Genomic DNA, 57671 nt, shown 5'->3' with positions numbered 1-57671 from the left:
GCCAAACAATTGATTTTTCACCGTTAAGCACAGAGGCTGTCACTTCTTCCCCTCTGTTTGCAGGTAAACAATGCATAAATTTAACTGCAGAATTGTGCGTTTTAGCCAACATCTCTGCGTTAACCTGGTACTTAGGATAAAATATTTTCATATACTCTGTTTGATCAAGTTCTTGATCATATAGGCCATACCAAACATCCGTGTAAATAAAATCAGCATTTTCTAAGACTTTTTCATCATCAGATAGAGTAATTGTGCCACCGTTTTGCTGAGCTATTTTTTCTGCTTTGCGCAATAATTTTGGAGATAATTGCTTTTCTTTAGGACCGTATTGCACAAATTGCATTCCCATTTGAGCGCATAAAAATAATGCAGAAACAGTAATTTGCGTTGCATCCCCTACAAAGACCAGCTTAATATCAGATAATTTTTTACCTTGCGGTAAAAATTCTTTAATTGTAATCAAATCACCTAAAGCCTGAGTAGGATGGTCATCATCGCTCATGAAGTTAACTACAGGTGCATGCGAATTTTGGGCAATTTCCACAATATCTTCTTGACTAGCCGTTCGCACTCCAATGATATCAACTAAGTCACCTAAAGCATGACTAGTATCAGCCAGACCCTCATGACCATTTTCTCCTAGTTGTATCTGCCCTGGAGCTAAATACAAAGCATATCCTCCTAATTCAGTCATTGCTGTTTCAGCAGAGCAGCGCGTTCTAGTAGATACTTGATCAAAGATCATACCTAAGCTTTTGCCTTTTAAAAGCTGAGGGTAATAGCCATGGTTGATAGTCTCCTTAATTTTTAGACCTAAATCAGCCAGGTATTGCATTTCGTCTCTTGAAAAGCCACAAGTATCAATAAAGTCTTTTTTAACCAAAAAATCCTCCTTTTTGTATTCTTTACTTTTCTTATCGCCTACCATAATACAGAAACTAAGTTTATTTGAAAAACAATTACATTCAAATATAGAAAGTCTTAACTATTTTAGCCATTAAACTTCTACTATAAATAAAAAAAGCCACTGAAAAATATTTCAATGACTTACATTATTATTTTAATATGTATTACCGGCTGTTAATTCTCCGCGCTGTGCAAATTCAACGTAGAGTTTATTACCAGATGCAGACAAACCTTCAATTTCGCGTCTTACGTGAAGGTGGTGTGTGCTCTTATAAGTTCCGTCTTCACCAACCTTGAAGATATAGTCATTAAATCCAATATAAAATTGGTTATGACTTTGATCGTAGGTAAACCCTTGAACTGGAGAACCATTACTTACAAAGTTACCTTTAGTAGCTCCTACCTCAACGGGAGTCCAGGAATCACCGTTGCGTGTTACTTTCCAGTATTCATAAAAGCCGTTTCCACCATTATGGAATAAACAGTACATTGTGTTGTCACCAGCAAAGGTGGCATTATGAATGTATCTAGGACTACCATAGTTAGAAATTCTAAAGGTCCAGATTTGATTGATCTTCATGTCTGACTTACGTATTTGTAAAATTTCTTCAGAAGCACTTGAATTGCTAGAGGTGTTGTTATTAGCAATTACATAAATGTAATTAGCTGATGAGCCGATAGCCTGACCATGACCTAACTTGATATAAGGACTAACTTTAATATGTGAAGCATATTTCTTGAAGGTTGACCATCTCAATGTTTGTAAATTTTGTGCCTTAAATTTATTAATATGCTTTAAATTATAAGAAACTAAATGACCCTTTTGTGCACTACTTGAATTAAATAGAGCAACAGTAAAGTTTGAACCATTCACGGTAATGCCCTCAGGAATTACACCTACTTGTCCCATCTTATCACCAGATTGATTGTAACCAAGACTGACAAAACGAGGTTGGAACAGCTTGGTTTTTAAAGTTAAACCGTTAGCCTTAAATGTATTAGATCTAGTTTCGGAAGTATAATGATGCGCTGCGTTCCAGTTTCTTGAAGAAGACTTGGAACTACCTTTCCAAGTTGAGACTTCCTTTGGTCCATTCATAGGCTTTTTATCAGCTCTTGCTATACCCTCATTCTTTTCTGAACGAACAGTAACATTGACTGTTGCCTTAGCCTTGCCATAACTATAGTCAACCGTGGTCTTACCAGGAGTGCCCGAACTAATTTTTGACTTAGAAACTGTTACCTTGCTTGTATCTACAGCAGTACCTGCACTATTAGTCACATAATTAATGGCATCTTTAGTATTAAACGAATATTGATTGTTTTGCACTAAACTTACGTTCTGCGCAACAGAAATCTTGTTTCTGGCAAAAAAGTTCTGGTTAACCCAGCCGACCGTACGCCCGTCAACAATTATCTTCCAAAACTTGCCTTTCTTAGTGGCAATTGACTGTTTAGATTGAATCTGTGCGTTCTTAAAATATTTAGTCGACGTAAACTTGCCAGATGGTCCCATTTTTGAAGCATAATGATAAACTGCATAATTACCATTACCGGCTATTTTAGTAACAGCTTTGTGGTAAGTTTTTGCAGAAATATAAGAATTATTACTCCCAACAAATAAGCCAAGTGCAGCTATTGTCCCAGCAACCAGCAGCTTACTTTTAAATTTTCTTTTCATTAAACTTACAACCCCTTCTTCTACTATATAATAATAGTTTTACACTTTTTTAATTCATATATCAATAATTATTTTTGTTATTAATTTCAAGTGACTTATTATTAGATTTTTAAAAACATTTAAGTTAAAATAAAAAATTGTTATTTTTATATAAGGGAGAAGTTTCATGGGTGAAACACCAAACAATTCTAAAAAGATGATGTGGACAACGCTGGCCACTATGGCTTTCTCTATTGTGTGGAGCTTTGGCAACGTTGTTAACGGATTCATATACTTTGATGGTACCAAAGTAATTTTCAGCTGGATTATTATTTTCCTGCTTTTCTTTATTCCTTACGCCTTGATGGTCGGTGAACTTGGATCAGTTTTTAAAGATTCAGAGGGTGGCGTTGCTTCCTGGATTAACGCCACTATCGGACCTAAATGGGCCTACTATGCTGGTTGGACATTCTGGGCAGTACATGTGGTTTATATTTCCAGTAAAGGTACAACGGGCTTAAGAGGCATGGCTTGGGGCATTTTTGGTAATACTAAATGGTATGATAGTTTGCCAACAGCTTGGACGCAATTAGCCACGCTAGCAGTATTTTTGTTCTTTTGCTGGGTAGCCAGCCGGGGGATTCCAGTAATTAAAACTTTATCAACAATTGCTGGAACTTCAATGTTTATCATGTCAATTCTTTTTATTATCATGATGTTTGCGGCACCGATGATTAATCCGCATGCTAGTTTTAACAGCATAAACTGGAATTGGCAAAACTTTATGCCAGATTTTAATACGAAGTACTTTACTTCACTTTCAATTTTGGTATTTGCTATAGGTGGAGCTGAAAAGATTTCGCCATATGTTAACAAGTTGAAAAAGCCTGCAAAAAATTTCCCGAAAGCTATGCTAGGATTAGCGGGAATGGTTATGATTTCTGCCATCTTAGGTACCATTGCTTTAGCATTAATGTTTGATCCTAAAGTAGTTAATGGTAATTTGAATGAATACATTTCAAATGGTCCGTACATTGCTTTTCAAAAATTAGGTGAATATTATGGCGTTGGCGGATTATTCCTCTATATTTATGCCTGGTGCAACGTCATTGGACAATTTTCCGCACTGGTTATTAGTATTGATGCTCCTTTGAGAATGCTTTTAGGAGGCAAAGAAGCAAAAGACTTTATCCCGAAAAAGTTATTAAAAGTCAATAAACATGGAGCTTATATTAACGGTATCTGGATGATTGTCATTCTTTCTGGCGGTATCATTGCATTGCAAGCCGTTATGCCTGATGCACAAACTGTGATGGCACAATTAGTTAAACTAAATTCGATAGTGATGCCAATGCGTTATTTATGGGTTTTCATTGCCTACTTAGCTTTGCGTAAACAACATGAAAAATTCCATAACGGTACTGATAACTATCAAATGACTAAGCATCAGTGGTTAGCCTATACTGCCGGAATTTGGGGATTAGCCGTTACAGTTGCTTGTTGTTTAATGGGAATGTATTCAAATGATCCATTCACACTTTGTTTAAATATTGCCACTCCAGTGGTATTATTCCTACTTGGTTTAATTATGCCAACAATCAGACGAAAACAAGAAGAAAAAATAAGCTAAATAATACTTAACCGCCTAGCAATAGGCGGTTTTTTTACATAAAAAATGCTACACTATAATTAATTGAGGAGATGAGAATCATGCCTAATTTTTCTGATGAAGCAGGAAGTCTGTTACGTAGCCATCACTTAAAAGTAACTAAACCGCGTTTAAAAATACTTGAATATTTAATGGTACATCATAATCATCCCACCGCTTCCACAATTTTTACAGCAATTAGTGGAGATGAGCCAGCTTATCGTGCAACTGTTTATAACAATCTCAACAAATTAGTAGACGCGGGGATCGTAACTGAAATAAAAAATGGTGATGATTCTCTGCACTATGACTATTTTGTAAAACCACACTTTCATATTATCTGTAAAAAGTGCGGTAAAATTGCCGATGTTTATTATCCTGACTTTGGGAGAATTGAAGAACAGATGAGAACTGAGGCAGACAAGCAAACGGGTTTTGTCACTTCATCAAGCCACGTTGAAATCTATGGCCTTTGTCCTGACTGCCAAAACAAAGAAAAAAAGAGCTGAAAGATGCAAAATCTTAAAATTCAGACAGCAATCAAATTCTAATTATAGACTAACTTTCAATATTTGATTTAGGTTAGTCTTTTTATGTTACTTTTTTAATAAATATCTCAATCACAATATGGCAAAATTCCTAAAATAGATAACTTTCAGGTTTTTTACGACATTTCCTAAACCAAAAAAATAAGAGCTTTTCAGCTCTCATTTAAAAATATTTATTCTATTTAATATTCATGCTTACCAATAATTCAGCTCTTTGTGCAAGGTTTACATACAATTTATTATCACTAACTGATAAACCTTCAATTTCACGACCGGTGTCAAAAGAATAAGTATTTTTTAATTTGCCATCGCGGCCAATCTTAAAGATTAAGTCATTGAATGCCAAGTAAAAGTTTTTATTCTTGGTGTCATAGGTAAAACCTTGAACAGGTGAATTATTGTTTACAAAGTTGCCATCAGTTTTACCGACTAATTTTGGATACCAATTATCTCCAGTACGAGTGAATTCCCAATATTCATAGCAATTATTGGCAGTATCATGGTAAACAGTGTACATATCCTTATCTGATACAATTACACCATTTTGGAAATAGCGATTACTCTTGCCATCATCAATCCAAGTTTTAATTGTCCAAATCTTGTTAATTTGTAAATCACTCTTACGAATTTGAAGTAATTCTTCAGAGTCGTTAGTGTCATTTAATGTATTGTCATTATTTAACACATAAATATATTTATCACTTGCGCCCAATGCCTGACCATGGCCAATTGGAATATAGGGACTTACCTTGATGTTTTTAACATAATTGTTAAACTTCTTTTGCGACATATCAAGTAAATGTTGCGCATCAAACGGGTCAGTTAAAGTATTCAGATCATAACCAACAATATGACCAGATACCAAATTTGTGTGACTTAAAAGACTGGTATATGCCCAGCCATTAGAAACGGTAACACCTTCTGGAATGTGACCAACACGGTTAATATTATCGTCTGATGGATCAGCTACACTTAATAAGACTGGTTGATATAACCGTGTCTTTAAGGTCAAATCACCACTAGTCAAAGTATGTTTATTGGTTTCAGGCGTGTATTCTGTAGGGCTAATATAATTTAATGATGAACCGTAATGAGTTTTCCAAGCCTGATAATCATTTGTACCAGGTTGCGCTGGGAAGGAGGCAACGGTATTCGCATCGACCACCCCTTCTTTTTTACTCTTTCTAACAGTTATTTTAACTGTAGCAGTTGCATCTCCATAAGTATATTTAACTTTATATGTCTTAGGAGTCCCGCAATTAATGCTATCTTTTGATACAGTTACTTGACTGTTGTCAATTACTGTACCCATGCTGTTAGTTATATAAGAAATAGCATCTCTGGTAGGGAAGTTGTAGAACTCATTGCGCACTAGAGATATAGTCTTAGGAACCGCAATTTGGTTTCTGGCAAAGTAACGTTCATTAACATACCCTACTTGTCTGCCATTAACATAAATGCGCCAATAACGATACTTTTTAGTTTCAATCAACTGATCTGATTGAATATGACTATAACGAAAGTTAATGCCGTCAGCTACTTTGGTGCTAACTTTTCCGTTATTTACTTCTTTCCAGACCTTATAATTTTTGTTGCCCGCAACTTTGGTCATCATAGAAAAACCAGTAACAATTTGCTTAGGCTTAGGTTTTTTAGTATTGGTGTCGTCTGTCCCAGTTTGATCAGATTTACCTGTTTGATCATTAGTGGCATTATTATCATTATTTACATCAGTTGAGTTGCTTGATGACTTGTTGCTGTCATCTTGAACTGGCGGTTGAGCGCTATTCGAATCTGCCGCAACTGATGTAGTTGACAAGCCGGTACAAACTAGTAATCCGACAACCAATGTCAGTAAATATGGTAATTTTTTCTTATAAAGCTTCAAAATATATCCTCCAATATTTAGTTTACCTTTAAATTATATAATAAAACTCTCACTAAAAAGAATACAAAATTAATACACTTTCATTGACAGCAAGTAATGTAAGTGATTTAATTAGCACTGTACTTGATAGAGTGCTAATTATATTTAGGAGGTAGAAAGATGCTTGTACCTACAGTTATTGAACAAACTGCACGTGGCGAACGCGCATATGATATATATTCACGTTTATTGAAAGACAGAATCATCATGCTTAGCGGCGAAATTAACGATGATATGGCCAATTCAATTATTGCACAATTACTATTTCTTGATGCTCAAGACAACACCAAGGATATTTCACTTTACATTAATTCACCGGGTGGTGTGATTACTTCTGGTTTGGCAATCATGGATACCATGAACTTTATTAAATCAGATGTTTCAACTATTGCCATCGGCATGGCAGCTTCCATGGCTTCCATTTTACTGACTAGCGGAGCAAAAGGTAAACGTTTTGCATTACCTAACTCAACTGTTTTGATTCATCAACCTTTAGGTGGTGCACAGGGTCAGCAAACCGATATTCAAATTGCAGCCAATGAAATTTTAAAGAGCCGTGAAAAAATTAACCGGATCTTACATGAAACTACTGGTCAGCCTTTAGAAAAGATTCAAAAGGACACTGAACGGGACAATTACATGACCGCACAGCAAGCTAAAGACTATGGTTTAATCGATGAAATTATGGTTAATCAAAAGAAATAGTAACAATAAACTGCAATAAAAAAGAAACCCATCATTGATGAGTTTCTTTTTTATTGCTCTAAACTTGCAGCAATATCGTGAATTTTTTTAAAACGATGATTGACGCCAGATTTTGAAATCGGACCATCCGGCACCTGTTGCGCTATTTCTTTTAAAGACAATTCAGGCTCTTCAAGTCGCAATCGTGCTAATCCCTGCAATTTTTCAGGAATGTTTTCTAGCCCAATTTTACGTTCAATCAACTCAATATCTTCAACCTGCTTGGCTGCTGCATTAGCCGTCTTTTTTAAATTAGCTGTATCACAATTGACCAACCTGTTAACAGAATTACGCATATCCCGCATAATGCGCAAATCTTCAAAAGACAACATTGCATTTAATGCTCCGACAATATGTAAAAAGTCACCAATTTTTTCGGCTTCTTTTAAATAAACAATATAGCCACGCCTTCTTGGTGTACTTTTAGCATTCAGATTAAAGCGGTCATTCATAATATGAAGCAAATCGTCATTATGGTCTTTATAAATAGAATAAATTTCCAAATGATACCGACTCGTATTAGGATTATTCACACTGCCACTGGCTAAAAAAGCACCACGCAAATATGACATCGACCCTTCCCGTGAATTAATTATTCTTTTAGGAATGCTAGTAATTAAATTCAAGCTTGGGGTCAAAATTTCCAAATTATTCAGTATTTCTTTCACGTGATTTTGTAATCTCACCAAATACTGATTATTTTTTTTAAGCTTCATTTTGCGAGAGACTATCAGTTGTGGTTCAACCTTATATGCAGTTTTTATCAATGAAAAAATACGTCTAGCTATGGCAGGATTTTCAGTAGTGATATCAAGACTAATTTTATGCTCATGAAAATTCAAAACGCCATTCATACGCAGGAAAGCAGCCAATTCAGCTTTGGCATGTTCGCGGTGAATGGGCAGCGAAGTCAACTCTTTTTTTACGTTACTAGCATAGCTGGCCATTATTTGTTATTCCTTCCTGCGAGCCATTGCGGCAAATGCCAGGTTGATGATCTCTTTTGCTACCTTCTTACCGTCATGAAAAACCAATCCGCTACGCTGGTCAATAAAATCATCGGTAATCACCCGACAGCCCTGCTCGCGCAGTCCGTTAAAGTCTCTTTTCACCGGCTCAATATACGCATCGTAATCACTAGGATTAAACTTAGACATGTCAATTTTGGCACCATTAACTAAAGCAGTATTAATATAATGACCACCAAGATGTGCGTTAATTACTTTAACGTGATCACAGTCTGAAAAATGATCGGTTTCACCAAGCTGCGTCATAATATTGCAAATATATATTACTTCTGCACTAGTTTTCCTAACAGCTTCGCCTAAATTAGGTATCATCAGGTTAGGTAAGATTGAAGTAAACAAGCTTCCGGGTCCTAACACTACTGCATCAGCATTTTTAATAGCATTTAGCACTTTAGACACGGCTTTTGGTTCAGAATTTGAGTTTGTATTGGTAACCCAAACTCGTTTTATCCTCTTATCCTTATCAGTGATTTCCTTTTCTCCTGCTTGAATGGTCCCATCAACAAACTCAGCATTAAGTGTTAAGGGCTCGTTAGAGGCAGGATACACGTGTCCGTCTACGTGCATCATTTTAGACAAAGACTGGACAGCATCAAAAATATTGCCATGCATCTCATTCAAAGCAGCAATGATTAAGTTTCCGATAGCATGCCCTGAAAAAAATGAATCGGAGGAATCAAACCGATATTGAAAAATATCTTTTTCTTCCTGTGAAATTCCACTTAAAGAAACCAGCACATTGCGAATATCACCTGGTGGAACGACATTGATAAAGTTGCGAATTGATCCTGAAGAACCACCATCATCTGATACCGTCACAATGGCGGTTATTTCAGCTTCCTGTTCTTTAAGTGCATTCAAAACAACTGGCAACCCAGTTCCACCACCAATGACCACAATCTGTGGTCTTCTACTTCTAGTTACACGAATCACTTTTTCAGCATATGTCATGAAAATCACCTTTTTCTAGTGTAACGACTAATTTCGCGGTGCGTAATATCAACTGTATAGTCTTCAGCCAAGTCCTGTGCCAATTGCTGTGCAATTGCAACGCTGCGATGCTGACCACCCGTACACCCAATTGCAATAGTTAATTTGCTTTTGCCTTCATTAATGTACCCCGGCAAAGCAACTTTTAATAAGTCTAAAAATTTTTGATAAAAAGTCTGGGTTTGTTTTTTATCCATTACATAATTAAAAACCCGTTTATCGAGTCCCGTAAATGGCCTTAATTCAGGTATATAAAATGGGTTAGGCAAAAACCTGACATCCATCACAATATCTGCATCAATTGGCATACCGTATTTGAAGCCGAAAGATAATACTTCAATGGAAAATGGCTGTTTATGCTGTTTACTAAATCTATTAATCAGCTCCTGCTTTAGTTCCTTAGGTGACAAATTAGAGGTATCTATAATGTCATTAGCTCGATTCTTTATACCTGTTAAAATTCGTCTTTCTTCTAAAATACCGTCAAGCAAGCGGCCATTGCTTGCCAATGGTGGCACACGCCTTGTCTCTTTGTAACGGGCTACTAAAGTGTTATCGGAAGCATCCAGAAATACAATTCTAGTTTGAGCGTTGCCATTATCTTCAAGCGAATTGATCTCATTATCTAAGTCTTTATAAAACCGTCTAACTCGTAAATCAATTACCACTGCTACTTTAGTAAAATCATCCGACCTGACAATTAATTCCCAAAAACTAGGTAAAAGCGATGGAGGCAAATTATCAACTATAAAATAGCCCATATCTTCCAAAGCATGAGAAGCCACGGTTTTGCCCGCACCACTCATTCCTGTAATAATCAGTAGTTGCTTTTTGTGCTCAGCCATTTTCAAACTACCCCCCCTATTAATAAAATTATACCATACCAGGTTTTTCCTAACTTTTTTGAGTAAAAAAAAAGTTCTAATGAACTTTTTATTTATTAGCGATTAACAAAAGCTGCAATAATTTGATTAATTCCAAAAATCAATAACCAGAATGACACTAACCAAATTAGTGTTAAGGCAGATAATGCCGGATTAAACATCAGGCTGATTGCTATCAATAATCCTAGTATATTTAATATTAGGTTTAGCCAAAAGAAGAAATTAGAAATTCTTCTCATCTGCCATGAAAAAACTATACCGGTAATCGAATCAAATAAGAACCAAAAAGCAAAAAGGTAGGCAATTGTTAATCCAGCAGCGTCGTATGAGTAAAGAAACAAAATTCCAACGATAATGTCCAGTACCCCTGAAACAATTGACCACCAGCTAGAAGGGATAAAATACCGAAAACGGCTGTAAAATACCAGCCAAACAAATCCCTGGACAATAGAGACAATAGCGAACAGCAAGACAAATGCGTGTAGTGCTTTACCAGGGTGCCGCAATAGAAATAACCCGGCAATTACCATTAAAATACCAGAAATAAATGCGGCCCAATTAAAACCACGATTTTGTCCGTAACTAGAAAAATTATCCATTTTTATTCCTCCTTGCGCTATATTTTACACTTTCTCACAAACAATTAATACTATTTAATTACTTTTTGCGCTAGCCTTTTTTGTTAGTGACGTGTCACGCATAAGAACTGGCTTTAAATACTGACCGGTATAACTTTCCTTAACTTGTGCTACCTGCTCTGGTGTGCCAGTGGCAACTATTTGGCCACCACCTTCTCCTCCTTCAGGACCCAGATCAATTAACCAATCAGCATTTTTAATCACATCCAAATTGTGTTCGATTATCAAAACTGTATTGCCTTGATCAACGAGTCTTTGCAATACTTCCAGTAAACGCTTGATATCATCTGTATGCAAACCAGTTGTTGGCTCATCTAAAATGTAAAAGTTCTTACCTGTTGATAACTTCTGCAACTCCGCAGCAAGCTTCATCCTTTGCGCTTCACCACCAGATAAGGTAGTAGCAGACTGACCTAGTTTGACATAACCTAAACCGACATCCACAATTGTTTGTAATTTGCGCGCAATTTTAGGAATATTTTTAAAGAACAAGCAAGCCTCACTAATTGTCATATCTAAAACCTGTGCAATATTTTTCTTGCGATAGGTTACTTCGAGAGTTTCAGAATTATAACGACTGCCATGACAAACTTCGCACGGAACATAGACGTCCGGTAAAAAGTTCATTTCTATTTTAATAATGCCATCGCCATGGCAGGCTTCACAACGGCCGCCTTTAACATTAAAGGAAAAGCGCGCCTTAGTGTAACCACGGAGTTTGGCTTCATTTGTTTGGGCAAATAAAGCTCTAATATCATCAAAAACACTGGTATAAGTAGCGGGATTACTTCGAGGAGTACGGCCGATCGGACTTTGATCAATATCAATGATCTTTTCAATGTTTTGGTAGCCACTGATAGTTTTATATTTGCCAGGTTTAGTTTGATTTCGATTCAATTTTTGTGCTAAAGCACGTTTTAATATCATATTTACCAAGGTTGATTTACCTGAACCTGAAACCCCAGTAACCACAATTAATTTACCTAAAGGAAATTCAACCTTTAAATTTTTGAGATTATTTTCAGCTGCACCGGTAATTGTAATTTTTTTACCATTACCTTTACGCCTTTTTAACGGAACAGGTACAAACTTTTTACCTGCCATATATTGTCCAGTTAGAGATTTTTCATTCTGTTCAACTTCTTCAGGCGTACCGGCAGCCATGACTTCACCGCCATAAGTCCCAGCACCCGGACCCATATCGATCAGGTAATCGGCTTGTCTCATAGTCTCGTCATCATGTTCAACTACAATTAAGGAATTACCTAAATCACGCATGCGCTTTAAAGCAGCTATCAGCCGGTCATTATCACGCTGATGTAAACCAATTGACGGCTCATCCAAAACATACATGACCCCAGAAAGATTAGAACCAATTTGGGTCGCAAGTCGGATTCTCTGAGCTTCCCCACCAGATAAAGTATTAGCAGAACGTGACAAGGTCAAATAATCTAGGCCCACACTATTTAAGAAAGTGAGCCTGTCACGCACCTCCTTTAGTATTGGCTTAGCAATGACAGATTCCTGCTCATCAAGTTTGATATTATTGAAAAATTTAAGGGCATGACTGATTGCCAAATCCGATGCCTCAGCGATATCCTTGCCATTAACTTTAACCGCTAATGCTTTACGATTTAATCTTTTACCATGACAAGTTGAGCAAGTAAGTTCTGTCATATATTTACCCATCACATCACGCATGAATTTGGACATCGGATGATAATAACGTCTTTCAACATTCTCCATAGCGCCTTCAAAAGGCGCTGTCGTATCATTAACTCCGAAATCACCGGTAACATGAAACTTAATTTTTTTAGTTGAGCCGTGTAAAATTGTCTCTTTTTGCTTCTTAGTCAACTTAGAAAATGGTTTATCAAGCGGAATTTTCAAAGCCGTACAGGCCTGTTCAAGCATTTCCCCGTAGTACTTGGAATTTTTCCAAGGTGCAACTGCTCCTTCGGCTAAAGTTTTGCTTTGATCCGGAACAACCAAGTCCTCATCAACTGATAACTTAACGCCTAAGCCGTCACAATCAGGACAAGCACCAAACGGTGCATTAAAAGAGAAAAGCCGTGGTTCCATTTCTCCTACAGTAAAACCGCATTTAGGACAAGCATAGTATTCTGAAAAGTTGATCGTTTCTGCGCCGATAACATCAACATTCATATAGCCGTCCGATAAGCGCAGAGCTGCCTCCACGGAATCAAAAAGGCGTGACCGAATACCTTCTTTAACAATCAAACGGTCAACCACGATATCAATTGAATGGCGCTTATTTTTTTCTAAATCAAATTTTTCACCAATTTCATGCATATCGCCATCAACAATAACACGCACATAGCCTGCTCTTTGTACCCGTTTAAAGACTTCTTTATGTGCACCTCTTTTAGCTCTAATTACTGGTGCCAAAATTTGAATACGGCTACGTTCAGGCAAAGCCAAAATGCGGTTAACCATTTGCTCAACCGACTGTCTTTCAATTAAAGTACCATCGTTAGGACAAACTGGGTGTCCAACTCGAGCCCACAAAAGTCTGAGATAATCATTTATTTCAGTAACTGTGCCCACAGTTGATCTGGGATTATGCGATGTCGTTTTTTGATCAATTGAGATTGCTGGATTTAAGCCATCGATTGAATCAACATCTGGCTTATCCATTTGTCCTAAAAATTGGCGCGCATAGCTTGACAGTGATTGGACATATCTTCTACGCCCTTCGGCATACAAAGTATCAAAAGCCAAAGAACTTTTGCCAGAACCCGACAGGCCGGTAATAACAACTAATTTATCCTTAGGTATTGACAGGTTAATGTCTTTTAAATTGTGTTCACGCGCACCCCGAATAACAATTTTATCATTTACCATTTAATGCTTTCCCTTTTTTCTTAATTGGACTTCTAGTTGAACTTTCCAGTTCCATGATAGCATCCCGCAAGGTTGCAGCGCCTTCGAAATCAAGCTTCTTAGCAGCTTCCTGCATTTGCTTGCGCAAGTCTTTAATCATGGTTCTCTTTTGTTTAACGGTTAATTCGTCAAAATTCAAATCAGCAAAACTATCAGTTTGCGTATCTTCATCAGCCACTTTTGTGGCAGAAATAACATCCCTGATCGGTTTAACAATAGTTTTTGGTTTCATACCATGTTCTTCATTAAACTTAATCTGTAATTTACGTCTTCTCTGCGTTGCATCAATAGCTTCCCGCATTGAGTCTGTGATTGTATCGGCATACATAATTACAGCCCCATCTGCGTTTCTGGAAGCACGCCCCATTGTTTGCACTAGCGGCCGGTATGCACGTAGAAAGCCTTCCTTATCAGCATCAAGAATTGCGACCAGTGAAACTTCCGGTACATCAATACCCTCACGCAATAAGTTAATACCAATTAAAACGTCATACTTGCCAGTACGCAAGTCACGCAATATTTGCATCCGTTCCAGTGTCTTCACGTCAGAGTGTAAATATTGCACTTTAATCCCGAGATCTTTCAAATAATCTGTTAAGTCCTCAGCCATTTTTTTCGTTAATGTAGTAACGAAAACACGTTCATTCTTCTCAATGCGCTTGTTAATTTCAGCAACTAGATCATCAATTTGACCCTCAACCGGTTTAACCTCAATTTTAGGATCAAGCAAACCAGTTGGTCTGATGATTTGTTCGACCTTATGATTTGTCCGTTCGAGCTCATAATCTCCCGGCGTGGCCGAAACATATAATATTTGGTTAACGTGTTTTTCAAATTCTGCCAGTTTCAAGGGTCTGTTGTCAAGCGCTGAAGGTAAGCGAAAGCCATAATCAATCAAAGTCTTTTTACGATTACGGTCACCGTTATACATTGCCCTAATTTCCGGCATAGTGGCGTGAGACTCATCAATTAGAATGAGAAAATCATCGGGGAAGAAGTCAAGTAAAGTATATGGTGGTTCTCCTTCTTTTCTTCCTTCCATATGGCGAGAATAGTTTTCAATACCATTGGTATAGCCAACTTCACCCATCATTTCCATATCAAAAGTGGTCCGTTGCTTAATACGTTCAGCTTCCAGCAACTTTCCCTCGCCTTCAAACTTTTTCACTTGAATTTTCATTTCTTGTGAAATGGCCTTAAGAGCCCGTCTCATTTGCTCTTCATTGGTCATGAAGTGCGTTGCTGGGAAAAGTGAAATACTCTCTCTTTCACCAATAACTTCACCAGTTAAGGCATCAACTTCTACAATTCTGTCAATTTCATCACCGAAAAATTCAATCCGATAAGCGTGGTTAGAGTTGCCTGCAGGAAAAACTTCTACAACATCTCCACGAACGCGAAAACGACCACGTTGAAAGTCAATATCATTGCGGTCATATTGAATATTGACTAGATCACGCAGTAAAGTGTTTCTGTTGTATTCTTCACCCTCATGAACCGTAATCACACTCGCAGCATATTCTTTCGGGTCACCTAAGCCGTAAATGCATGAAACTGACGCTACGACAATAACATCGTTACGTTCCATTAAGTCGCTGGTAGCTTGGTGACGCAACTGGTCAATTTCATCATTAATTGCTGAGTCCTTTTCAATATATGTGTCTGATTGCGGCACATATGCTTCAGGTTGGTAATAATCATAGTATGACACAAAATAGTCAACGGCATTATGTGGGAAAAACTCTTTAAATTCTCCGTATAGCTGTCCCACCAAAGTCTTATTATGCGAAATGACTAAAGTGGGTTTATTTAACTTAGCAATAATATTGGCCATAGTGAAAGTTTTACCAGTACCGGTAGCACCTTCCAAAATCTGTTCTTTATACCCTTTTTTAAAGCCAGCAGCCAATTTATCAATGGCTTGTTGCTGATCGCCTGCTGGATTAAATTTAGAAACGAGTTCAAATTTACGTTCTTCTTGTCGTTTAATCATCGAAAGACTCCTCGTAGAAAAAGTTGGACAAAATTGCCCAACTCTTATTTGACTTATTATATTTTACTCTCTCGAACGTATTTTCGCATCCTTTTTGTCTTATTTTAACAGTTTTGCCAAAGCATTTTGATAACTTTCAGCCGCCGCGTGAGCAGTTGCAATATCGGGCTTATTAACTCCGACGTAGGCTTTAATTACTGGTTCTGTACCAGATGGTCTTAAGGCCAGCCAAGTTTCATCTGCTAAATAATATTTTAATACATTGGATTTAGGTAGCCCTGCTAATGGTTGAACACCATTCTCGGTAATTTCTTGCTGCTTTAAAAAGTCTTGGATTTTGTTAACCTTAACCCCATTTATTTCTTCCAAATGTTCTGAGCGCAACTTTGCCATCAAAAGCGCCATTTTCTTTTGGCCACCGATGCCTGGCATTTCAACAGCTTTGGTTATTTCGTATGAAGTGCCATATTTTTGCCAAATTTCATTGAGTCCATCTAGTACAGTCATGTTGCGCGAAGCATAATAAGAAGCTACTTCAGCAAACATTAGTGCACCCTGCATAGCGTCTTTATCCCGCGCAAAAGGCTTAAAAAGATAGCCGTAGCTTTCTTCAAAGCCCATCAAGAATTTGCCATCATGCATCTTACTCATGCGATCGATTTCTTCGCCAATAAACTTGAAACCGGTCAAAACATACTTGGTTTTAATACCAAAATCTTGGGCAATTTTAAACGGCATGCTACTGGAAACTACCGAGGTAATTAATTCATAATCGCTGGCTAATTGACCATTATTTTTTAAATTAACAAGCAAATAATAAATCATCAGCGTGGCAATTTGGTTACCAGTTAGTACCTGAAAATCACCGTTTTTAGTACGCACGCATGCACCCATTCGATCAGCATCAGGATCCGTGGCAATGATTAAGTCTGCCTGTTTTTCATTTGCTAATTTTATTCCCGGATCAAAAACATCACGGTATTCCGGATTTGGTTTTTTAGTTGTTGGAAATTCCGGATCAATGATTGCCTGGCTGGGAACCGGAATTACATTAGTAAAACCTCCTTGCCTGAATGCGCGATCATAAATCATTTTACCTGTACCATGCAATGGGGTATAAATAATGGTTAATTTGTCGGCATTTTGCCGGATAAGGTCGGGGTTAACATTTACCGTTTTTAATGCTGCTAAATAAGCTTCATCGATGTCTTCACCAATCAGCTGTAAAGTTTTTCGTGCACGGAGTTGCACTACTGGCGCTGCTTGAACGTTAAAAATATCTGTTACTCTTTGAGAATACTCAAAAACCCGCTCTGCATCTTCAGGACCCATTTGGGCGCCATCGGCACCATAAACCTTGTAACCATTATATTGTTTGGCATTATGAGAAGCAGTAATATTAATTCCGGCTGCAGCGTGTAAGTACCTAACAGCAAATGATAATTCAGGTGTTGGTCTTAAATCATCAAACAGATAAACATGGATATTATGGCTTCCTAAAATTCTCGCCGCATGTTCCGCAAATTCACGAGAGTGATAACGTGAATCAAAGGAAATTACTACCCCATTATTTTGAGCTTGCTCACCCTTTTCATCTATCAACCGAGCTAAGCCCTCTGTTACACGGCCAACAGTGTACAAATTGATGCGATTAGTTCCCGGCTCCAGTCTGCCCCTCATGCCGGCTGTACCGAAATTAATATCTTGCCCAAACGCATCTTCAACCCAATTTGGATTTTGACCAAGTTCAGACAGTTGATCTTTTAAATAATCGGGCAAATTTTGTGTCTGTTGCCATTTTTGAAATGTTTCTCTTGCTTTCATTTCAGTAATGTTCCTCTTTTTCTAGCATTTAATTCGTTTTCATAAATTATATTCTAGCATTTATCACTATTGCTATCTGTAAAAATAAAAAAAGAATTCATTTAAGCTGAATTCTTTTTGTAATCCTTATATTTTCCGATCATTTAAATCTTGCAAATAATTGTATGCCTGTTGGCCAGCAATACTGCCGTCACCAACTGCATTAGCAATTTGGCGTAAGTCTTTTGCCCTTACATCACCCAGGGCAAAAATACCATCAACCTTAGTTCTCATATGCTCATCCGTTGGAATCCAACCATTCTCATCAGTTACGCCCAAATCTTTAAAAGGTGCAGTTTGAGGAATAACGCCAACGTAGATAAAAACACCGCGAGTCTTTAAGTGTTTTTCTTCACCGGTCTCTTTATCTTTATAGGTTACGCCAGTCACCTTATTGCCGTCACCATCAATAGATTGAGTTAAGCCATTCCAAATAAAATGCATTTTTGAGTTAGCAAAAGCACGTTTTTGCAGAGTTGGTTGAGCGCGTAGTTGATCGCGCCGGTGAATAACCGTAACCGACTTAGCACTTTGAGCCAAGTAAATTCCTTCTTCAATAGCTGAATCGCCGCCACCGATAACCGCAATATCTTCATCTTTAAAAAAGGCAGCATCACAAACAGCGCAATAAGAAACACCCTTACCGGAATATTCATCTTCACCAGGAACACCTAAATGACGATGATCCGCTCCGGTAGCAATAATTAAGGCAGGTGCACTGTACTCGCCAGTATCTGTTTTAACTATTTTTAGGTCACCAGCGGTGGTTACTGTTTGAACATCACCATATTCAAATTTGGCACCAAACTTCATAACAGAATTGTACATTTTTTCGCCCAACTCTGGTCCTTTAATTTCACTAAAGCCGGGATAGTTATCAATTGCATCGGTGTTATTCATTTGCCCACCATACAAACCACGATCAAGCATTAACACTGAAAGGTTTGCACGAGAAGCATAAAGAGCAGCAGTTAAGCCACCAGGTCCTGCTCCGATAATGATTACGTCATATTTTTCCGTCATAGTTTTACCCCCAGTACTTTCTTATTTTTCGTAAGTAAATATTACAACGATTTGCATGTTAAAGTCTAATCTCCTGTTTAGGACTTCTACCCATCATCTGGGTAATTTCATCATCTACATTAGAATTTTGGTATAAAACGCGGTAGATAGCTTCACTAATTGGCATATCAATATGCTTTTCTGCGCATAATTCGTGCACAGCCTTTACTGTTGTGGCACCTTCAACAACCTGACCCATATTTTGCAAGACATAGTCAAGACTCTTGCCCTCACCTAATTGCTTACCACAGCGCCAATTACGAGAATTGACTGATGTACAAGTAACAATTAAATCACCTATTCCTGCAAGACCACTAAAAGTCATTGGGTCGGCACCAAAATAATTAACTCCTAGGCGTGTAATCTCTGCTAAACCTCGGGTCATTAAAGCCGCCTTAGCATCGTCACCATAGTGCTTACCAACTAAAATCCCAGCCGCGATTGCAATAACATTTTTAACCGCACCAGCTACTTCGACACCAATCAAGTCGCTATTGGTATATAAACGGAAATAGTCATTTGAAAATAACCGCTGCACTTTTTGTGCATTTTCCATGCTACTTGAAGCACATGAAATGGCAGTCAAATCTTTTTGAGCAACACTTTCAGCATGGCTCGGTCCTGAAATAGCTACAATTTTATCCTCATCATCCGGATAGATTTCTTCAGTTAAAATATCCGATATCAGTTTTTTGGAACCCGGTTCAATACCTTTCGTAGCAGTGACTATAAGCGGCTTTGAATTAGTTTGTCTTAAAATTTTACTTACATTCTGAGCAACACTGCGAATAGCTTGAGTAGGTAAAACAAATAATACAATTTCGGCTTCCGTTAAAGCTTCATTTAAGTCACCTGTCGCAACAGCCGTTTTATTTACCTGCCAGTTTTTCATGTAGTGCTCATTGGTATGATTCTGGTTAATTTCGTCATTAACTTTTTCGTTATTACCATACAGAACGATATTATATCCTTTATCAGCAAGCATTGATCCTAAAACCGTACCCCATGAACCTGCTCCTAAAACTGCAATTTTTGTCATTTTTTACTCTCTTTCACTAAAATAATTATTAATCTCGACTATAAGGGTATTTCAAGCCACTGCCGTCTAAATACCATTTGGGTTTAACAATTCGCCTGCGATAAATAAATAATACTATAACCACTATCAGCAATATTACACTAAGCATTTGCGAAACCCGAATCGATCCCCAAAGGTAAAGACTATCTGTCCGCATGCCTTCTACGAAAAAACGTACGACAGAATACCATGCCAAATAGAGCATAAATATTTCGCCTTGTTTAAACAGATGCTTTCTGTGTCTTAATAACAATATTATCAGTAAACCAATCAAATTAAAAAAAGATTCATATAGAAAAGTTGGCTGATAGTATACTCCACCGATTTTCATCTGATTAATAATAAAATCAGGTAAGTGTAAGCTTTGTAAAAACGCCAAGGTTGTGGGCCCACCATGAGCTTCTTGATTAATAAAATTACCCCAGCGGCCTAATATTTGAGCAGCCATTACTCCTGGCGTAATGATGTCCAGCATCAGAAATGGTGGCAACATTCTCTTATAACAAAATACCAGTAAAACTGCCAATCCGGCCAGTAAGCCGCCATAGATAGCTATGCCACCATTCCAAATAGCAATTATCTCGTCAAGATGCTGAGAATAATAATTCCATTCAAAAATAACATAGTAAATGCGTGCACCCACATATCCAAGAGGAACAGCCCATAACAGCAAATCCATGAAGTCATCACTTTCAATTTGACGTTTACGTCCTTCAAAGATTGCCATTGAGACAGCTAAAATAATTGCGACAGCCATAATAATGCCATACCACTTGACACTTAGGTTTCCTAATTTAAATGCTACAGGATTGATGGTCAATATCATTTATTCTTATCCTTTGCTGTGTCTGCTTGAGAGTTTTTCTTAATTAATTTCGTTAAATTACTGTCAAAAGTTTTGGTAGCATTATAGCCGCTTCTCTTGGCACGGAAATTCATAGTTGCAATTTCAATAATATCTTCCATGTTACGACCGACTTTAACAGGAATAGTGATTTGGGGAACTTCAACATTACAAATATCTCGTTTGCTTTCCTCAAAACCTAAACGATCATAATTAGCTTTCTTATCCCAATTGACAAGTTTGATAACCAGCTGGATGCTTTCACGGTTTTTAACAGCTCCAACACCGAACAGATCCATAACATCAATGATACCAATACCACGAATTTCCATTAGGTGTTTTAATATTTCCGGAGCTTCACCCATCACGGTTTCCACATCTTTTTGATAAACATCAACTCGATCATCAGCTATTAAACGGTGACCACGATGAATTAAGCCTAAAGCAGTTTCAGATTTCCCAACACCTGAATCACCAGTCAGTAACACGCCCATACCTTTAACTTCAACTAAGACGCCGTGAATCGTATCACGGACAGCTAGTCGCTCTCTTAAATATTCCGTCAAAATACTGGAAACATAGGTAGTTGACTCTGGTGAAGAAAGAATAGGAATCTCCGCCTCATCAGCAGCTTGAGCTAGTTCCGGTGGTATTCGCAGAGAACGCGATACAAAAAAGCAGGGCGTATCAGGAGTACAAAGTTTTTTAAAAACCTGTACTAAACTATCGTGGTCTAGTCTAGCGGCATAAGAAATTTCTGTACGCCCAAGTAACTGAATACGCTGGCGGGGGTAAAAGTCAAAGTAGCCTGTTAACTCCAGTCCTGGTCTATAAATATCAGATACAACAATCTCCTTATTATTGATATATTGTTTTCCCTGCACAACATGAACAATTTTATTATCACGAATTAAATTTCTTAATTTAACAGCGTTTGTCATTTCAAAATGCCCCTTTATTATTTGTCGACATCTTTGGTTTTAGCATCGCGTACTTTTTTCCGTTTTGGTTTAGTTTGATTATTTTCATTCCAATTGTCCCAGCTATAAGAACCAGAATTAAGATCAGAGTGTCCAGCATTATTATCATCATTTTTGGTAAAATGATTGATTAACCAGATAATACCAATAATTACTAAGGCTGCCGGTAATATCATGAAAAAGATGTGAAATATGGCAAAAATAATACTTAAAATAACAACTGCCAATAATACTAAACCAACAATTCCCCAAAAACTCATCTAATCACCTACTCTGGATTTTCCTGGCTCAAAAGCCATTGTAAATATGCATAAACAAACGGTTGCAGCTTGCCATCCATTACACCACTTGTATCGGAAGTTTCATAGCCTGTGCGCAGATCCTTAACCAAATTATAAGGATGAAAAACATAAGATCTAATTTGTGAGCCCCAACCAATTTCTTTTTGATCACCTTTAAGCTCCTGCTTATGTTTACGTTTCTTTTCTTCCTCTAAGTGAAATAATTTTGCTCGCAGTTCATTCATTGCGGTTTCCCGATTCTGCAACTGTGAACGCTGCGCCTGAGACGTAGTTACGATTCCTGTCGGTAAATGAGTGATTCTGACAGCGCTTGATGTTTTATTAATATGCTGACCGCCTGCACCACTCGACCGGTAAACGTCAACACGGAGATCTTTAGGATCGATATCCACCTTTATACTCTCATCAATTTCCGGAATAACTTCAACCGAAGCAAAAGATGTATGTCTCCTCTTGGCCGAATCGAAGGGAGAAATTCTCACCAAACGGTGAACACCATTTTCCGATTTCATCAGGCCGTAGGCATTTTTACCAGTAATCTTGGCACTAACGCTTTTAAGACCAGCTTCTTCTCCAGGTTCATAATTACTAATTTCAAATTTAAAGCCGCGAATATCGGCATATCTCTGGTACATCCGCAAGAGCATTTGGCCCCAGTCCATCGCCTCAGTGCCACCTGCTCCCGGATGAATTTCAATCAACGCATTGTGATCATCATATTTGCCAGATAAGAGTAAATCTAGCTCATAATCATGAAACTCAGTTTGCAATTTTTGCAGATCGGTTTCAACTTCTTTTTGTAAATCTTGATCTGCTTCTTCACGCAGTAATTCTAGTGCTGTTATTTCATTTTGATAATCCTTTTCCAACTTGACAAAAGAATCACGTTTTTCTTTCAACACATTTGTCTCACTAATCAAACCTTGTGCTTTTTCCTGATCATCCCAAAAAGTCGGATCTTGCATCTTATTTTCATTAACAATGATACTTTCGTCTATTGAATCTAAGTCAAAGAGACCCCCTAAAGTGGTCTAACCGCTTTTTCAAACTATCCAATTCATTTTGAATGTCACTTATTTCCATATTTTACAATAGCTCCTTTATTTTTAATAAAATTTCAGTAAAAAAGAGAAAGCAGCTGCTTTCTCCTCCCATCTTAACTATTAACGACTAAGATTTTGTCTAATTTCAGCTTTCATAAATAAACGAGTCACGTCAAATTCAATATTTGATACCATTTCTTCAAACATGTTGTAGCCAGAATCCTGGTATTCTACCAGCGGATTAAGTTGACCGTAGCCACGTAAACTGATTGATTGCCGTAATTGGTCCATAGCATCTATATGATCAGTCCAGCGATCGTCAACTACCCGCAAGATAACTACTTTTTCAAATTCAAGCATTTCTGAAGGATCAGCCAAAATCGCTTCTTTTTCTTCATAGTTGGCTTCAACGATATCATACAGCTTTTGCTTTAAGTCAGGAACCGTAATTGTCTTGAAGTCAATTGCATCAGTTTCTTCTTCGTTCGTCAAACTTGAAGAAATGAAGTCACGCAGTGAATCAAGCCGCCATTTACTACGATCACCCTGTGTAAACATATCAACTTGACTATTAATAGTACGGCGAATCATTGGGATTAAAACATCCTTAAGTGACTTTTCTTCACCAATAACCTGCATCCGTTCACCATAAATAATCTCACGTTGTATACGCATAACATCATCATACTGCAATGTTTGCTTACGGGTATCATAGTTATTACCTTCAACACGTTTTTGAGCAGACTCAACTTGTCTAGTGATCAAGCGACTCTCAATTACCTTGTCATCATCATTGTCAGACAAACGGTCAAGGAAGTCTTTGACTCTATCGCCACCAAAGCGTTTCATCAAATCATCTTCAAGTGAGAGATAGAAACGAGTAACACCAGGGTCACCTTGACGACCTGAACGTCCACGGAGTTGGTTATCAATTCTACGAGACTCATGACGTTCAGTACCTATAACAGAAAGGCCACCTAGTTCTTTCACACCTGGCCCTAATTTAATGTCGGTACCACGGCCAGCCATGTTGGTCGCAATAGTGACCGCACCGCGTTGACCGGCGTTCATGATAATCTGAGCTTCCTTAGCATGGTTTTTAGCATTCAAAACGGCGTGAGGAATTCCTTCTTTGTCAAGTAACTTACTCAGTCTTTCAGAACTTTCAACCGCAACGGTACCAACTAATACCGGTTGACCCTTTGAGTGCCGTTCTTTAATTTCATTAACTACTGCCGTAAACTTGGATGACAAAGTAGGATAAAGAATATCCGGATTATCTATCCTGATCAAAGGACGGTTAGTCGGGATAGTAATTACCTGCATGTTGTAAATTTCACGGAATTCTTCTTCTTCAGTTTTAGCAGTACCTGTCATACCGGCAAGTTTTTTATACATTCTAAAGAAGTTCTGGTAAGTAATTGTCGCCTGCGTCTTGGATTCTTCTTGAATCTTAACGCCTTCTTTAGCTTCAATAGCCTGGTGCAGGCCATCAGAATAGCGCCGTCCCTGCATAACACGACCAGTGAAAGAATCAACGATCAGGACTTCACCGTTTTGCACAACATAATCGATGTCTTTAAGCATAATGTAATTTGCTCTTAAAGCCTGATCAAGGTGATGCACTAATTTCTGATTTTCAACGTCATACAAGTTTTTAAGGCCAAAATGATCACAAGCTTTTTGAATACCAGTTCTAGTTAAAGAAATAGTCTTAGTTGGCCAGTCAATTTTGTAATCACCATAGTCCTTATCATCATCCGCATCATCATCACTTTTGTCTTCTTTAAGAGTTTTAACAAAGCGATCAGCACGAATATAGTCACCATTAGCTTGTTCTGCCTCGCCAGAAATAATTAATGGAGTTCTGGCCTCATCAATTAAAATTGAGTCAACCTCATCGATAATAGCATAGTTAAGTTCACGTTGAACCATTTGCTCCTTGTAAACGACCATATTATCACGTAGATAATCAAAGCCTAGTTCTGAGTTAGTGGAATAAGTAACATCACAATTATATGCTTCACGCTTTTCATCAGGAGACATAGCATTCAAATTAAGACCAACGGTTAAGCCTAACCATTTGTACAACTGGCCCATTTCTTCGGCATCACGACTGGACAGGTATTCGTTAACGGTAACAACGTGAACGCCTTTTCCTGTTAGTGCATTCAGATAAACAGGCATAGTCGCAGTTAAGGTCTTACCTTCACCAGTCATCATTTCGGCAATGTTACCGTAGTGCAGCGCAATACCACCTAATACTTGAACATGAAATGGGTATAGGCCTAAAACTCTTTTAGCTCCTTCACGAGAAACTGCAAAAGCTTCCGGCAAGAGCGAATCTAAGCTTTCACCATTTTTCAATCTATCACGAAATTCAGGTGTTTTTGCCTGTAATTCTTCGTCTGAAAGCCGACTGTATTCGTCTGCATGACTTTCAACTTTATCTGCAATTTTTTCAAATTTTTTCAGTTCTCTTTTATCGTTATTGTATAGTTTCTTTAAAATGTTTACCATTTAATCGATCCTTATATGTAGTTAAAGTATAAAAACACATTATAATTTTACCATGATTAGCGCTAAATGAAAAATAAACAAAACAAAGACCTCACACTAAATGTGGGGCCCTTACTTAATAATATTATTACTATTTGGTCTCAATCAAACCATAACGGCCGTCATTTCTGCGATAGACAACACTTGTACCGCTGGTTTCACCATCTTGAAAAACAAAGAAATCATGCTCTAGCATATTCATTTGCAAGATTGCTTCTTCAGGACTCATTGGTTTCAACCCAATTTGTTTATTACGAACAATTGTAAATTCATTACTTTCTTTGTCTTTCGAATCTTCCTCCGCACTTTCAACGAAGAAATCATTAATTCCTTTTTCACGGCTCTTACGATTTACACGTGTCTTATATTTTCTGATTTGTCTTTCCAATTTTTCAGAAACAAAATCAATACTGCGATACATATCGTCAGTTGTTTCTTCAGCTCTCAATACTAAGTATGGTAGTGGTATAGTTACCTCGACTTTAGCCTTGTGATCACGATACACCTTTAAATTAACATGAGCAATCATATCTTGATTTAAATCGAAATATTTTTCTAATTTTTTAAGGCGCTTTTCTACGTAACTTCTTAAAGCATCCGTTACCTCGATATTTTCACCACGAACATTATACTTTAACATATGAGATTCTCCTTTCAACTGCTAGAGGCAGTCTTATGCTATCTATATTATAGCAAAATTATAACAAAACATGAAAGCGCTGAACAATTTTGTTTTATCTACATAAGGTAAAACTACTGATTTTCGCATTAGGGAAAATTTTTGCCAGCGCATCTCGAGCATGATAAAGCGTTCTGCCAGTAGTGTATATGTCATCCAGCAAGATAACTGTGCATTTTTGAAAATTAATCGTAAAGTTTTCCTTAACAAAAAAGCTTTGCTCACTAGTTAATCTTTCAGCACGATTTTTCTCTCCTTGGGCTCCTAGTCCTGCTTTCTTACCCAGCATGTTTGTTAAAGGTACAAGACTACCGTACAGTGCAGTGATTGTATCGAATTGTCTTTTAGCGATGTGCTCAGGAGAAGTTGGAACTGGAACATAAACATCAGCTTTATATTCAGATAGTTCTTTAACACACAATTCTTGCAGTGCAGCGTATAAAATGTAGTCACCATAGCGCTTATAGTTAACCATTAAATCATGAAATGCTCTGTTATATAAATACACAGAGTGATTAATTAACAACTTTTCGCCGTATATTTTTTGCCAATTCACACAGTCTGAACAAATCTGATTTTGCTTCGAACTGCCTGAGCATATTGGGCAATGCTTATCAGGTACATGAATGAACTTTTTTAAACAGTGATCACAAATACTTTTTCGATCCTTTTGGTGCAAGGAAAATAAATTTAAAAATGACATTTTTGAAATAAAATATTGTCCACATAATAGGCATTTTTTCATTTATTCATCTCACGAATTTGTTTCATAGCATTACGCAGACTTGAAGTATATTTTTGGTAGCAAAATAATATTAAACCTGTTGGATCAGTCCTAGAGCGACCAACTCTACCCGCAATTTGGACCAAACTAGAAGTATTATAAATTTTATCATCTGCTTGAACTACAATCACCCAAACATGATTAAAAGTTACACCACGTTCCAAAATAGTAGTGGTAACAAGCAATTGTATTTGTCCACGCCTGAAATTATCAACTTTTGCAATTCTCTGTACATCATTAGCATGTACACCCTCTATTGTTATTTGCTTAAATTCAGGCTCATTTCTAAGTGCGCTAACATATGGCTTAATCAAATCAATTCTGGGCAAAAATAAAAGTAGTGGATGCTTAGCCTTAATTACTTTGCTAATTTCTTGCACAAGTTTTGGATTAATTCGTTTACCTTCTAAAAATGGACGTAAAAACAGTTTTTCTTTTGGTACAGGCAAGGAATAACCATGAAAACGTCTATTTAACTTTAATTGCTGAATTTGGCCCTTTTTAACCAGTTTTAATAAATCTTTTGTAGGTGTTGCTGTCAGATAGACCATCTGGCCATTATTCTTAAGCGCATTTTTTGAAGCAAAATTAAGCTCAGGGTTCTGCACATATGGAAAAGAATCAGCTTCATCAATGATCAATAGGTCAAAAGCACGAAAAAATTTTAATAATTGATGGGTGGTACAGATGGTTAATTGCTCTAAGCCTGGCTCTTGGTATTCATGCCCATGATATTTACCAATTTTGATTTCAGTGAATGCCACTTGCAAGCGGGGAAATAATTCATTAACTACATCGATTCTTGGTGCGGCTATGCAGCACCGCTTACCTTCTGCTAAACAGTGAGCAATCAAAGGAAACATCATTTCAGTTTTACCAGCACCGGTTACTGCATGAACTAAAGTATTTTGCTTATTCATATAGTTCTGAACCAAATCCTGAGCAATTTTTTCTTGTTGAGCTGTTAATTTACCACTCCAAGTTAAGCCACCGTTTTTGGTGCGGGGAAAGTTTACTTTCTCTTCATTACGAATAAGATAATCGCCTTCAACCACTCTTCCTAAACCGATACATTCGCGACAATATCTTTTGCCATTCGGCAATTTAGCCCAAACTTTAGCATTGCAGCGTGAACACCGATCGTTGATAACAGCCTTGATTTTTGTTATACCTTTCTTTGTGCTAAAATCCAGTTGACTACTAAGCCATTGACGACCAGCAAGATGAGAAATATTTTCCATTTTGTCCTCCAATGATAAATACGCAAAAAAGGGCTGATTTTTTTGAACGAAAACGAAAAAGAAGATTATTTAACCATTAAGGAAAACGGTGACCACGAATTAATAATTAAAAAAAGTCGCTTTATTGCCACTGTTATAAGAACTTTAACCGTTAAAGAGGCCGAAAAAGCAATTAATGCTGTTACCCAAAAATACCGTGATGCTACCCATAACACTTTTGCTTACACTATTGGATTAAACGACGAGCATGTTAAAGCAAGCGATAATGGTGAACCATCCGGAACCGCAGGTGTCCCGGAGTTAAAGGCACTTCAATTAATGAATCTTAAAAACGTTACCGTGGTAGTAACGCGCTATTTTGGTGGGATAAAACTGGGAGCTGGCGGCTTAATCCGTGCTTATTCCAACAGTGTCACTAAGGCTGTTGAAGCTATTGGAGTGGTTAAGCGCGTGCAGCAACAGGGCTTGAAATTTCAAGTCGATTATAAAAAATTTGACGAAACTCAGCATTATCTTAATCAAAAAAAGATTTTCATTGATAATATCGACTATGAAGCGAAAGTCACAATTTCCATTTTTATTGATGAAGATAAGTTAAAGCAGCTTGAAAATGACTTAATCAATATTTTGGCGGGCAAAGTAGAATTTGAGCTTCTTCCCCAAAGATATAATGAAGTTCCTGTCACTCAACACAACTATCATGAGCAGTAAAAAAACTCACATGTGAAATGTGAGTCAAGTTTAAAATTTATTCTTTTTTCTTCTTTTTTAATTGCTCAGGTTTATCTTGTCCCAAATGCCATACCTCAACTGTTGGATCTTTTTTACTGCGTGAATTAATTAATTTTTGGGTTAAATTCAGCAAGGGCTTATATTTTTCACCTAAAAGCCCAATGGACTCTACGAAAAATTCAAGTGCAACTGCCAGACCAGCAATTAAGACCCACATGCCCCACATTGGTGACAATAAAAATAACAGGGAAATAAAAGAAAAGACCAGTGATATTGCATAAATGCTTAAAACCGTTTGTCTGTGGGTTAAGCCCATTCGCATTAGTTGATGATGCAAATGGTGCTTATCAGCTTGGGAAACGGGTCGATTATTAAGTTTGCGTCGAATCATAGCATAAAGCGTATCAGTAATCGGCACACCTAGAATAGTGACTGGTACAAGCAATGAAATGAAAGTTACGTTCTTCAAGCCTTTTAGAGAAAATACGGCAATCATAAATCCGATGTATAACGCACCGGTATCGCCTAAAAATATTTTAGCCGGGTGAAAGTTATATGGTAAAAAGCCCAGTAAACAAGCTGCCAGCATAAAACAGCCGATCGGAATATAGAGTTGGCCGGTGTGCAAAAAGAAATAGCCGACAATTCCCATCGTTATGAGTGAAATCATAGAGACACCATCAGCCAATCCGTCAAGTCCATCAATTAAGTCAACAGCATTAGTTAAAGCTAAGATCCAAAAAATAGTGATTGGCAGACTCCACCATCCCAAATTTATTTGTTTGTTCAAAAATGGCAGATTGAGAACATTCATTTTAATACCGGCAAGAAAATAAATTACTAGAGCACCGATAAAAATGCCCAGCATTTTTTGTCTTGGCTTCAGCTCCATAATATCATCGATTATGCCAGTCAAGACAATTACACTTGAGCCTAAAAGTATGCTAAATGCTTCATGAGTTGGAAACTGATCGCGCAGGAGAATAAAAGCTCCTATATTGAAGGTGACAAAAATACCCAACCCCCCTAGGGTTGGCATCGGTTTTTTATTTACTCTTCTTTTATTGGGAATGTCGACAGCACCTAATACGAAAGCTAATCGCCTAATAAAAGGTGTGATCGCAGCCTGTATAATCACTAAAAAGAATAATTCAACAATAATTTTAAACATAGTCGGCTACTTTCATTTAAAGTTGTCTTAATTATACAGGGTAGAGCAAAAATGCACAAATTAGGTTGATTATCATAAATATTTCCAAATAAAAAACTGGATGCAAATGTATCCAGTTTTAATTATATTTAACTCCAAAAACTAATTCTGTGAAGCACCAGAATTAGTATCAGTTTTTACTTGAGCATTCTTTGCAGCACTTTCACCGGCAATTCTGCCAAAAACAATAGCGTTTGTAATGCCCATTCCGCAACCTGGATAGGTCATTCCTCGCCATCCGCCTGTCGTACTACCAGCAGCAAAGAGATTACTAATTTTTCTATCAAAATTATCCAAAACTTCTGCTTTAGTATTGATGCACAATCCTCCAGCCATATCCGGTGTTGATGGCGCAAGTTTAGCGGCATAGTATGGAGCCTTAAAAGCAGTTAAATCTTTTTTGCGACCAAATTCCGTATCTTGACCATTGTTTACATCATTATTCCATTTAGCAATTGTTTTCTCTAACACATTAGGGTTTAAATTAATTTGCTCTGCTAATTCCGCGATAGTATCTGCTTTTTTAAAGTAGCCATCTTCTACTTCGCGTTTTAAATGCGGTGAAGGAGCTGGGGCAGAAAAGGCAGCTGGCATTTCATTTGCCATTCCTTCATCGAAAATCAGCCACACGAAACCATGATCTAGGTCAGCAATTTTCTTAGAAGCGTATTCGAAATACATATCTTCTCTAAAGTGTCTTTTAGCATCTGTTCCAACCCAAATATAAGGTTTTGTCCAAGCTGTGCACAAAGGCCCAATACAAACATTATCGCCTGATTGAGTTCCAATAGAATTTGCTATTGGCATCCACATATCTTTTAACTTGGCGCCAATTTCAGCACCCATTGTGATACCATCACCCATTTGCCTAATAGAACCATATGATTCCCCTACAGCAAAATCTGGTGCAAAGCTTTTAAGCATTTCTTTATTGCGTGAAAAACCTGCAGTTGCAATAACAACGCTTTGAGCTTTGTAGTTACCTTTATTAGTATGTACACCAACTACATTATTTTTCTCATCAGTAATTAAGTTCTCAGCTGTAATATTAAAAATAAATTTTGTGCCAACTGCTTTTGCCTTATTGTAAAGTGGCTTTGAAAGACCATAGCCACTTTTTTCGACAGTTAAATGAGACCTTGCTGCCGGAGTCGCATATTCTTTCATTGCTTCTTCATTGCCAATTTCTTGTACTTCTTGGAAATTGACCCCAACTTCTCCAGCAAGCCATTCATAATCTTCAGCAGCATGTTCTACTATTGTTTCACGCATATCCGCATCTTCGTATCCTTGACCGACTGCTTTCAAATAATTATTCCAATTGTCTTTAGAGTCTTTAATACCTTGCGCTTTTTGCAAGCTAGTACCACCACCAGCATTGTAATAACCTCCAGACAGAGTCATATCAGATAGCATATAGCTTGATGTATATTCCAAACATATTACGGAAGCACTTTTTTGCCTTGCTGTAATGGAAGCTGCAAGTCCAGCGGCTCCAGCACCAATTACCAACACGTCAGCATGATCTTCAAATTGCAAATCATCTGGATTGACGTTACGGTAGTCCTTACCATCATCCTTTTTCACTGTATTTCTAAGATCAACTCTTTTATCAAGACCACTGGGATCGCCAGCTTTTGAAACAGCATCTTTGACTGCTTTTTGTACAGCTTGAAAACTAATAGTTGCTCCGGTGACTGCGTCAATATTATATGACTGATGCTCAACAATTAGCTTCGGTGCTTTTTTTAAAGCAGCAGTGCTTATGCCAGAAGTTTCATCTTGTTGATCAATTGTTATATCCGTAATTTTATTGTCTTTGACTTTTACCGAAACCTTGACTTCACCACGATTACCAGAGCCTTTTCCCTGATAAATACCATCTTTTAAATTTGCCATTTCTTATCCTTTCGTTAAAATCTATGCCTGCTTCAAAGCAGATTCTACAGCTTCTTTAAATGCGCGACTTGATGCAGAAGCTCCAGAAACAGCATCTACGTTAGCTGTTTTCTTAGCTAGCATTTCTGTTTTCATTTCCTTAATTGCTTTTTCACCGTAGTCAGGTGATTCGCTTTCTTTTAAAACTTCAATATTGCTTGGACGCTTATCACTGTCAACTGTTACTCGCACTACGATTTCATTGCCCATGCCACTTGAAGATTTACCAATGTATTGATTTTCAGCAGTTGAATAGCTTTCTTCTTTAACATCTGATTCAGGAAATGCAGTATCAGCATTATTTTCACTAACACTGGCACCTGAAACAACTTGATCATCTTTAATTTTGGCGGCATTTTCTCCAGCTATCTTACCAAATATTAAGCAGTCAGCCATGTCACCCCCGCCATTATATTGATTTGCACCTATATGACCCAGTTCACCAGCAGCATATAAGTGTGGCAAAACTTTCTGATCTGTATCTAATACTTCAGCATTTTTATTTCGGCGTGGGCCACCCTGGGTGTTTAACATGGTGTGTTGTTGAGCTAACGAATAAAATGGACCCGTAAGTGAAATTTTGGTCATTGACTCTGGCTTACGTCCACATTGGTAATCAACTCCACGATCAACGAAGAAATTATACGTGTTCAAAGTATTTTCTAAAACTGCCGGATCAACTTTTATTTCTTGAGCTAAGTCAGCGATAGTTTCTGACTTAACCACTTTGCTTAAAGCTTCCTTTTGAAATTCATCATTCTCAGCTGAGAATAGTTCATCGTATTTATTCTGATCAAAAATCATATGAGGATGCACTTGGGCTAAAGGGATTCTCCAAATACCATGATTATAGCGATGACCATGACGGGTTGGATCGTCTTCTGCTACATAACGTGTACCATCATCGCCAACTGTGATCAGTGAACCGGCAAATAATGCTTTCCAGGCCATAATGTTATGAGCTCTTTGGCCTTTGGGAGCAGCTAAATTAACAGTTCCACCTGGTTCATAATTATTCATGTGCCACAAATCTGCACCAACTTCTATAGCCATTTTGATGCCATCGCCATTGTTATAAAGCGTACCGTATGGTAATAAATTAGTTTCACCTAAATAATCCTGCACCATTTGTTCGTTATTTTCAAATCCACCAAGTGCTAAAACTACACCATTTTTTGCATGGACGTTGAACAACTTGCCTTTATTTTCAATCTGTACACCTATTATTGTCTTATCAGTATCCTGAATTAAATGCTTTGCTGGCGTTGAATAAAGCACATCAATCTTGTCGCTGCGATCTAAAACATTCTGGCGCAATTTCTTCCAAAGAGCAGCATCGAATATTTGATCATGCACTAACAAGTCGTCGTTTGTATCTGCACCTTCAAATTCGGGATATTCAGCACTCATGTATGCCAACATGGCAACATTTTTGTTACCTGGGTTATTTTTAACGCTGAATGCTTTACCACCGAGATACTTTTCGAAGTAATCTGGTAAATTGACCATCCCTTTTACAAAAGTTTCTAGCACCTGCTCATCTAAATCAAGTGGAGCAGTCATTTTTTGATAATACTTTTTTAGCTTTTCATAATCATAACCTGCCTCAACAATCTGTCCACAGTATCTGGTATTACCACCTTCATGTCCCTCTGGTGCACTATCTACTAAAAGGACTTTTGCTCCTTTATCTGCTGCGAAACGTGCTGCTGTAGCACCTGCTCCACCAAAACCGATTACCACAACATCATAAGTTGCATTCCATGATTCGTTATCTTTTAAAAACATTTTGTTTCCTCCTAATTAAATTACCGCATTTATACTATTAGTTTTTAATATTGCTTGAAGCCTATATTCTTTAACAGTCATTCCTGTCCATTTCTTAAAGGCTTTATAGAACGAAGAAACACTATTAAAGCCAACTAGAAAACTTACTTCTGCAGTATTTAAAGTTCTGTCTTGAAGTAGATTTTGAGCCAAAATTTTCTGCACAATACTTAACTGTTTTTTAAAAGTTGTGCCTTCATTTTGCAGCCATCTTTGTAATGTTCTTGATGAAATACCCAGTTTATTTGCTACGTCTTTTACCTGAAAATTACCTCCGGCTATCAATTTAAACAGAGTGTTTTGTACAACTGAAGAAATTGGAGGATTTATATTTAATTCTTTTATGTACTTTTTCAAACCAGGCTCCATGAAATTCCACATTACATCATTTTTGGTTACAAATGACTGCTCCAAATCATACTTTCTAAACACCAAATAATTGTCTGAGCTATTTTGAGCTTCAATACCTAAATATTTATTTATTCTTGATCCATACTCATATTTGCTCCCAATAGATACGGGTATAACACATTTATTTGTACCTGCTCTAATCAGACTTACTAAAGAAATTTGATCTACTAATAGGCTAAAACGTGAAAATTTACGATATTTGTCCAAATATTTAATATGAATTCTTAATTTTTCACCTTCCTCAAAAGTTCCCATTTCAATTGGACCTACAAGCTGCTGGTAAGCTGCTAGGCGAGAAATTGCCTGTAAGCCATTTTTGCTTGACAAAGCTGCAAAATATGGAGGAACAAATTGGTAAAAATTACGAACATCACTACACTTCAACAGCTGTTTATCATTTGCTTCTTTGTCTAACATTTCAAATACATGAGAATTTTTAATCCACTTTGCATTCAGATATTTGTCCATTACGCTAGAATCAAGTAAACCAGAAATTGAATTAAATGGGTAACCTAATTCTAGTAGGAAATCTTTTAATTCAGTTGTTATTTTTAGATTCATAGCAGGTTCCTCCATTCAATCCGTATTGTATACCCTTTCATTTTATCAAAATGTGCTTTTTTGCGCTTTTTTATGTTAATTTGCGCCATATTTTGAAGATATATTACAAAACAAAAAAGGATTGAATTTTGCATTCAATCCTTTTATTTACTTTGCAATTGATACAGCACGTTTTTCACGAATAACTGTTATTTTAATATTACCCGGGTAATCAAGTTCTTTTTCAATTTGATTGCGAATGTCGCGTGCTAAAACTGTAATGCGATCATCTGAAATCTTGTCAGGTTCAACCATTACGCGGACTTCTCGTCCAGCCTGAATAGCATATGCCTGTTTGACTCCATCATACCTATTTGCTATCTGCTCAAGGTCAGTAAGTCTTCTGATATAATTTTCCAAACTTTCGCTTCTGGCACCAGGTCTTGCAGAAGAAATGGTATCTGCTGCAACTACCAATTCAGCAATAAATGATAACTTAGGCACATCCCCATGGTGTGCTGCAATTGCATTAACAACCACATCCGGCTCATGATACTTCCTTGTCAGTTCTACACCAATTTCTACGTGTGAACCTTCAATGTCATGGTCGACTGCTTTTCCAATATCGTGTAATAATCCCGCGCGAACGGCTAATTTTTCATTTAATCCAAGCTCTGCAGCCATTGTACCAGCTAATTTTGCAACTTCAATTGAATGACCCAAAACATTTTGACCATAAGATGTCCGGTATTTGAGTCTACCCAATATTTTAACCAGTTCTGGATTCATTTTATGAATTCCCAGCTCCATTAGAGCGCTTTCTCCAGCTTCGTAAATATCATCGTTTACTTCTTTACGGGCTTTATCAACTGTTTCCTCTATTCGAGCCGGATGAATGCGTCCATCCTTAATCAAACGTTCCATTGCCCTTTTCGCAATTTCACGCCTGATGGCATCAAAACCACTTAAAGTTACAACTTTTGGAGTGTCATCAATTATAAGATCAACTCCAGTAAGAGCTTCAAAAGATCTGATATTACGTCCTTCACGACCAATAATTCGACCCTTCATTTCCTCATTAGGCAAATCAACTACAGATACTGTTGTTTCAGCTACTGTATCTGCCGAGCTACTTTGAATTGCATCAATAATTATTTTGCGCGCATAATGGTCAGCTTTAGCTTTTACTTCTTGATTACTATTACTAATCAACTCTGCCCGTTCTTTAACTAATTCATCTGCTAATTGATCTAAAACAAGCTTTTTTGCCTGCTCTTTGTCTAAATGGGCCACTTCGTATAGCTTCTGCGTAGTCTGTTCAACTAGTTCATCAGCTTTTTGCAATTTAGCAGCTAATTCTGTTTGCTTTTGCTCTAGCTGTTCATCTTTTTTAGTTAAATCATCCTCTTTTTCTTTTAGCAAAGAGTTCTTATGATCAAGAGTATCCTCTCGTTGGGTTAAGCGATTTTGATCGCGTGCAATTTTGTCACGTTTGTCGTTTAATTCATCTTCAACTTTTTGTCGATAGTCTTGAATTTGTTCTTGAGCTTCAAGAATTTTTTCTTTTTTAGTGTTTTGCGCACTCTGTTTAATAGCATCAGCTGCTTGCTTTTGTGCATTGACTTCAGCTTTAGCAGCGTCAACTCGTGCTTTTGCTTCGGTTAAAATATGGTCGGCATCGTTTTGAGCGTTCTGAGCCCTTTTCTCCCAGATCCTTTTACGAATAGAGTATCCTACAACAACGCCAACAATAATTGAAATTATAGCTATCGCGACGGGAATCAAAAATTTACTTATCATGATTTCTATCGCCTTTTTTATTTTTTTAGATTATTCACACAATATTAATAATAAAGAACGATGGGACTTATGTCAAACGACATGAAAAAACCTTAACCCATTTTCACAGGTCAAGGTTTATTTCCTCGTAATTAGCTTTTGCTGTCTGCTTCTTTTTTAGCAGAAGCTTCCTTTTCTGTATCAGCAGCCTTTTGGGCTCTCTTGGCTTTTATTTTTTCAGGATCTTCTCTTTCAGCAACTGATTCTTCATCAATACCGAAAGCTTGACGAACCTGCTTTTGGACATCGTCATAGACATCAGGGTGATCCTCAAGGTACTTCTTAGCATTTTCTCGGCCCTGACCAATTCGTTCATCGTGATATGAATACCAGGAGCCGGCCTTGGCTATAATGTCTTTGTCGGCCGCCATATCCAACAGTTCACCACTCTGTGAAATACCCTTGCCATACATCATGTCAACTTCAGCAACTTTAAAAGGCGGTGCAACTTTGTTTTTAACTACCTTGATTTTTACACGGTTACCAGTAATTTCTCCACCGGTTTGCTTGATCTTTTCCGCTCTTCTGATTTCCAAACGAATAGTGGCATAAAACTTCAGTGCCCGACCACCAGGAGTAGTTTCAGGATTACCAAACATAATTCCAACTTTTTCACGAATTTGATTGATAAAAATTGCAATAGTTTTGGTCTTATTAATGTTACCCGAAAGCTTACGCAGAGCTTGACTCATTAAACGAGCTTGCAGACCAACATGACTGTCACCCATTTCTCCGTCAATTTCAGCTTGAGGCACAAGTGCTGCAACAGAGTCAACAACTAAAATATCAATTGCACCACTTGTAATCAACGTATCAGCAATTTGTAAACCTTCTTCACCAGTATTTGGCTGAGACAAAATAAGTGAATCAACATCAACACCTAATGCCTCCGCATAAGCCGGATCCATAGCATTTTCGGCATCGATATAAGCGGCTGTACCACCTCTTTTTTGCACTTCGGCCACTGCATGTAATGCAACCGTTGTTTTACCAGAAGATTCTGGTCCGTAAATTTCTATTATTCTACCCCGGGGATAGCCGCCAACTCCCAGAGCTGCATCAAGAGCAAGCGAACCTGAGGGAACGGTCGAGATTTTGGTGTCAGCTTTATCACCCATACGCATAACAGCGCCTTTACCAAAATTCTTTTCAATTTTCTTAAGCGCATTTTCCAGTGCAGCTTGTTTTTCATCCTTGGCCAAGACTCTTGTCCTCCTCTATCAAAATTTCTTTAATTTAGTACGTAATAATTATACTTTGCTTTAGTGTATATTTGCAAGAAAAAAGGCGAACAAATGTTTATTATTTTTATTCACATTATTAAATACGAAAAAAATGCAAAAAACTTTTAATTTATTTTTTAAGGCCTTTGGGTTCCAAAACTTTTTGCAAGAAATTCAAAATCATATCTGCCAAGATTGCCATCAATGCTGTAGGAAGAGCACCAGCTAGTATAATCGCACTGCCATTAGTAGCATTGGTGCCGCGAATAATTATGTCTCCTAAGCCACCTGCTCCAACGAACGAACCAATTGAAGTGATACCAATTGCTATTACCAAAGCGTTTTTCAAGCCGGCTATAATAACAGACATTGAGAGCGGTAATCTCACCATATAAAGTAGTTGCAGCTTTGTCATTCCCATTCCTTTTCCGGAATCAATGACATTCTTATTAACGTTCCTCATACCAGTATATGTATTCTTAATAATTGGCAAAAGTGAATAAAGCGTAACGGTGACAATAACGGTCATAACGCCTAGGCCCAAACCAATCATTACAATAGACAAAAGGGCAAGCGAAGGAATCGTTTGAATAAAGTTCGCAATTTCTACAACAAAATCTCCTAAATGTCCATTGCGCGAAATAAAAATTCCAACCGGTATACCAATAATAGCTGCAAATAAAACGCCATAGATTGAAATCAAAAAAGTCCGGTTAAATTGTGCTAATACATAACTACCATTATGGACATAATAGTAAATAAATTGCTGCCATAAAGATAAATGAGACATTATTTCTCCCCCCTAAAGTAATTATGTTTTTCTAAAAATTGCCGTGCAACCGTAGCGGGTTCAAGTAGCTTGTCATCTACTTGGAAGTTCATTTTACGTATATCATGAACACTCACATTACCCACTAATCTTTCCAGAATTGCCTTTAATTCAGGATGCTCTCTTAATAAATAGTTATTAATTAGCATGCCACAATTATATGGCGGAAAGAAATGCTTATCATCCTTCAACAGGTGCAAATTGTAGCTATCAATTCGGCCATCAGTAGAATAGCCTAGAATAACATCCATCTTACCGCTTTTCAGTGCTGAATATACTAAGCCGATATTCATTGGGTGTGCTTTAGAAAAGGTTAATCCGTAAGCTGTTTGAAAAGCAGGATAACCGACGCCTGGAGCATTTACCCATTCGGATGCTACACCGAAAGAAAATTTATCTTTAACTTTCTTTAAATCAGAAATCTGATACAGATGGTACTTCTTTTGGTCTTTTGCTCTCACCATAAAAGCATAATTATTAGCGAAGCCATATGTATGCAAATAAGTTTGATCCCATCTCTTTTTTACTTCACGTCTGACTGTGTCATTTGCCTTTTTGGAATCCTTAATAGCTGGCAATAAAAGATTTGCAGTTAATTCACCACCATCATAAGCAGCAGCTTGAATATCGGCGTCATGACGAATTAGAGCCTGATGCTGCATAGGAGCAGAACCCAAATTATTAACAATTGAAGTTTTGTATGAAGTTTCATGTTCAATCAATTGGGCAACAATATTAGCCATAATTTGTGATTCAGTAGTTGTTAGTGCCGTAATTCTAATATTTTCCTGACTGCCTTGACTATCAGAAAGTCCAGGCAAGCCACAAGCACTAGTAGTTAACATAATAAACAAGGCTGTTATCATCAGGAATATCTTTTTAAAATACTTTTTCATGATGAATACCTCCTTATATTCCTTTTGGTGTTAATTTACGTTCAAGCTTACCCAAGAGATAATCAGTTAGAAGTGCCAATATGATGACTGGAATGGTACCACCAAAAATTAGATCAGTCTGATATAAACTAAGGCCATTAAAGATAAAGTCGCCAAGGCCCCCAGCACCTATATAAGAAGCTAGAGTCGCCCACGCAATAACATAAATAGCAGAAAGTCTTATTCCTGCCATGATTACAGGCATTGCTAAAGGAATATCAACTTTCAAAATTAATTGCAGATTAGTCATACCTAAGCCACGTGCAGAATCAATAGTGTCCGGGTTTACCCCCATCAGACCAACATATGTATTCCGCAAAATGGGCATTAAACTATAGAGAAAAAGTGCAATAATTGCGGGCAGCTTACCAACACCAAAAAATGGAATCATGATCGCAAGCAGAGCCAAAGCTGGTATGGTCTGCAACATACTGGCAATAGCAATCACGACTTTTGCCACGCGCGGAAATTTCATTAATATGATACTTAATGGAACTGCTACAACAATTCCCAAGCCCAGTGAAATAGCTGAAATATATATTTGTTGCCAAGTTTTTACCAATAATTCTGAGCCATGTTGTGCAAAAAAGGCTGACATTTTAGTTCGCCTCTTTTCCCGTATTATTTTGCGTGTGGCCCTTATCGCCCCATATTTTTTGATAAACGACATTAACCAAACTTGCACGAGTAACTATACCGACTAATTTATTATCCGAATCAATTACCGGAATATAACTCTTGTTACGGCTCATAATACGACTAAAGTTATCACGCAAATATTCATCCGGACCAACTGTGCTTACTTTAGTAATCAAGATATCACTAACGCTGCTTGCCTTAGAATAATTTCGTTGCAAATCATCAATTGAAATATAGCCTTTCAGGTGATCGCTGTTATCAACCACTAAAAGGGTATCAACACGGTTTTCCTTCATCATGGTTAAGGCATCAGATAAAGAAGCACCCAAGTCAATCTTAATCGGATTAGTTAGCATCACGTTTTTAACTTTTACGGTTTCATATTTTGCTTCGGACAGGCGCTCTTCACCGATCAAACTTTTAACATAGTCATTTGCAGGATGATGTAAAATTTCCTCAGGCGTTCCTACTTGAATCAACTGCCCATCATGCAAAACAACTACTTTAGTTGCAAGCTTTAATGCCTCATCCATGTCATGAGTGACAAAAACAATTGTTTTGCCTAATCGCACTTGTAAGTTTTGTACCAAATTCTGTAAACTTTCACGAGTTATCGGATCTAATGCACCAAAAGGCTCATCCATTAATATTAGATTTTGGTTTGCTGCCAGTGCGCGTACAACTCCAATTCTTTGTTGTTGACCGCCAGATAGCTCAGTCGGATACCTGTCTAAATATGATTCCGGCAATTCAGCCATTTGAATTAGCTTTTGCGCTTCACCAGCTAATTTTTCCTTAGGCCATTTTAATAGCTTGGGTACCAAAATAATGTTTTCTCTAATAGTCATATGAGGCATCAAACCATTATTTTGAATAACATACCCAATATGACGTCTCAAGTTGACGGGATTAAAACTTTTAACGTTTTTGCCGTTAACCAGCACCTCGCCTTTAGTTACGCTGTTCATGCGATTAATCATCCGCATCAAAGTAGTCTTTCCTGAACCGGAGGTGCCAATTAGGCAGCAAAAATCACCTTTATCTATTTCAAAACTGATATGGTTAACAGCCGGATTTTTCATTTTAGGATATATCTTGGATACATCTTTGAACTCAACCATTGGTATTTTTTCTCCCATAAATTTTCCTCCTTTTCAATATTTCCTTAATTTAATCCTAACAAGTAAATGAAGCATAATCAACAATTGACCATTTTATGCTCTTTTTTGTATTAAAAAGAAGCACAAAAAAAGCACTACCTTACAGTGCTTTTTAATAAAACTAAATTTTTCTTTAATTTACATTGAACCTTCAAAAACATCCCATGAACTGTGGAAATAATCCCAGCCAGAATAGATAGTAAAAATCAGTGCAATATAAAGTAAGATAGTGCCTATATGATAAAAGTCACCAATTAACAAAAAGATAATTGAAAGCATTTGACATGTCGTTTTGATTTTACCAGGCATAGCTGCAGCCATAACTTGCCCTTTATTCTCAGCCAAAATCAAACGCAATCCAGTTACAGCCAATTCACGACAAACAATTATTGCTACAACCCATGCTGGAGCAAGTTTTAAAGAAATTAACATTATAAACGCAGTCATAGTAAGCATTTTGTCAGCCAAAGGGTCCGCAAACTTTCCAAAATTTGTAACCAAGTTGCGTGATCTGGCAATATGACCATCAAACCAATCAGTTGCAGAAGCAACTGCAAATACAATCGCAGCTATTACCAATCTCCAATAAACAGTAGTACCAGCAACTTTAAAACTGGCATCACCACCAAAAATAACAATTAACATGAAAACCGGAATCAATAATATTCTAAAAACCGTTAACTTATTAGGCAAATTCATTCTTAACTTTTCCTCCAAAAATAATTACTATTTTTTATCATCATTTCCACCGGAGGAAGTACCTCCAGAATGGCCAGAATCATTACTGTGCTCAGTGTTATTTGATTGATTGTTATCATGATTTGATTGACCATTGTTCTGGGAATTTTGATTATTTTGAGTATTTTGTTGACCATTATTTGTACTTGAACTTGCACCATTATTACCATTAGAATTATTGGTTTGGCTATGTTCTTGATTTTGCTGGTTCGAATTACTCTGTCCTGAATTATTATTCGTAGTTCCGGAATTATTTTGACTTTGATGTGGTTGGTTGCTTTGAGTATTTTGAGTATTCCGATGTTTGCCAATATAAAAGGTTAAAGAAAGATTCGAATTTTGAGCTGTATATGGTACTTTTCTGCCACCAATTGTTACTGATGTTCCTAGAGCGTTGCTAAATGTAACGACGACAGATTGAGCAGTTTCTGGAATTCTTAAAGTATGCTTTTGACCAGCTGTTAAAGTCTGTCCACTTTGAGTTACGCCATTCATTGCAATAGAAACTGTAGTTGCTTGATCACCGGCTCTAACAACTAAATTGCGGTTATTTTTAAGGCCGGTAATCTGAAACTGATTCGCAGCCAGTTCCTTAATCTTGACTCTCTTCTTTTTAACTTTCTTAACTTTGCGGTGTCGTTTACCACTATCCGAAGAAACAGAAACATCATTAGCTTCGTTGTTATTTTCGTTGCGACTAGAAGAAAAATGAGCAAATACAACGTAGCATACCAAAATTACTGCAACTATCCCCAAACCGACAATGATTCGTGGCAGGTAATCCTGCCAAATCTTTTTCTTATTACTGGTAGTTTTACGTACTTCCTCACTTTTATTGTCAATCGAGTCTTCGACAAATTCTTCAGGTTCGGCTTTAGGTATGTCTTCGTGGTATTCACTTAGCAACTTTTTGCCATCTAAACCAACTATCTGTGCATATTGTCTAATGAAGGCTCTAACGTAAAAATCACCAGGAAGTTTTTCAAAATCGTTTTGCTCGATTGCAGTCAGATATCTACCTTGAATCTTGGTTGTTTTTTCAATGTCTTCAATTGAAAGTCCCTTAGCCTCTCTGGCACTGCGTAATTTATCTCCGATATCTGCCATAGTTACCTCTTCAAATTCTAAATTTACTCTTTGAGTATAACATATACTACATATAATTATTACATTTAAATAAGCCAGCCGCCACTAACATAAATGGTCTGACCAGTTAGATACCCAGACTGAACGTCAAGTAAAGTTTTAACCCAATAAGAAATGTCCTTACCCTCTGCTAAACGACCAACAGGTATTTCACCCTTAACTTCTTCCATCGTTTCAGGGCCAAGCACGGAATTCATTGCTGTATTGACAGCACCGGGTGCAACAACATTAACCGTCAGGTTAGCTGAAGCAACTTCGCGGGCATATGCTTGTGCAAACCCTTCAAGACCTGATTTGGAAGAACTGTATGCCGCTTCCATAGCACTACCTGAACCACCGTAAACTGATCCTAAATAAACAATACGACTATAATCATTTTTTATCAAATGAGGTTCAAATAGTCCTGTCAACTTAATTGGGGTAATCAAGTTTATGCGCATAATCTCATCAATTTTGGCCGTATCTTGACTACTAACAAAATTATAATCGGTAATTCCCTGGGCAAATACCACCGCGTTAACTGGCAGTAAATTATTAACAAATTCTTTTAAATCATTATTTTCAGCCAGAAAATCTAATTTGATGGGAATAAAATCCTGCTGAGGATATTTTTGACTCATTCCTTGAGCCAAAGAATAAGCTTTTCGCCAATTTTGACTGCAATGAATGTAAAGAGACCAACCAGCATTAGCCAATTCAACACAAATAGCTTGACCAATGCCACCTGTAGCACCAAATACAAGAGCTCGCTGCAATTAAAACATTCCTTTTATTCTATTTTTTAAAATATTGAAAATGATCTTTAATAACTGAACTAATCTTCTTGAGAATAGCTCAGTTAGGTATTCACATTCAATTTTATTTTACCATTATTTTTTCACAAATTTGAACTAATAAAACGACATGATAAACTTTCTTAAAAATTAGCTTTTATCTCCTTCTTTTTTAGGCGGTAATAAAACTTGGCGAGGCTTTGATCCTTCAGATGGGCCCACAATACCTTTTTCTTCCATTTCATCAACAATCCTAGCTGCACGATTATAACCAATACGAAATCTTCTTTGCAAGAGTGATACACTGGCCGTTTGTTGTTGCCTTACTAAGTCCACTGCTTGATCATAGAATTCGTCTTTTGGCTCATCATCTTTATTTTCAGAGTTCTCTTGGCCTTTTTGTGGAATCATACCTTTATCATATTCAGGTTTCTGCTGTTTCTTTACCCATGAAATGATATTTTCAACCTCATGTGAAGAAACATAAGCACCCTGAATACGTTCAGGCTTTGAAGCACCAACAGGCATGTATAGCATATCGCCGCGACCGAGTAATTTTTCGGCCCCAGTTTGATCTAAAATAGTCCGTGAATCGATACCACTTGAAACAGCAAAAGAAATCCGTGAAGGAACATTTGCTTTAATTAGACCGGTTATGACATCAACACTCGGTCTTTGTGTGGCCAAAATCATGTGAATACCCGCCGCTCGAGCCATCTGGCCCAAACGGACAATTGCTCCTTCAACGTCACGTCCGCCAACCATCATTAGATCACTCAGTTCATCAACTACTACTAAGATATATGGTAACGGCTTCATCGGCGGTTTTGATTTATCTTGATTATTCAGCCGCACCTTTTCGTTAAATTCACTCATGTTACGGGCCCCAGCTGCAGCAAATAACTTATAGCGGCGTTCCATTTCTTTAACGGCTTTACTCAAAGCATTTGCAGCCAATTTTGCATCAGTAACTACCGGTATCAATAAATGAGGTACTCCATTATAAACAGAAAGCTCCACCATCTTTGGGTCTATCAAGATTAACTTGACCTGATCCGGCAATGCTTTCATTAAAATACTGGTTAAAATTGTATTAATGGCTACAGATTTACCCGAACCGGTTGATCCAGCAATCAAAAGATGAGGCATTTTAGTCAAATTAGCCGAAATAGTTTGTCCACTGACATCCTTACCCAAAGGAACCTGCATAGGATCTTTTTTGGCTCTGATATCTTGATTTTGCATTACATCTTTTAAAGCAACTACTGAAGTGTTCTTATTAGGCACCTCTATTCCAATATATGGTTTCCCTGGGATTGGTGCTTCTATTCTAATATCCTTTGCAGCCAGAGCAAGAGCTAAATCGTCAGCGAGATTAACAATGCGACTGACTTTAACACCAACAGCCGGTTGAACCTCATAGCGCGTAATAGTTGGACCCAGTATCGCCTTTTTGATAATAACGTTAACGCCAAAACTCTTGAAAGTAGATTGTAACGTCTGAGTATTTTTACGAATAAGAGCTTTATCAGTACTTTGGTCAATATTTTTAATATTATCAAGTAATGTTAAGGGCGGTTTTTGATAATCCGGACTAACTTTTTGATTTGATTTTAATTCCCCGTGATCTACTGCTCCTAATTCTTCCTTAATCTTTTTATCTTCTTCAACAAAAGAATGTGATTTAGGTAATGATGAAACAGAAGAATCGTTTTGCTGCGCTTTAGCGTTATTGTTTTGACTTGCAACTTGAATTTGCGGCTCAACCGGAGCGTGTTCCGGAATATCACCGTATTCTGCTTTTTCAGATGGAAAATCAGTTACCTCGTTTTGATCTATGTTGCTTTCAGAAGAGTTATCATCCACAGTAAAATCATCCACGTCTGGAAAAACTGGAGCTTTTGTACCCACTGAATTGGAATCTTCCTGATTATGCAACTGGTTTTTTCTCTGCTCACGTTGCTCTTTAAAAGAGCCGTATTTATCTTTGATTTTGCTACCAGCTGCTTTGTTTTTATTAATAAAAAGCTGACTAACAGACTGAAATTTTTTGATAATTGTTGAAAATTTAACATCAAAAAACATCAAAATACCACTCGGTATCAATAAAATTGCAATTACACGCAGTCCTATATGACCAAGTAAGGGGTAAAAAATCTGATAGCATAAGGCGCCTATGACGCCACCACCGATATTTTTGGTAACAGCCATGCGACCGAATTCAGCTGAAATTTCATGCCAAAAGACATTCATAAAAGCATTATTAACGAATTCCCGTTCAAAATAAATACTGCTTTGAATTAATAAAATTCCCAAAATAGCAAAAAATAGTCCACAACTGCGTTTGAAGTTAAAGTGCATCGGCTTATTATAAATCAACATAACCAAGCCGAAAACAATGCAAATACCAGCTGCGAGCAAATAGGAATCTCCAAAGACCAGGCGAAAAGTATTTGCTACTTGTTTACCCAGGATTCCAAATTTGGCAAATGCTAAAGCAGAGATAACAATTTGTAAAAGTCCGACAATTGCCCATGTAATTCCAGTATTCTGATTCTTCTTTCGAGCCTTTGTGGTTTTTCTCCTTTTCTTTTTTGGCATGATACTACCTAATTAACAACTAAAAATTAGCTTGGAAGTTCAAGTTGACTGGTTTATCCAGTGTAATTTGAGTAACTTGATAAGTTAATGTTTCAATATACTCAACTAAAGGTCTACTAAGCAATTTGTAATCAGCCTTACTAAGATCACTGCCATCACCAAAATAATTTTTGATCTGAACGATTTGGCTAATCATCCCACTTACTGAGAATTCTCCGGGAGCAGGTGCCACGTCAAAAATGATGGTGATGTCAAAATAATTACCATCTACCCCTGCATCTGTTGTGCCATCATCATTTTGCTTTTCAACTTTTTTAAGGCCAAAATTAACTTGATCTTTAGTTTCAGGTTCTTCATTAACATCATAGTGAAAATTTTTTACTATCACCGGTGTTTCTTTTTCAAAATCCATTTTAATTTCCTCCCAAATTTCTTTCATAGCGTTCAGGACGATTGTAGTTATCTTTTAACTTGTCATTTTCGTAATGATGAGAAGTTTCCAGCATAGGAAAACCTTGTTGACGTAATGCTTCAAGCAAAACTATTGCCACTGAATTAGCTAAATTGTAACAACGAATATTATTTGACATAGGTATGCGCAAATTACGTTCGTAATATTCTCGCATAAAAGTTTCAGGTAAGCCAGTAGTTTCCTTACCAAATACGAAGTAGTAATTTTTGGAAGAATCCGTGTAATCTACCTCAGCATAGTTTTTGGAAGAAAACTTAGAAATAAGATAAAGCTCATCCTGTGGTCCCAACTGCTTCAAAAAGGCATTAAGATCATCATGAAGCCGCACATCAACTTTATCCCAATAATCAAGCCCGGCTCGTCTCATTTTTTTATTATCAATTTGAAAACCTAAGGGCTCAATTAAGTCAAGAACTGTATTAGTACCAGCACAAGTGCGCGCAATATTTCCCGTATTGGCCGGCATTAATGGTTCATATAACACTACATGATTTGTCAATCTTTTTTCTCCTTCAACATAAAACTTCTAAACAAACTAATCTTATTCTTTATTTTTTAAATCAGCATTTTCGCCATTTTGCGCAGCAATTTGAGTAGTTTCTTCGCCTTCATCTTCTCTAAAAACTTGGGAAACATTACGGTAATAATTATAAACACGTAAAATGATGATTTTTAAGATTGCATAAATAGGAATACCAAAAATGACACCCCAAAGTCCCCAAACCGCACTAGAACCAATTAACAATAAGATTGTAGTTACCGGATGCATTTCCATCTTATTACCCATTACGAGAGGACTGATAATTCTTGATTCAATTGTCTGCTCGATTGCAAACACAATCAGAACTTTAATGACCATTGGAACTGAAAGCATGATCGCAATTACAATTGCAGGAATAAAGGAAATAAACGTACCAAAATATGGGATCAGGTTAAGTAAACCACTTAAAACAGCAAGTGCAATGCCATACGGTAAGCCTACTATACTGTAACCAATGGCAAACATAATTCCTACCCAAAAGGCAACTGTGATTTGACCCCTGATATACGAAGCTAAAGCGGTGTTAATATCATAGAGTAGTTCACCAAAACTCTTTTGCCAGCGCTTAGGCGCAAATTGAGTTAAATAGGGCCGCAAATTATGGGCATCTTTTAACATAAAGAAGAGAATAAACGGTGCCGTAAGTAAAGTCATAACAATAATAGTTACTACACTGATCGCCGAAGAAATGTTGCTCAGAGCGGCATTTATGGCTTCATGACCTGATTTAAAAAGCATATCCTGCGCGCGATTAATAGCATCGTTAATATTGCCTTTTACACTGTGAAACTGCGGCTTGCTCAGTGCTTCTTGCACAGCATTACTTGCATCCTTCCAGATATGCGGCCAATGTGCAATTAATGAATTAATTTGACTTTGAACAATTGGCAATAAAGTATTAACAATCCACACTAGTAAAATTGCCACAAGAAGAAATAGTCCCAAGATCGTAACCAGTCTTGGCACTTTGAATTTCCGCTCTAAAATGTCTACCAGCGGATTCATGATATAAAATTGAATTAAAGCAAGCATTAGTGGTGGCAAGATTGCACTTACAAACACTTTAGCAGGATTTAAGACAAACGAAATTTTGTTGAACAACCAGATTACAAGGAAGAACAACAAAATGTTTAGTAATGCAATACTAAACCGGTTATTCAAAAACCATTTTTGAAAAATGGTTCTTTTTTTATGTTTTTTCTCTACTTCCATCAAATCATCCTAATCAAATATGTTCGTAAATTATATCATCGCCAACGTTAAATTCAGGCAGAGTTTGCTTGTCACCTAATGTAAGATACACAGCATTTGCCAAGGGATTTTTAGACTTTTGCTGATTAAAGAAAAGTGTGGCATGTCCTAATGCCCTCATATCACTGACAACCATGGCGCCAACGTAATCAGCTACATATGTTTGACCATCAATTGTAATTGTGTCCCCTTTTTTTAAAGTAAAACCAGTAAGCGGCGAATCAGGGTCAAATTTTTGAATAATTGAAACTTCTACCAGTTCAGCTGTGACATTTTCACCAAATAAAATTACCATATTGCTCTTAGGCTCTATAGCTTGTTTACCAATTTTTGTAATAGTTGCTGTCCACTTCATAATTTGTTCTCCTTAAGCTTTAATTTTAGCATAACAAAAACCGCTTAACTAATATATAAGCGGTTTTATTTGTTACTTCTTTATTTCTGATGGTAAAGGAGCCATTTTTTAATTTCATCAATTATAACTAATGGGATCGGCAAGCAGAACAGGAATAACCAGTCAACTGGCAATAATCTCGTCGTATTAAATAATTGTTGCAATCCTGGAGTTACAGTTAAAGCTAAAAATAGCAGTATTTCAAAGATAATGCCATACCAGATATTGCGGTTACTAAAGATGCCTTTCTTGAATAACGAAACTTTGTTTGTTCTACAATTCAAAACATTTGCAATCTGAGTAAAAATGATTGCTCCCAAGACCATTGTGGTTGCACGCATGTATACCGGGCCGTTAGCAGCTAAAGGTACGTGAGGCCAACCATTTTGGAAATTAACGAAGAAGTATGCTGCAATCGAAATCGCACTGGAAATGAGGCCGTACCATAAAAATGCTTTGATAATTACACTTCTATTAAGCAAGTGCTCATTGCGTTTACGTGGTGCCTGTTTCATAACATCCGGATCAACTGCTTCTCCACCAAGTCCTAATGCTGGCAACATATCCGTTCCCAAATCGACTGTCAAAATCTGCATAACCGTCATTGGCAAAGGAATCATCCCTCCTGAAAACAGGAATAAAATTGAAGGAAAGGCTTCCGGCACATTTGAAGTTAGGATATAAGTCAAAAACTTACGAATATTGCTATATACTGCCCGTCCTTCTTCAATTGCAGCTACAATTGAAGCAAAATTATCATCAGTCAATATAATATTTGCAGCATCCTTTGCCACGTCTGTGCCAGTGAGACCCATTGCGATACCGATATCAGCTTGCTTCAGTGCAGGGGCATCATTAACTCCATCACCAGTAGAGGCAACAATTTCACCGTTTTCCTGCAAGGTCTTAACAACCTTATATTTTTGTTCAGGAGCTACCCGGGCGAAAATCACTTCTCCTTTTAGCGCTTCTCGCAAATCTGCATCACTCATATCCTCGAGCTCATCACCAGATATGACCCGCGCCTTGTCTGAGGTCAAACCAATTTGGACAGCCACTGACTTAGCCGTTAGCTTAGAGTCACCGGTAACCATAATAATCTTAATCTTGGCTTGATGACACCGTTTAACAGCATTATAAATTTCAGGACGAGGAGGATCGCTCATCGTAGTCAAGCCGACGAATATCAAGTGCTGTTCAGCCGTTTCGATCGTTAACTTAGTAACGTCAGTATTTTCTTTTTCAACAATGCGGTAAGCCATTGCCATACTGCGGAAACCCTTGGCAGCATATTCAGCATTGTATTTTTCAGCACGCTTTTTATCATCTTCAGTCATAGAGCGAACCTTACCGTCAACTTGAATCTGATCACATTGCTTAATTACGTCACTGAAAGACCCCTTAGTAAAAATAATATACTGACTGTCATTCCAGCGATGAATAGTTGACATGCGTTTACGATTAGAGTCAAAAGGCAATTCACGTAAACGAGGATATTTAACCAGAACTTTCTGACGATCAAAGCCTGCTTTTTCAGCCATAATAATTAAACAAGCTTCAGTTGGAGTTCCCAAAATTTTGGGTTTACCCCCTTTGACTTTGCTGGGTTGAACCGCAGTATCATTATCTAAAGAAGCTATCTGCACCAGCTTATGCAAGTCAGGATTTTCTTCGTACCATAACTGCTTATTATTCAGTTCAATTTGACCATTATTAACATAGCCATTACCCGTAACCGTATATTCATTTTTCGGCGTCCAAATGTAATGAATAGTCATCTGATTCTGAGTTAAAGTACCAGTTTTATCTGAACAAATAACTGTGGTTTCGCCTAAAGTTTCTACCGAATTCAATTCTTTAACTAAGGCATGCTTTTTAGCCATGCGCTTAACTCCTTGAGCTAAGCTTAAAGTAACAGTTGGAAGCAATCCTTCAGGAATAAAGGCAACAATCATACCTAACGCAAAGATAAAGGCCTTGGCAAAAGGATATTTGACGAAAAAGATTGCCGCAATTAAGAACAAAACACCAATTGAAACTGCAATTATTGATAATTGTTTCGTCAGCCGATCTAATTCTTGAGTCAATGGGCTATCAACCTTATTTTGCTTTTGTGTCAGCTGTGCAATTTTACCAAATTCAGTATTCATCCCTGTGGCAAAAGCGATAGCACGAGCAGTACCAGAACCAACTGTTGTTCCAGAATAAACCAAGTCTGCTTCCGCATAACTGCCTTCACCTGGAGCGTATTCTGTAGTTTTTGATTCTGGCACAGATTCACCATTTAACGCACTTTGATCAACCTGCATAGAACTGGCAGTAATCAGCCTGGCATCAGCTGGAATGGCATTGCCGGCCTGAAGAATAAAAACATCTCCCGGAACCAGTTCTTTGGCATCAATCTGTGTTTTTTTACCATCACGGATTGCTTGAACATAAGTAGGCAACATATTATTCAAAGCATCTGTCGCTCTTTTGGCAGCTCTTTCCTGCCAAAAACTGAACAATCCGTTGATGATATTGACCAGCCAAATAGCAATTCCTAATTCAAGCGTCCCACTAAACATGGCTACGGCACCTGAGATCCACAATAAAATTGCCATCATACTAATAAAATTCTTAAAGAAAGTTTTCCACTCGGATTCTTCTTCAGACTTTTTAATTTCGTTACGACCATATTTTGCCAATCTTGCGGTTGCTTCTGCAGAAGTTAAACCTGCCGAAGATGAGTGAAGATTAGTATAAACTTCAGAAATATCATTCTTAGCGTAAAGCTCTCGAATTTTATTTTCTTCCATTTCCAACATACCTCTTGTTTAAATTTTTTGTTTTTATACTAATAAAACCGACAACATACTTTACCACTTTTTAAAATGATAAAGTCACTCAATATTTTTACAATTGCGTGTCATGCTATACTAATTATTGAGACAATTATAAATGAAATTGGAGGCTTTTCAAGCATGAAATTATTAATTGGCGGATACACCAAAAAAAAGTCAACGGGAATTTATGAGCTGCCGCTTACTCCGGCTGCTAATGGCGTGGAAATGCAAATGGGACCAGCAAAAGAAGTAATCCAAGTTGGTGGACCTACTTATTTTGTTCAAGATGGCAATCTCATTTTTACAATTAATAATGCTGGAGAAAAAGGCGGAATCAGTTCTTTCGCATTAGTTAAGGGCAAATATTCAGAAAGGGACTCTTATTTAACCCCAGGTTCTTCGCCAGCCTATATTGGAATTAACCGCGAAAAAAAACTATTATACACTGCGAATTATCATACAGCTGTACTCAGTGTATTTTCGTATGATGATGAGGGTAAACTGACCTTTTTAGATTCCGTAACTCACACGGCAGATACTCTTGGTCCCTGTCCAGAACAAGCTGATGGCCCTCATCCCCACTTTTTCGATCAAACACCACAAGGCAATTTAGTAAGTTGTGATCTAGGTAACGACAGTGTTGATTTTTACAGCTTCAAAGATAATAAGCTGAAGCACCTGGCTAAATATCAAAACGAGCCAGGTTTTGGAACACGCCATATTGTATTTAGTCCTGATGGTAATTATTTTTATGTTGTCGGTGAGCTTTCAAGTAAAATTAACTTAGTTAAGTTAGATGAAGCCCACTGGAATTTTAAAAATATTGCTACTTATTCAACCATTCCTGATGATTTTTCTGACCACAACGGCGCAGCTGCCATCAAAATTAGCCATGATGGTAAATTTATTTACACTTCCAACCGCGGTCATGATACCATCACTGTTTTTGCAGTTAATGATGATCATACCTTGCAACTACGTCAAAGAATTTCAACTTTTGGTGAATTTCCTCGTGATTTTAACTGGGACAAAGATGAAAAATATGTGGTAGCAACCAACCAAAATTCAGATAATGCCACTTTATATACACGAGATGCTGAAAATGGTTGTTTGACACCAGTTCAAAAAAATATTTTTGTTCCCGAAGGTACTCGCGTACTTTTTAGTGAATAAATTTTGTAAAACAAATAAAAGAGTTGTCTAACGCAAGACAACTCTTTTATTTCTCTACAGATATATTAAAGGCTATGCCATAATTTTTGCATATCTGGTGCATCAGGTATTTCAATACTAGTATGCTGGCCTTTAGTAAATGGATCAGGAAAACCCAAATAAAAGCAATTGAGTGCCTGGCGCTTAAACTCATCATTAATGCCATATAGAGGATCGCCAAATAAAGGATGACCCAAATATTGCATATGTATGCGAATCTGGTGAGTTCGACCGGTATATAGGCGCAGTTCTACTAAACTGGCTCCGCTTTTTTGAGCAATCACTTTATAAGCAGTTTTAGCATTCTTGCCAGTGGAATCAATGCTGCGCACAATTGAGGTTCCTTTGCGACCAATAGGCTGATCTATCACTCCTGTCAATTCTTCCGGCGCAAAATTGCCATGAACTATTGCATGATATTTTTTAATAAATTGAGTTTTATCGATCTGACTAAAACGAGCATGAGCAATAGCATTTTTCCCAACCAGAACCAGACCAGAAGTATCGCGATCGAGTCGCGTCACTATGTGCGGTTTAACGTCAACCTCTTCTTTACTGTTAAAATAACCTAAAACTTGGTTAACTAAAGCATTGTCATCATAACGAGATGGAATTGACAAAATGCCAGCTGGTTTATTTACTACCAAATAATTTGCAGTTTCCAGTGCGACCGCTAGCGGCTTCTTTGAGGGGACTAGCCAGGGATTGACCCTCTCTTTTCCCGGAATAAAAATCACTTCATCACCTTGATGTAACATGTAGTTGGTAAAGCGCCTTTTATGATTTACTAAAAGCATCCCACCGGAATTTTTAGCATTATTCACTGCTCTTTTTGAAAAACCGTTTTTCAGTAAAAAAGCTCCTAATTTCTTGGGAACTTTGTCTTGTACAATAACTTTAAATGGTGTCATCTTTATCTCCAATAAAGGCGCTCTGAACACGGGACCAAAAATGGGTATGCCCAAAACGATCAAAATGAATTTCCTTACTAGAAATACGATATTCAATTTGTTTAGCGTTTCGGACATTAATGCGACGGCCATCAACAGTCATAACGCAGTGGTCAGCATTAGGTATGACAGTAATCCACTGCTCTGGTGCCAACACTATTGGCGAAGATAATGATCTGAAAATTCGGTTATTAATTGAAGCTATTTCTGCCATTTGCAAGGCTTTAAGTCTTGGGTGAATCACAGCACCACCAAGTGACTTATTATAACCAGTTGAACCGGTAGGAGTTGATATACATAAGCCATCTCCACGGAAATTTTCAAATAATTGATCATCAATATAGACTTTTGCTTCTAATGTATGCGATACCCGTTTGACTGCAGATTCATTTAAGGCCAAAAAATGTTTCTTTTCATTCGCTTCGGTTAAAAGTTCTACTTCCAAAAGCGGGTAACTGGCAGATTCCGGCTCCCTTAAAAGTAAAGCATCTACCATTTTATCAACTTCTGGACCACGCCAATCAGTGTAAAAACCTAAATGCCCAGTGTGGATACCAATAAAGCGAATAGAACTGATCTGGTTTTCATAACGGTGAAAAGCATTGATTAAAGTACCATCGCCTCCGACAGTAATGACAACATCGGGGTATTTAGCATCAAAAACAATGCCTGCTTTAGCTTCCAACAGTTTTCGCAAGTGCGCCACAACTTTTAGCGTTTCGGGATTGGTGTTATGGGCAATTGTAATTCTCATTATTTTTCCTTACCCTTGTTTTTGGTAAAAACCTTTTGAGCTTCCTGCACTTCATCTTTTATTAAAGACATTTCTTCATCAAGTTTATATGCTGTTTCTGCAGTGGATTTTAGTCTTTGGGAAATATCTTTTGGATAAGAACCTTGATATTTATAATTAAGAGTGTGTTCAACAGTAGCCCAAAAGTTCATAGCTAAAGTTCTGATTTGAATTTCAGCCAGCAACTTTTTGGGACCATTTGGCAAATAAACGGTGTAAGAAATAACCATATGATAGGAGCGATAGCCTGAAGGTTTGGCGTTTTTAACATAATCACGTTCTTCAATGACTTCCATATCATCACGTGTATGTATTAAGTCTACCACCTTATAAATATCATCGACAAATTGACATACTATCCTAATACCTGCAATGTCCTGCATATCGGTTTCAATTACATCAAAACTGATTACACGCCTTTGCATTTTTTCTTTAATTGAGTCGACAGTTTTAACCCTGCCAACTACAAATTCTATCGGGGAATGTTCCCCTTTCGTTAAAAAACTTTGTCTTAAAGAACGAAATTTCACTTTCAATTCTCGGACGGCCTCTTCATAAGGCCATAAAAAATTATCCCAATCATTATTCATAGAAATAACCCTTTCTCAAACAGCATATCCATTTTAACATAAATTATATGATAGCAATTTCATATGGCTAATAGCTTTAATAAAAGAAGCCGTTTTTTTCTATACAGCATATATAATCCCTTATTTGATACAGTTTTTTCTTGCATATTAAAGCTTTTAAGATTATGATAAATTTATTAATTTCAGTATAGCCTATACTTTGATAGTTTTGTTTTCTATTCTATCTTTAAGCAGAAACAGCAATTTTGACAATATGTCAATAAAAAAACTATACTTTCTTAATTAGTAGCATGGAATAAAAAGTAAATTCTATCACTGAAATTGGATGGGGAATTATTATGTCGAAGAATAATGAAATTGAAGCAAAAATTATCCTGCCAAAGACAATCTATCACAAACTTTGCCAGGATTTTGCTGCAAAAAGCTGTTTTAAACAGGAAAATTATTATTTTGATACCAAAGATGGTTTGCTAAAACAAAATCATATCAGTTGTCGCATTCGTCTTTTTGCTGATCATGCAGAGCAAACACTCAAAGTTCCCAATAATGATCCCGTGCAGCACCAGTTTCATGAAGCAATAGAAATTAATGACGAACTAAAACTAGCTGAAGCTAAAGCAATGGTTAAAAATGGCAGCAAAAATTTGCCAATTTCTTTTAAATATAGCGTAGGAGACTATCTGAACAAGCACTTTTCAGACCACCTAATACTAAACTTGCAAACTTTTAGTAAAACTAAGCGCATTTTAGCAAATGGGCCTGAAAATTGTGAATTAACATTTGATGATAGTACCTATCCTGACAATTATGAGGACTTTGAAATTGAGATTGAAAATCCTAATCCCCAATTAATTGCACAAGTTCTGTTAGACTTAAAAGAGACATATCACTTTACACAGAATTCTGCTAATACTAATCAAGCAAAAATTGCACGCGCTTACAAGCATCGTGCTAAAATATAGTCTAATGAGTAAATTTCTAAAAAGGATAGATAATTAGATTTTTAAATAATCAGTATTGGAGGAGCCTGATCATGTTCGAAATTTTTCTCTTTGTCAATCCCGTTGGCATTTACTGCTATAACACAGAAGTTTTAATTCAAGATGCAATCGCCGAACTTAATATCAATTCTTCTTTTAACTTCGTTCCTATCATAAATACTAAAGTTATAAAAGAAGATATTATCAGAAGAAAAAAGAGCGGTCAAAGAATAATAGATATCCCGCAGTACACAATTGCTTCATTTCAAGCTTTACGAAATTACCATGCAATTAAGTTCGAATATGGCAACAAAAAGGCTCGAGCCTACCTAGTTGCTTTACAACAAGCTATCAGCGGTGATTTTAATAAATATTCTGAACAATTACCGCGAAAAATTGCTCAAGATTTAAATTTAAATTTTGATCGTATTACAGATCGCAGGATTGCTCCTTATGTAGACAATTCTATTCGCCAAGATAAGGAACTTGCCCATCAGTTTAATGTCTGTAACATTCCTACAACTATTATTTTTAATGAAAGCGGCAATTACAGTGGCGTAATGCTTGAAGGAATTTTGGCTCATGATAAGTTGATCCGCCTTTTTAAAAATACTGGTTGTATTACCAGGGAAGACCAAGATTATTATCCTGCTAAGCACTTACGCCTGATCTAAAAACTTACTTGCATTATCTGGCGAATTAATTTTACGAAAATTGCTAAATACCCAAGACGGCAAATCATCAATGGTTTGCCGTCTTTTATATAAGTTGTTGGCAATCTTCATGCCATTGAGACTTTTTTGCATAAGCTGCA

General features: G+C 37.2%; 50 protein-coding genes (2 of these 50 cut by a window edge). 7 read left to right on the top strand and 43 right to left on the bottom strand.

The window, feature by feature from the left end:
* Positions 1 to 886, bottom strand: partial view of an ornithine carbamoyltransferase gene (gene argF, locus H3R29_RS06765; RefSeq protein ID WP_198202863.1) — the 5' portion only. The gene continues 137 nt to the left of window position 1, outside the view; 886 of the gene's 1023 nt are visible here — the first part of the coding sequence; the start codon lies at positions 884 to 886; the stop codon falls past the left edge of the window.
* 177 nt (positions 887 to 1063) lie between these two features.
* Positions 1064 to 2590: a GW dipeptide domain-containing protein gene (locus H3R29_RS06760; RefSeq protein ID WP_198202862.1), complete on the bottom strand. Its 1527-nt coding sequence runs from the start codon at positions 2588 to 2590 to the stop codon at positions 1064 to 1066.
* Between the two features lie 166 nt (positions 2591 to 2756).
* Here H3R29_RS06760 and H3R29_RS06755 point away from each other — a divergent pair, with 166 nt between their 5' ends.
* Together H3R29_RS06755 and H3R29_RS06750 are read left to right on the top strand one after the other, a co-directional pair.
* Positions 2757 to 4199: an APC family permease gene (locus H3R29_RS06755; RefSeq protein WP_046324621.1), complete on the top strand. Its 1443-nt coding sequence runs from the start codon at positions 2757 to 2759 to the stop codon at positions 4197 to 4199.
* An 80-nt stretch (positions 4200 to 4279) separates the two neighbouring features.
* Positions 4280 to 4726 (top strand): Fur family transcriptional regulator, encoded by a 447-nt coding sequence (locus tag H3R29_RS06750; protein ID WP_198202861.1) that lies wholly within the window; start codon positions 4280 to 4282, stop codon positions 4724 to 4726.
* Between the two features lie 217 nt (positions 4727 to 4943).
* Here H3R29_RS06750 and H3R29_RS06745 read toward each other — a convergent pair whose 3' ends face one another.
* Positions 4944 to 6653 (bottom strand): SH3-like domain-containing protein, encoded by a 1710-nt coding sequence (locus H3R29_RS06745; RefSeq protein WP_232352239.1) that lies wholly within the window; start codon positions 6651 to 6653, stop codon positions 4944 to 4946.
* 159 nt (positions 6654 to 6812) lie between these two features.
* Here H3R29_RS06745 and clpP point away from each other — a divergent pair, with 159 nt between their 5' ends.
* Positions 6813 to 7397 carry an ATP-dependent Clp endopeptidase proteolytic subunit ClpP gene (gene clpP, locus H3R29_RS06740; protein WP_034977497.1) on the top strand — a complete coding sequence of 195 codons (585 nt, stop codon included), beginning with the start codon at positions 6813 to 6815 and terminating at the stop codon, positions 7395 to 7397.
* A 50-nt stretch (positions 7398 to 7447) separates the two neighbouring features.
* On the opposite strand, the gene whiA is transcribed toward clpP, so the two are convergent.
* From whiA to H3R29_RS06655, 17 genes are all read right to left on the bottom strand, one after another.
* Positions 7448 to 8383, bottom strand: coding sequence for a DNA-binding protein WhiA (gene whiA / locus H3R29_RS06735; RefSeq protein ID WP_198202860.1), 936 nt, complete (start codon positions 8381 to 8383; stop codon positions 7448 to 7450).
* Between the two features lie 6 nt (positions 8384 to 8389).
* Entirely contained in the window at positions 8390 to 9415 is a 1026-nt protein-coding gene (yvcK, locus tag H3R29_RS06730) for a gluconeogenesis factor YvcK family protein (protein WP_046324618.1), read from the bottom strand.
* Between the two features lie 5 nt (positions 9416 to 9420).
* Complete coding sequence (gene rapZ / locus H3R29_RS06725; protein WP_046324617.1) at positions 9421 to 10299, bottom strand: RNase adapter RapZ; 879 nt, start codon at positions 10297 to 10299, stop codon at positions 9421 to 9423.
* A 95-nt stretch (positions 10300 to 10394) separates the two neighbouring features.
* On the bottom strand, positions 10395 to 10937 hold the full coding sequence (locus H3R29_RS06720; protein ID WP_122025857.1) for an HdeD family acid-resistance protein: 543 nt from the start codon (positions 10935 to 10937) through the stop codon (positions 10395 to 10397).
* 54 nt (positions 10938 to 10991) lie between these two features.
* Positions 10992 to 13841 (bottom strand): excinuclease ABC subunit UvrA, encoded by a 2850-nt coding sequence (gene uvrA, locus H3R29_RS06715; protein WP_198202859.1) that lies wholly within the window; start codon positions 13839 to 13841, stop codon positions 10992 to 10994.
* Positions 13831 to 15873 (bottom strand): excinuclease ABC subunit UvrB, encoded by a 2043-nt coding sequence (gene uvrB, locus H3R29_RS06710; RefSeq protein WP_198202858.1) that lies wholly within the window; start codon positions 15871 to 15873, stop codon positions 13831 to 13833. The genes uvrA and uvrB overlap by 11 nt, the downstream gene beginning before the upstream one ends.
* A gap of 99 nt (positions 15874 to 15972) precedes the next feature.
* Positions 15973 to 17697 (bottom strand): phospho-sugar mutase, encoded by a 1725-nt coding sequence (locus H3R29_RS06705; RefSeq protein WP_198202857.1) that lies wholly within the window; start codon positions 17695 to 17697, stop codon positions 15973 to 15975.
* Between the two features lie 126 nt (positions 17698 to 17823).
* The gene (trxB, locus tag H3R29_RS06700) at positions 17824 to 18759 is read right to left on the bottom strand and encodes a thioredoxin-disulfide reductase (protein ID WP_198202856.1); all 936 of its coding nucleotides are present in this window, start codon (positions 18757 to 18759) and stop codon (positions 17824 to 17826) included.
* Positions 18760 to 18817: 58 nt separating this feature from the next.
* A complete protein-coding gene (locus H3R29_RS06695) occupies positions 18818 to 19837 on the bottom strand; it encodes an NAD(P)H-dependent glycerol-3-phosphate dehydrogenase (RefSeq protein ID WP_198202855.1) in 1020 nt (339 codons plus the stop codon).
* A gap of 28 nt (positions 19838 to 19865) precedes the next feature.
* Positions 19866 to 20702, bottom strand: a complete 837-nt coding sequence (gene lgt / locus H3R29_RS06690; protein ID WP_046324610.1) for a prolipoprotein diacylglyceryl transferase — start codon at positions 20700 to 20702, stop codon at positions 19866 to 19868.
* Entirely contained in the window at positions 20699 to 21661 is a 963-nt protein-coding gene (gene hprK, locus H3R29_RS06685; RefSeq protein ID WP_110445862.1) for an HPr(Ser) kinase/phosphatase, read from the bottom strand. Before hprK ends, lgt begins: the two co-directional genes overlap by 4 nt.
* Before the next feature lie 17 nt (positions 21662 to 21678).
* The gene (locus tag H3R29_RS06680; RefSeq protein ID WP_046324608.1) at positions 21679 to 21960 is read right to left on the bottom strand and encodes a hypothetical protein; all 282 of its coding nucleotides are present in this window, start codon (positions 21958 to 21960) and stop codon (positions 21679 to 21681) included.
* A gap of 8 nt (positions 21961 to 21968) precedes the next feature.
* Positions 21969 to 23085 (bottom strand): peptide chain release factor 2 gene (prfB, locus tag H3R29_RS06675; RefSeq protein WP_198202854.1). Its coding sequence is split into 2 segments (ribosomal slippage): positions 21969 to 23012 and positions 23014 to 23085, totalling 1116 coding nucleotides; the frame shifts between segments, so codons are not numbered across the junction.
* 80 nt (positions 23086 to 23165) lie between these two features.
* Positions 23166 to 25565 (bottom strand): preprotein translocase subunit SecA, encoded by a 2400-nt coding sequence (gene secA / locus H3R29_RS06670; protein ID WP_198202853.1) that lies wholly within the window; start codon positions 25563 to 25565, stop codon positions 23166 to 23168.
* 130 nt (positions 25566 to 25695) lie between these two features.
* Positions 25696 to 26244 carry a ribosome hibernation-promoting factor, HPF/YfiA family gene (gene hpf / locus H3R29_RS06665; protein WP_174794308.1) on the bottom strand — a complete coding sequence of 183 codons (549 nt, stop codon included), beginning with the start codon at positions 26242 to 26244 and terminating at the stop codon, positions 25696 to 25698.
* A gap of 94 nt (positions 26245 to 26338) precedes the next feature.
* Entirely contained in the window at positions 26339 to 27028 is a 690-nt protein-coding gene (locus H3R29_RS06660; protein WP_198202852.1) for a ComF family protein, read from the bottom strand.
* Complete coding sequence (locus tag H3R29_RS06655; protein ID WP_198202851.1) at positions 27025 to 28308, bottom strand: DEAD/DEAH box helicase; 1284 nt, start codon at positions 28306 to 28308, stop codon at positions 27025 to 27027. Before H3R29_RS06655 ends, H3R29_RS06660 begins: the two co-directional genes overlap by 4 nt.
* 42 nt (positions 28309 to 28350) lie before the next feature.
* Here H3R29_RS06655 and H3R29_RS06650 point away from each other — a divergent pair, with 42 nt between their 5' ends.
* Entirely contained in the window at positions 28351 to 29019 is a 669-nt protein-coding gene (locus H3R29_RS06650; RefSeq protein ID WP_232352238.1) for a YigZ family protein, read from the top strand.
* Positions 29020 to 29056: 37 nt separating this feature from the next.
* Here the strand turns inward: H3R29_RS06650 and H3R29_RS06645 are convergent, their stop codons facing one another.
* From H3R29_RS06645 to H3R29_RS06555, 19 genes are all read right to left on the bottom strand, one after another.
* Entirely contained in the window at positions 29057 to 30211 is a 1155-nt protein-coding gene (locus tag H3R29_RS06645) for a glycosyltransferase family 4 protein (protein ID WP_046324601.1), read from the bottom strand.
* Positions 30212 to 30352: 141 nt separating this feature from the next.
* Positions 30353 to 32149, bottom strand: a complete 1797-nt coding sequence (locus H3R29_RS06640) for an FAD-binding protein (protein ID WP_046324600.1) — start codon at positions 32147 to 32149, stop codon at positions 30353 to 30355.
* A 21-nt stretch (positions 32150 to 32170) separates the two neighbouring features.
* Positions 32171 to 33976: an FAD-dependent oxidoreductase gene (locus H3R29_RS06635; RefSeq protein WP_198202850.1), complete on the bottom strand. Its 1806-nt coding sequence runs from the start codon at positions 33974 to 33976 to the stop codon at positions 32171 to 32173.
* 15 nt (positions 33977 to 33991) lie between these two features.
* Complete coding sequence (locus H3R29_RS06630) at positions 33992 to 34987, bottom strand: helix-turn-helix transcriptional regulator (protein WP_198202849.1); 996 nt, start codon at positions 34985 to 34987, stop codon at positions 33992 to 33994.
* A 147-nt stretch (positions 34988 to 35134) separates the two neighbouring features.
* Positions 35135 to 36766 (bottom strand): ribonuclease Y, encoded by a 1632-nt coding sequence (gene rny / locus H3R29_RS06625; protein WP_046324598.1) that lies wholly within the window; start codon positions 36764 to 36766, stop codon positions 35135 to 35137.
* Positions 36767 to 36897: 131 nt separating this feature from the next.
* Positions 36898 to 38007 carry a recombinase RecA gene (gene recA / locus H3R29_RS06620; protein ID WP_198202848.1) on the bottom strand — a complete coding sequence of 370 codons (1110 nt, stop codon included), beginning with the start codon at positions 38005 to 38007 and terminating at the stop codon, positions 36898 to 36900.
* 151 nt (positions 38008 to 38158) lie between these two features.
* Positions 38159 to 38818 (bottom strand): ABC transporter permease, encoded by a 660-nt coding sequence (locus H3R29_RS06615; RefSeq protein WP_198202847.1) that lies wholly within the window; start codon positions 38816 to 38818, stop codon positions 38159 to 38161.
* On the bottom strand, positions 38818 to 39753 hold the full coding sequence (locus tag H3R29_RS06610; RefSeq protein WP_046324595.1) for an osmoprotectant ABC transporter substrate-binding protein: 936 nt from the start codon (positions 39751 to 39753) through the stop codon (positions 38818 to 38820). Before H3R29_RS06610 ends, H3R29_RS06615 begins: the two co-directional genes overlap by 1 nt.
* A 13-nt stretch (positions 39754 to 39766) precedes the next feature.
* Positions 39767 to 40390, bottom strand: coding sequence for an ABC transporter permease (locus tag H3R29_RS06605; protein ID WP_110445849.1), 624 nt, complete (start codon positions 40388 to 40390; stop codon positions 39767 to 39769).
* Between the two features lies 1 nt (position 40391).
* Positions 40392 to 41570 (bottom strand): betaine/proline/choline family ABC transporter ATP-binding protein, encoded by a 1179-nt coding sequence (locus H3R29_RS06600; RefSeq protein WP_046324593.1) that lies wholly within the window; start codon positions 41568 to 41570, stop codon positions 40392 to 40394.
* Positions 41571 to 41729: 159 nt separating this feature from the next.
* Positions 41730 to 42290, bottom strand: coding sequence for a CDP-diacylglycerol--glycerol-3-phosphate 3-phosphatidyltransferase (pgsA, locus tag H3R29_RS06595; RefSeq protein ID WP_046324592.1), 561 nt, complete (start codon positions 42288 to 42290; stop codon positions 41730 to 41732).
* Positions 42291 to 42317: 27 nt separating this feature from the next.
* Positions 42318 to 43436, bottom strand: coding sequence for a RodZ family helix-turn-helix domain-containing protein (locus H3R29_RS06590; RefSeq protein ID WP_198202846.1), 1119 nt, complete (start codon positions 43434 to 43436; stop codon positions 42318 to 42320).
* Between the two features lie 65 nt (positions 43437 to 43501).
* Positions 43502 to 44230 carry an elongation factor P 5-aminopentanone reductase gene (ymfI, locus tag H3R29_RS06585; RefSeq protein WP_046324590.1) on the bottom strand — a complete coding sequence of 243 codons (729 nt, stop codon included), beginning with the start codon at positions 44228 to 44230 and terminating at the stop codon, positions 43502 to 43504.
* 168 nt (positions 44231 to 44398) lie between these two features.
* Positions 44399 to 46849: a DNA translocase FtsK gene (locus tag H3R29_RS06580; RefSeq protein ID WP_198202845.1), complete on the bottom strand. Its 2451-nt coding sequence runs from the start codon at positions 46847 to 46849 to the stop codon at positions 44399 to 44401.
* Between the two features lie 19 nt (positions 46850 to 46868).
* A complete protein-coding gene (locus H3R29_RS06575; protein ID WP_046324588.1) occupies positions 46869 to 47261 on the bottom strand; it encodes a DUF1149 family protein in 393 nt (130 codons plus the stop codon).
* A 1-nt stretch (position 47262) separates the two neighbouring features.
* The gene (locus tag H3R29_RS06570) at positions 47263 to 47820 is read right to left on the bottom strand and encodes a tRNA (cytidine(34)-2'-O)-methyltransferase (protein WP_187156479.1); all 558 of its coding nucleotides are present in this window, start codon (positions 47818 to 47820) and stop codon (positions 47263 to 47265) included.
* A 42-nt stretch (positions 47821 to 47862) separates the two neighbouring features.
* Complete coding sequence (locus tag H3R29_RS06565; protein ID WP_046324586.1) at positions 47863 to 49074, bottom strand: AI-2E family transporter; 1212 nt, start codon at positions 49072 to 49074, stop codon at positions 47863 to 47865.
* Positions 49075 to 49087: 13 nt separating this feature from the next.
* The gene (locus H3R29_RS06560; RefSeq protein WP_046324585.1) at positions 49088 to 49468 is read right to left on the bottom strand and encodes a PTS glucitol/sorbitol transporter subunit IIA; all 381 of its coding nucleotides are present in this window, start codon (positions 49466 to 49468) and stop codon (positions 49088 to 49090) included.
* A gap of 80 nt (positions 49469 to 49548) precedes the next feature.
* Positions 49549 to 52305 (bottom strand): cation-transporting P-type ATPase, encoded by a 2757-nt coding sequence (locus H3R29_RS06555; RefSeq protein WP_198202844.1) that lies wholly within the window; start codon positions 52303 to 52305, stop codon positions 49549 to 49551.
* Positions 52306 to 52470: 165 nt separating this feature from the next.
* On the opposite strand from H3R29_RS06555, the gene H3R29_RS06550 reads away from it, so the two are divergent.
* On the top strand, positions 52471 to 53505 hold the full coding sequence (locus H3R29_RS06550; RefSeq protein ID WP_198202843.1) for a lactonase family protein: 1035 nt from the start codon (positions 52471 to 52473) through the stop codon (positions 53503 to 53505).
* A 65-nt stretch (positions 53506 to 53570) separates the two neighbouring features.
* Here H3R29_RS06550 and H3R29_RS06545 read toward each other — a convergent pair whose 3' ends face one another.
* From H3R29_RS06545 to H3R29_RS06535, 3 genes are read right to left on the bottom strand one after another with little or no spacing between them, the layout of a single operon-like run.
* Positions 53571 to 54455, bottom strand: a complete 885-nt coding sequence (locus tag H3R29_RS06545) for an RluA family pseudouridine synthase (protein WP_198202842.1) — start codon at positions 54453 to 54455, stop codon at positions 53571 to 53573.
* Complete coding sequence (locus H3R29_RS06540) at positions 54442 to 55248, bottom strand: NAD kinase (RefSeq protein ID WP_198202841.1); 807 nt, start codon at positions 55246 to 55248, stop codon at positions 54442 to 54444. Before H3R29_RS06540 ends, H3R29_RS06545 begins: the two co-directional genes overlap by 14 nt.
* Positions 55248 to 55877, bottom strand: coding sequence for a GTP pyrophosphokinase family protein (locus H3R29_RS06535; protein ID WP_046324580.1), 630 nt, complete (start codon positions 55875 to 55877; stop codon positions 55248 to 55250). The genes H3R29_RS06540 and H3R29_RS06535 overlap by 1 nt, the downstream gene beginning before the upstream one ends.
* 338 nt (positions 55878 to 56215) lie before the next feature.
* Between H3R29_RS06535 and H3R29_RS06530 the strand changes: the two genes are divergently transcribed.
* Both H3R29_RS06530 and H3R29_RS06525 read left to right on the top strand, forming a co-directional pair.
* Entirely contained in the window at positions 56216 to 56839 is a 624-nt protein-coding gene (locus H3R29_RS06530; RefSeq protein WP_198202840.1) for a CYTH domain-containing protein, read from the top strand.
* Positions 56840 to 56910: 71 nt separating this feature from the next.
* On the top strand, positions 56911 to 57531 hold the full coding sequence (locus H3R29_RS06525) for a DsbA family protein (protein ID WP_198202839.1): 621 nt from the start codon (positions 56911 to 56913) through the stop codon (positions 57529 to 57531).
* On the opposite strand, the gene H3R29_RS06520 is transcribed toward H3R29_RS06525, so the two are convergent.
* Positions 57517 to 57671, bottom strand: partial view of a competence protein CoiA gene (locus H3R29_RS06520; protein ID WP_198202838.1) — the final stretch only. It continues 688 nt past the right edge of the window; 155 of the gene's 843 nt are visible here — the last part of the coding sequence; its start codon lies beyond the right edge, outside the window; it ends in the stop codon at positions 57517 to 57519. The two genes, H3R29_RS06525 and H3R29_RS06520, sit on opposite strands and share 15 nt — an antisense overlap.

The organism is Lactobacillus sp. M0393 (assembly GCF_016102025.1).
Lineage (GTDB): Bacteria > Bacillota > Bacilli > Lactobacillales > Lactobacillaceae > Lactobacillus > Lactobacillus melliventris.
This window is presented reverse-complemented; position numbering and strand designations above follow the sequence as displayed.

What these genes read in the sequence shown, in the direction of transcription:
- H3R29_RS06755 (WP_046324621.1), top strand. Translation starts at nt 2,757, where the DNA reads ATGGGTGAAACACCAAACAATTCTAAAAAGATGATGTGGACAACGCTG.
- H3R29_RS06695 (WP_198202855.1), bottom strand. Translation starts at nt 19,837, where the DNA reads ATGACAAAAATTGCAGTTTTAGGAGCAGGTTCATGGGGTACGGTTTTA.
- H3R29_RS06760 (WP_198202862.1), bottom strand. Translation starts at nt 2,590, where the DNA reads ATGAAAAGAAAATTTAAAAGTAAGCTGCTGGTTGCTGGGACAATAGCT.
- H3R29_RS06640 (WP_046324600.1), bottom strand. Translation starts at nt 32,149, where the DNA reads ATGGCAAATTTAAAAGATGGTATTTATCAGGGAAAAGGCTCTGGTAAT.
- lgt (WP_046324610.1), bottom strand. Translation starts at nt 20,702, where the DNA reads ATGATATTGACCATCAATCCTGTAGCATTTAAATTAGGAAACCTAAGT.
- rny (WP_046324598.1), bottom strand. Translation starts at nt 36,766, where the DNA reads ATGATAAGTAAATTTTTGATTCCCGTCGCGATAGCTATAATTTCAATT.
- pgsA (WP_046324592.1), bottom strand. Translation starts at nt 42,290, where the DNA reads ATGAATTTGCCTAATAAGTTAACGGTTTTTAGAATATTATTGATTCCG.
- H3R29_RS06615 (WP_198202847.1), bottom strand. Translation starts at nt 38,818, where the DNA reads ATGTCTCATTTATCTTTATGGCAGCAATTTATTTACTATTATGTCCAT.
- H3R29_RS06600 (WP_046324593.1), bottom strand. Translation starts at nt 41,570, where the DNA reads ATGGGAGAAAAAATACCAATGGTTGAGTTCAAAGATGTATCCAAGATA.
- H3R29_RS06655 (WP_198202851.1), bottom strand. Translation starts at nt 28,308, where the DNA reads ATGGAAAATATTTCTCATCTTGCTGGTCGTCAATGGCTTAGTAGTCAA.
- uvrA (WP_198202859.1), bottom strand. Translation starts at nt 13,841, where the DNA reads ATGGTAAATGATAAAATTGTTATTCGGGGTGCGCGTGAACACAATTTA.
- rapZ (WP_046324617.1), bottom strand. Translation starts at nt 10,299, where the DNA reads ATGGCTGAGCACAAAAAGCAACTACTGATTATTACAGGAATGAGTGGT.
- H3R29_RS06575 (WP_046324588.1), bottom strand. Translation starts at nt 47,261, where the DNA reads ATGGATTTTGAAAAAGAAACACCGGTGATAGTAAAAAATTTTCACTAT.
- H3R29_RS06545 (WP_198202842.1), bottom strand. Translation starts at nt 54,455, where the DNA reads ATGACACCATTTAAAGTTATTGTACAAGACAAAGTTCCCAAGAAATTA.
- H3R29_RS06525 (WP_198202839.1), top strand. Translation starts at nt 56,911, where the DNA reads ATGTTCGAAATTTTTCTCTTTGTCAATCCCGTTGGCATTTACTGCTAT.
- whiA (WP_198202860.1), bottom strand. Translation starts at nt 8,383, where the DNA reads ATGGCCAGCTATGCTAGTAACGTAAAAAAAGAGTTGACTTCGCTGCCC.
- uvrB (WP_198202858.1), bottom strand. Translation starts at nt 15,873, where the DNA reads ATGATTAAACGACAAGAAGAACGTAAATTTGAACTCGTTTCTAAATTT.
- H3R29_RS06555 (WP_198202844.1), bottom strand. Translation starts at nt 52,305, where the DNA reads ATGGAAGAAAATAAAATTCGAGAGCTTTACGCTAAGAATGATATTTCT.
- trxB (WP_198202856.1), bottom strand. Translation starts at nt 18,759, where the DNA reads ATGACGGAAAAATATGACGTAATCATTATCGGAGCAGGACCTGGTGGC.
- H3R29_RS06705 (WP_198202857.1), bottom strand. Translation starts at nt 17,697, where the DNA reads ATGAAAGCAAGAGAAACATTTCAAAAATGGCAACAGACACAAAATTTG.
- H3R29_RS06580 (WP_198202845.1), bottom strand. Translation starts at nt 46,849, where the DNA reads ATGCCAAAAAAGAAAAGGAGAAAAACCACAAAGGCTCGAAAGAAGAAT.
- H3R29_RS06635 (WP_198202850.1), bottom strand. Translation starts at nt 33,976, where the DNA reads ATGTTTTTAAAAGATAACGAATCATGGAATGCAACTTATGATGTTGTG.
- H3R29_RS06610 (WP_046324595.1), bottom strand. Translation starts at nt 39,753, where the DNA reads ATGAAAAAGTATTTTAAAAAGATATTCCTGATGATAACAGCCTTGTTT.
- hprK (WP_110445862.1), bottom strand. Translation starts at nt 21,661, where the DNA reads ATGACAAACGCTGTTAAATTAAGAAATTTAATTCGTGATAATAAAATT.
- H3R29_RS06535 (WP_046324580.1), bottom strand. Translation starts at nt 55,877, where the DNA reads ATGAATAATGATTGGGATAATTTTTTATGGCCTTATGAAGAGGCCGTC.
- hpf (WP_174794308.1), bottom strand. Translation starts at nt 26,244, where the DNA reads ATGTTAAAGTATAATGTTCGTGGTGAAAATATCGAGGTAACGGATGCT.
- H3R29_RS06680 (WP_046324608.1), bottom strand. Translation starts at nt 21,960, where the DNA reads ATGAGTTTTTGGGGAATTGTTGGTTTAGTATTATTGGCAGTTGTTATT.
- H3R29_RS06605 (WP_110445849.1), bottom strand. Translation starts at nt 40,390, where the DNA reads ATGTCAGCCTTTTTTGCACAACATGGCTCAGAATTATTGGTAAAAACT.
- H3R29_RS06720 (WP_122025857.1), bottom strand. Translation starts at nt 10,937, where the DNA reads ATGGATAATTTTTCTAGTTACGGACAAAATCGTGGTTTTAATTGGGCC.
- H3R29_RS06540 (WP_198202841.1), bottom strand. Translation starts at nt 55,248, where the DNA reads ATGAGAATTACAATTGCCCATAACACCAATCCCGAAACGCTAAAAGTT.
- H3R29_RS06590 (WP_198202846.1), bottom strand. Translation starts at nt 43,436, where the DNA reads ATGGCAGATATCGGAGATAAATTACGCAGTGCCAGAGAGGCTAAGGGA.
- H3R29_RS06645 (WP_046324601.1), bottom strand. Translation starts at nt 30,211, where the DNA reads ATGTTTAAAATTATTGTTGAATTATTCTTTTTAGTGATTATACAGGCT.
- H3R29_RS06560 (WP_046324585.1), bottom strand. Translation starts at nt 49,468, where the DNA reads ATGAAGTGGACAGCAACTATTACAAAAATTGGTAAACAAGCTATAGAG.
- H3R29_RS06660 (WP_198202852.1), bottom strand. Translation starts at nt 27,028, where the DNA reads ATGAAAAAATGCCTATTATGTGGACAATATTTTATTTCAAAAATGTCA.
- secA (WP_198202853.1), bottom strand. Translation starts at nt 25,565, where the DNA reads ATGGTAAACATTTTAAAGAAACTATACAATAACGATAAAAGAGAACTG.
- H3R29_RS06750 (WP_198202861.1), top strand. Translation starts at nt 4,280, where the DNA reads ATGCCTAATTTTTCTGATGAAGCAGGAAGTCTGTTACGTAGCCATCAC.
- H3R29_RS06530 (WP_198202840.1), top strand. Translation starts at nt 56,216, where the DNA reads ATGTCGAAGAATAATGAAATTGAAGCAAAAATTATCCTGCCAAAGACA.
- clpP (WP_034977497.1), top strand. Translation starts at nt 6,813, where the DNA reads ATGCTTGTACCTACAGTTATTGAACAAACTGCACGTGGCGAACGCGCA.
- H3R29_RS06565 (WP_046324586.1), bottom strand. Translation starts at nt 49,074, where the DNA reads ATGGAAGTAGAGAAAAAACATAAAAAAAGAACCATTTTTCAAAAATGG.
- H3R29_RS06550 (WP_198202843.1), top strand. Translation starts at nt 52,471, where the DNA reads ATGAAATTATTAATTGGCGGATACACCAAAAAAAAGTCAACGGGAATT.
- yvcK (WP_046324618.1), bottom strand. Translation starts at nt 9,415, where the DNA reads ATGACATATGCTGAAAAAGTGATTCGTGTAACTAGAAGTAGAAGACCA.
- H3R29_RS06630 (WP_198202849.1), bottom strand. Translation starts at nt 34,987, where the DNA reads ATGAATCTAAAAATAACAACTGAATTAAAAGATTTCCTACTAGAATTA.